Raw genomic sequence first — 57,671 nt, 5'->3', positions numbered from 1 at the left:
TAATACTGTGCAGAGATCATAGATTTTAAGAAGAAGTCTAGTCAATTAAATTATTTTGGACACAATACTTAAATTCCTCAGAAATAAAAAGCCCCACTCAATCAGCTAATCAAGTGGAGCTCAAATTCTGCTTTTTAATAATTATTAAACAGCTCGAATCACATTAATAGTCGTTGGAATCACTTCATTGCTATTTTGACAAATAAGAGTGAAATTGAAGTAAACATCTTCAGCAAATGAAGTAATCGTTTGGTTGTAACGATGAATTTCAGTTAAACCATCAACTGAAGTAATCACATGCTCAATTTCAGTTTCAGACAGGTATTTCATTGAATAATTAACTGGCAAGGCTTGTGTTTGGAACAATGTATCTAACAAAGAAAAGAAGTCGTTATTTCCATCATTAGTATTGTTATAACCAATATTCGAACCACCTAGATCGTAGCTATCGAATGTAGTCTGCAAACGAACACCGCTATGTACATTACCTGTAGCACTTAAGAAATTCTCAGCAACAACTTCAAGCGTATCGCCAATATTAGCTTTAGTAGCAGCATGATAACCGTACATGATCAGTGGAGCTTCAGGGGTACCGAAATCTAACAGCTCACCTACTGGAGTTAAAACACCATTTTCATATGTACAGTTATCCAAATACCAAGCCGATGCTGGAGGATTCGGAAGACTTGTTACACCAATGACAGTAAAGCCGGGTAATGTATTAATTGCCTCAACATTACTCAGCACTTGGTCATAGCTAGTCGTATCGGCAATCTTTACCAATACTGTATGACCTGCTGGCAAGTTTGTGTCAGTTAAAGTTTCGATTGTTGCTTTTTTCGGAGTAGTAACCATTAAGGTTTCCTCATAAAAAAAGCCCTATCATTTTTAATTGATAAGGCTTGGGTGGTAGAAACTGGAAAATAAAAAGCCCACCATTTGGTGGGCTTGGAATTCAACAACTTAAATTTAAGAAAGGTATTTGTATTTTAAAGCTAGATGCTTACTAGCTATTTCTGTTGTTTCCATATACGGCAATTCTGCACAAAGCCAAAACCGATATGTATTTTCACCAATTCTATAACTCTGGCTGTTATAGGTTGATTGCTTACTTGAATCAATTGTACTTGCTTCAAAGAAAGTACCTTCACGGTTATTTACAACTTCACCGTCTAAATCACCGCCAATACAGATATTCATTTAAGTGACCAGTTTTTAATTAGACTGGACTATAACACAATAGATAACCCGCATTTTTGGGTTGTTTAATTCATACTTTTTTGCTTATAAGCTCATCAAACAACTCATCAGGATATGCGTAATTTGTATTATCTCTGAATCCAACATCACCTGATGTAGTACGAATATTGTGCAATAAAAATGCTACTTCATTGAAGTCGCAACGAAGAATCGCCAATCTTAAATCTCTGTGAGCTGTTCTTTCTTCAGACAATCTTGACTTATATTTTGATAAAATGTCATCAATAGCCATTTCCAAATGCTTTATATTTTCAGCTTCAACATCATATTCTAGAGATGCTAAATAAATTCCAGAGTGGTCATCATTGAATTGAGTAGGCTCCTCTCTTCCACTTGGATAATAAGCAAGGTTATTTAGAACTTCACGGTACTGTCGATTTGAATCAAAATTAAATTTTTTCATGATTACCCCCTTAACCTAGGAGATAAACTTATACCATAGAAAGCAAAAAGCCCACCTTTTGGCGAGCCTTTAAAAACATTTTGGTGCAACACTTATAACTTCGTCCCACCATACCATAAATTTAAACCAACTGTGCTGCACTGTCAAGATTGCAACACCTCAATTTTTCCATCTAAGTAGGCTAAGCCTTTATCTATTTCTGAACGCACTTTTGCTTTACTACATCTATGCACATTAGCAATTGTTAAATAAGACCAATCATTTTCATAATAAAGTATTAGAAACCAAGCCCTTTCTTGTAAAAATTCTCGTTTATCATTATGCATTTTTGCTAACAATTTACTCACTTCAACTGCCTCAAAATCTTCTATAACACATGGCATTGATACCTTACTTGATCTGACCCTAGTCGTGTCATTTCGGTCAATTAAGGTAGCTAACGGATTAGCTGAAACTTTAAAATTTGTTGATCTTACCCATAGACCATATTGTTCAAGCCACTGGTGAGCTGAACGCTTAGACCAATCCATTGCATTATTAATTTTTGCATTCATTTTTAGATTTCTCCCACCAATTGCTCAATTTGTTTAATCGCCACGCCTGCTTTAACTTGTTCTGTACTGAACCTCAAAACTGTAAAACCCATCATTGCTGCTTCGTTGTATTTCTCCATGTCTCCTAAATAACCTTTCCCTCTTGTGTGACGGCCACCGCTCCAGATGCCGCCTTCAATCTCTACTAATATCTTTTTCCCAGTAATTAAAAAATCTGCTCTCCATTTGCGTTTCGGATGGAATTTATATTCCTGCTCAAAATCAATCTTGCAGGCTTTGAGATGTGTTGCTAATACAACTTCCCCTACACTTGGTTCCCTTGTTTGCTTTGCTGAACGGCGTTTTTTATTTTTCTGTATAGGAAATAATCCACGATATTCAGCAAGACTTATTGATGTCATGCCGCCCCCTTTGCACTGAAACCAACTTGAATGAGGTATGGCATTAATTTTTGTTGTTGCTCAGGATCTGTAAGCTTCACTGCGATACGTGCAGCAAGTTGTTCATAGCTCTCGTTACCTTCTGCATACTTGCTAGAAAACTCAGGATGTTTAGAAAGCTTGTCAGCGAAGACAGCAATCTGCTTTTGACTTAAACCAGTTGAATTTTTTTGTTCACCAGAAAATGATTTAGCTGGTTGTGATGCTTTTTGACGGCGCTCGTATTTAGCTTTTGCATTCAGTAACCAATCAGCAAAATGGAAAATCAAAAGATCATCACAAAGATTCTTTGATGCATTGTTGAGTTCAAATGCTCTAAGTTCTCGGTGATACCATGACTGCATTACGAGTTCATCAAAATCTACAGACTTGTCAGAAAGTAAAATTTCTTCACGAAGTTTTTTAAAACAAAGCCAAGTTTTTTTATTTTTAGATTCATCTGAAAGATTACTTGATAGATTCCGTGTACCAACGTTGGTACTGTTTACTGGAAATGTTGGTATTGTTTGCTGGAAATGTTGGTACTGTTCCAACGTTGGTACTGTTTGAGAATCTTCCCCTTGTGTATCAAGGCTTTCCGCGCCTAACTGTTCCAACGTTGGTACAGTATTTTCCCGACCTTGTACACCAATTAAACGATATACAATTACCTGCTTTGTTTTGCCTTTTCTTTCACCAGTATCAAAAATTAAACCCTCTGAACTGAGTTCATCCAGAATCTTAAAAAGGGTTTTTTTATTAATCTGACAGTCATCAGCCAAACGTGTAGAACTCGGATAACAGCAGTGTTGTTCATCCGCACGATCAGCCATTGAAAGCAGCACTAATTTTTTTAAAGCTGGAGAAGAACCACCCTTAGCTTGAGTGAACTTCTTTTTCCAAGCCCATACAGTAGCGTCTAAGCTCATTTATCCCCCTCTTCATTCATTTGAATGAATGAGCCCAAATAGTGGATCCGCTTAGCTCTATAAAGACTCGAAATGATCACGCCAGCATGGTAAAGATCAATACCATGTACGCCATGCTCATCGACCAGACCTTGCATAAACTCATCACGTGTTACTGCCGCTTGATTTTCATCATGATTGCGTTTTTTTAAGTTCGCTTTGCGCTCTTTCAACATATTCGCAAGAGTTCTTAAAGCCGGTTCATGCCACGTTTGATAACTTTGTTGACGTTTCTGCTCTTGCAGATTGCCTTTAGCTGTTTGGTTTGCTAAATTAGTTTGCATATTCGATTCCTCTAGCAGAGAAAGAATTACTAAGCCTGATGTACGAGATCAGGCTTTTTCATTTCCCAATTCCGCTTCACACTTTTTCATTTGCTTTAACGCTGCTTGATCGACTGCCGTAATAAGCTCAGTAAGGTTTTGTGTTAGTTGGTGAATTTCTTCATATTCCAACGGTGTAATAATTCCGTCTTCATATGCTTCATATACGACTCGGTTTGCTTTTCCGTTCTTTATGTTGTGCTGCATCATTGCTTCAAAGATTGATAACTCATGATGTTTGGATCTACCGCATCCAACTGGAACTAAAGCAAAGCCCAACTCATGTGCCCAAACCTTTAGCAATGAGGGGTTTTGTGTGAAATAAATCATTGCTTCAAGCTTTTTCAAACTTGGTAAATACGCAGGCATATTTTGGTTGCCATAATTGCAAACCGAGTTATGTGTATCCCCTATTGCTTGGGCAATTTCTTTTGCTGTGCAATTTGGTGTGTTATTTACAATCTGCCAGAGTGCTATTTGTGCATCTCTGCTTAAGGTCATTTCTTGCATTGTGAAATCCTTCATATCCTTCACATATATTTTTTGAACTTTTTGATTAATACTTGCCTAACTTTGTTTTTAAGCTGTTTTTGAAGTTCCTAAAAAGAAATCAAATAGGCTTTTGTGAGTTAGTTTTTGATTACTTGCATCAACCATTTTTTGAATGGTTTCCATTCTTGGGTTTTTGCGGGCATGGATTAATTGAGTTTCCATATATCCATATGTAACTTTTACTTCTTCGCAGAATTTGTGACGTTCGCTCTCACTTAATCCTCGCCAATAGCTATAAAGAGTAAGCATCAATACACCTCATTGGTAAATTTATTTATTAAATATACCCACAAGGTAAACAAAATACAACCTGTTAGGGTATTTATTTTTTTTACCTATTAGGTATTTTTGAGTTCAGCGCTAGAGGTGAATTAAAAAAATGAGTGAATTAAAGACTATTCATGAAATTAGGCTTGGTAATACACAGAAATTAATGAAGGAATCGGGATTAACTCGTTCTGAATTTGCCGAAAAAATTGATATGTCTTATGGATTGTTAAGCCAATATGTCGGGAAGAATCCAACAAAAAATATCGGGGATGAAACTGCATTAAAAATAGAAGAAGCTTTTAATAAACCTCGTGGTTATTTGGATCAGTCTGAAGGTCAAAATGTGCCCACTCAGCATAAAGATGGCGCTACAAGTTTTAAAAATTTCGACATAGAGGCCTTTAAGAAGAAATACAATATCCCTGACAGTGAGGATGCTGTACTTTTTTCGACAAATGTAGAGAAACCTTTAGTTATTTCAAAAAGATGGGTTCCAGTTAAGGCGTATAGTAAAATGGGCATGGACGGTTATTTTACAGATATGGGATATGATGGTAATGCTGGAGATGGGTACGTTCCTACTCACACCGCTGGTGATCGATCATATGCTATTAAAGGTACTGGTGACTCAATGTATCCAGCTATCCGGAATGGTTGGTATGTTGTATGTGATCCAGATGCAGAATTAACGCCAACTGAATTTGTGCAAGTTTGCTTAAAAGATGGCAGATGTACAATTAAAGAATTTATTGGCATTCATAATAATGTTCTAAATCTATTAGCTGTAAACGGTGGTGAGCGCTTAACTTTTGATATGGATGATGTCGAAAGTATTACTGCCATTACTGATATTGTGCCACCTAGTCAACACAGGCAACAGCATCCAAAGTCTCATTAATTAATTTAGTAACCCATCATTTAAGCCCACCAATTGGTGGGTTTTTTTATAGTGTTTACATTAAATACACCTAGCAAGTAAAAAAATAATTAAATAATTTCACCTCACAGGTATTTACTTTATTTTACCTTACAGGTATATTTTTCTCACAGACAACAAAAAAGCACACCGAACCTTCTACCTCTCGATGTGCTTTGCAAACTGCGAGATCAATTATGAACGTAAATGCAATTCCATTCAACCATATCAAAGTTACGGGCTTTACTGCTTTAGTTTTGATTGCTGGTTTAGCTTCTTGTGAATACAAGACAGCTCAATCTAGCTTCGCACCAAACACGCAGTTCACACCGCAAACGCAATCTAGTAGTTACGGTGTTCAAACAGCGAAAATCACAGGTAAGACTTCAGGCGTTGCCGTTATAAAGCTAGATGGTTTCAGAGTAAATGTTAGCTTTGACTTTGAGGCTCATCCAGATAGCTACGGCGTACAAGGCTCAGAGTTCACTGCTGTAGATGTAACTCAGCTCACAATCAATGAGATTACGGATGTAAACGGCAAGTCGTACAGTGACTTCACTGATTACAACGATCACCGCAATATCAATGCCCTTCTTAAAGGCTTCATCGAACGTAATAAGTTGGTGGAGGCTTAATCATGTCTAACGTCAAAAAACACCCTGATGGTTATAAGTCTTATTTAGGCCGTGACAATACTGGCCTCTACTCTGTACGCATTGGTTGGCAGGTTTTAGTGTCAAATGCTAATGGTACCGTGCTGTACAAAATCATCAAGGAAGTTAAGACACCTCTTAACGTAGAGGAATTCAAAAAGGAATATCCGAAAGTTTGGAACACTTTAATCCAAGAAATTAGCTTTCAGCGCTCTAAGCAATTAGCTAAAGATCTAGGCGGCTCCCACATCCCTTCACATGACCGCAAAAGCTATAAACGTACTCGCGGCTTCACTGGTTCAAGATAAGGATAATAAAAATGACAGTTTTCTTTAAAAAAGCAGAACGTAAAAATGCGAAATTGCGTTTAGCAATTGCAGGGCCTACTGGCTCAGGTAAAACCTTTACCGCCCTACTACTTGCAAAAGGTATTGGCGGCAGAATAGCTGTAGCTGACACAGAGAATAGTAGCGCTGAGCTATATGAAGATTTGGTGCAATTTGAACATGCCAATATTCAACCACCATATACACCAGAAAAGTTTATTCAGGTAATTAAAGCAGCTGAGCAAGCAAATTTTGACACCCTCATTTTAGACAGTATTACTCATGAGTGGTCTGGTGTTGGTGGGTGTCTTGAAATTGTTGATCAACTGGCCGCCGGACCATTCAAAGGTAATTCTTGGGGTGCATGGAGCCAAGTAACGCCACGCCACCGCAAATTTATTGATGCAATGTTGCAATCCAGCATCAACATCATTGTGACCATGCGCTCAAAAATGGAAACCATACAGACCAACGATAACGGCAAAAAGAAAGTTGAAAAAGTTGGTATGAAGGCCGAACAACGTGATGGTATCGAATATGAATTTACGACTGTTCTAGATCTAACTCATGACAATATTGCTATAGCAACTAAGGACCGCTCTCGCTTGTTCTTAGATCCGCGTCAATTGGGTGAGCATGACGGCGTTTTATTAAAACAGTGGCTGCTCTCAGGATCTGCTAATGCATGTATCAATGGGAATCAGTTTTTAGAACTTGAGCACTTAATGCATCAAGCGGGAATTGATATTGCTAATTATTGTGCAAAGCGTGGTCTAAATAGTCTTCATGATGTGAAACAGCAAATATTCGAAGAGACTTGTGACGGTATTAAAAAAATCATTCATCAAAATCAACAAGCCCAACAAGCCAATGAACAACGACTTATTGAGCAACAAGAAAAGACTTTACAAAACGAGTATCAAATGGCGCTTAAGCATATCAAAGATGCTCAATCAATTAATGACTTGGATTACCCAACTAATTACTTCAAGGGTACTAAGTACGAAAAAAACATTTTAAACGCCTGTACTGCTAAATCAGATATGGAAGGATGGACAGCATGAATAATTTACTAACTGCATCTGAAGCATTTGCAGCTCTTCAAAAAGGTAAAACTGTCCTTTGTCGTTACGCTGGGGATGGAACACTTAAAGCTGATAAGTCATTCAGCACCTTAGATCAAATGCCAGCAACGGTATTTGGTCTACCCCATTACGAGTTCTGTATTCAGCTTGAAACGACTGTTTTAGCAGAAATTACATTTACTAAGCCAGTTGAACCGCATGATTTAGAAGATGGCCAAGTTATCTATATTGTTATGCCTTCTCATGTCTTGCGCACCACTTATAACTCTAAAAATGGTGAAACTTGTCTAAGTGTTGGTAATGGATTTGCACAGCTTGATGAAGAAAATGCAAAGCTTCAACTTCAAGCTATAGGTAAAACTTTTGGCAATATGATTACTGATATACAAGTAATAGACGCAACTAAAGACAAACCAAGAGGTCAAAAAGGTAAACAAGCTAAAGTTGAGCAAACAGTAGTTTCAGAAAAGACTGCTGAAGTTATTGCTGAAACAAAGAAGCCCACGATTGTTATAACAGAACAAACTAATGTCACCGTTTCTGAGGATCTATTAGTTCCTGAAACTATTGACCCGACATTAGATCCTGAATATCAAAAAAACCTTGATACCCTTCTGCTACGAGTTAGGGAATCAAAAACACCTGACGAAGTGAATGCAGTTTATCGCTATACCCGTACTTGGTCTGATAAACAAATGGAACCTTTGCTTCTTGCAACTCACAAACGACTTGAACAGTTAGAAAAAGAAAAGGCTCCTTCAGGTGAACCGCCTTCTCTAATGGTTCAGATCCAAAACGCACCAGATCTTACTACCTTGGATGCACTTGAAATTGATGTGGCTGCACGAGATCCACAGATTCAACCGAAGCTTATGGGGTATGTGAGAAAACGCCGTTTTGAATTAGAGAATCCAGCAGGTTCTCAACCAGAAGGTGAACCTGATTATTTACTGGAGGAACCTTTCTAATGTCGAAACAAACTACTCCAGAGTTTCTTTTCGAGCCAAAGCTGCTACCTCAGCAGCTTTTCGAGAAATTCATTGTTTTCAATGTGAATGCTGGCTATCGCGGAAGAGGTACACCACATGGCGTAAACCTAATTAAAGGTAATAAAGCCACCCTCACCTTGACCGATAAAGGTGAAATGAACAAAGCAGCTCAAGAGCGCTACAAGTTAATGCTTTTGAAGTATTTCAAAGAAGGTCGCTCAGCAATGGATGAGCTGAATCATGAAGTTAAACGTATGTATAGAGCTGTAGCTTGAAAATTATTAGGAGGTTTAAATGTCTTGGTACTCTTTAAGACAACTAGCTAAGGAACTTGGTATGGCTCCAAATACTTTTAAAAAATATTATTTGGAGGAGTTCCCGCCAGATCGAGAGTCAAAAACTTATAAGGGATGGACTTCTCAATCCGTAGCAAAAATCAAAACTGCAATTCAAGGCGCTAAATAAGCGCCTTTATTCAAATCGTATTCTTATATTCACTTAACTCTTTTATCCACTTTTTTGATATTAAGATTATTTCAACCAGCGGATCTAATAAATGTTCAGGATAAAATATTCTTTGATCTTCAAAATATTCAGTAAATTCACGAATATTTCCATGCATTAGATCATTTCTTAGCATAATCAGATTGATCTTTTCATCAGTTGTTATTTTTTCATGAAAATCATGTTCATCACTAAAAGCCAGAGCTGAAATAGGTAGGCCTTTTTGCTTAGCTTTTATAATCATTTGTTTATTCATATTTTCAGCTGCATACAATCTATCTTCAGGGCTATCGCTAATTAAATGAAGTGTTGATCGAAGAGAAGCTTCTATTCCACATATTAAGCTCAATAATGCAGGTAGATAATGGCCATTTGTATATGCTTCAATGCCTTGGATAAAATACCAATGAAATTCAGCACCACTGTTTTCTTGAATAAACTCTTTTTCATATCTCAATTTCAAGGATTGAAAATCAGCCATTCGCGAATAATATTCATCTTTATTTAAAAAATTGTCAGGATCTAGGTTCTCAATTGAACTATTTATAATATCTTCATATAAATATTGATTACCCAGTAGTTTTACAAATTCAACTTCGTCTTTACATCCAATAATTGTGTAATCAGCTTTTTTATTCATTAGTCTTTAACCATCCTTCTACTTCATTTGCATACCAAGTCATAAGCTCTACTCGTTCATCCCAATACTCAGCACGATTATAAATTTTGCTTGTTTTATCAGCTTTTGTTGATTTGTTCACGTGGGCAATTTGATAGTCGATCACCTCACCACGGAATAATTTACTTTCATTTGCATGAGTCGAAAAAAGTGAACGAAAACCGTGGGTAACCATTTTATCTTCGTAACCCATTCTTTTTATCATGGTAAGTACCGACTCAGACGTCATATATTCATAAGGCTTTCCACGTTTTTTAAATATATAACCATCATCAGTTTTTACGCTTTCGAGTTCCTTAAATAGTGCATAAATCTGCGGCACTAATGGAACCATTAATTCCTTTCTTCTTTTCATTCGATCAGCTGGAATAATCCAAACCTTATTTTCAAAATCTAGTTCGCCAGAATCCCATCTAGCTTTTAATAATTCTGTTATACGCGTTCCAGTATAACAAACTAGAAGCATTGCCATTTTAACTATGGAACTTGAATGGCTTGCTTCCATACGTCTAAAAAATTCAGGCATTTCACTTGCAGGTAAGCAAGGATGGCTGTCAGATTCATATTCTGGAATTACATCTTCCACCAAAGTACATGGATTACGATCTGAATAATCTGAAGCAATTGCAAAATCAAATACCTGCTTGCCAAGTCTTAATGCACGGCTGGCTGTCTCTAAAGTGCCCTTTGCAACAATTTCCTTAATTTTCTTCGAGATGTGCTTTCTTTCAACTTCATTAATTGGAAGATTTTTAAAATCTTCGGTTACATATGCAAGTCTATATTCGACTGTGTCATAGTATTTTTTGCTGGTCCATTGAGATTTCATGATATTCAACCATTCCTCAACTACTTTATGGACTGGTGGAGAATTGGCGACTTTGCCCTGATATTCTAATTTTAATTGTCTTGCTTGTAGACGTGCTTCCTTACATCCCATAACGGGATATTCGCCAAGCATTTTTTGATTTTGCTTTCCATTTTGACGGTATGACAGAACCCATTTCTTTTTTCCGTTTGGAAACACTGAAATGTTTAATCCTTCTCCATCTGCAACTGAGTATCTAGATTCTTTTGGTTTTAATGACTTTACTTGGGCATCCGAAAGCATAGTGTTATACCGTATAACAATTGTATAACAGCTTATAGTGATAAAGTTTGATTATCAATGATTAAGCTGAATCAAGAATGATTAAATCGAAGGCATTAAAAAAGCCCTAAATCATTAAGATTTAAGGCTTTTTGATCAACTCTAATCATATATGATTAACTTTGATCTTAGTATTTGGTGGAGATGGCGGGAGTTGAACCCGCGTCCGCCAGCATTACGCTCGAGAATACTACATGCTTAGATATCGTCTATTGTTTTAACACCAAGTGACCCGACGAACAGGGTACAAGTTGCGATCCTCTAAGTTTGGTATAAAGCCCCGAGGCTTGACTCTATACGGACTTGTGTGCGTGCGCTACGGTCGGGTTCCTAAACCACAAGTATTCTAGGAAGCGGACAAACTGCCCTTAGGCAGCTAGAGCGTAAGTTTCGTCGTTTGCGACTAAAATATGCAAATTTGATTTACGAGAGAAAATGCGCTCTCGGCATGCATCTATGAGTTTCATCACCAGCGTCGAAGCCAATAACATCCCCATGAATGTCTGAACATCATAGCATAACTAAAATAAAATACTGTGCATTTTATCAACAGTCTGCTACTGATGAACATATTTACATAATTGAGTGTCTTTTGTTTTTTTCAAGGGCCACATAAAAAAGCTGCCAAAAATGACAGCTTTTTTTAAAGTTTGCTCTATAAAGCACCATTGCCTAACACAATACCTTCACGACGTGGGTCTACCCCACCTGCGTATTTACTTTGATTATTAATATTTACTTTCATAATCGTTGAAATACCACTAGTTTGCGCAGTGTTGGCAACGCCATGCCCTTTTGCTTTTAAGCCTTCAATCAAATCAAGCAGAGAAAGCTGCACATTCGAGCTATCCACATTGGTGTTTTTGCTATTGGTCGCACCAAAGTTAACAAGCGAAGTGGCCTGCTGAGCGTTTAAGTTCCAGTCCAATGCACCCACCAAAGTTTTAACCACATATTGAATGATCGTACCGCCACCTGGTGAACCTGTTGCCATATAAAACTCATCTGGCGTAGTGCCTTTAAACACTAAAGTTGGCGCCATGGTACTACGTGGGCGTTTGCCACCTTCCACACGGTTAGCAACCAGTGCTCCCGTGCTGTCTAGCGGGTTGGCACTAAAGTCAGTTAACTGGTTCGAAAGCAAGAAACCATCCACCATGTGGAATGAACCCATGCTCGATTCAACAGTCGATGTCATTGAAACCACATTGCCATAGGCATCTACAATCGTGAACTGAGTTGTTCCGTGTTCAACAGTCGTGTCGACACCCGAAGCTGGGTTGAAATTACCTGCTGGCGCAACGCCCATACTTTGGTTCGGGTTAATCAGTGCTGCACGTTGCTTCAAGTAATTTTTATCAATAAAGCTTGCAATACCCTGCGCTGGTAAAGCAACAAAGTCAGTGTCTGCCACATATTTATCACGGTCAGCATAGGCCAAACGTTCTGCCTCAGACACTAAATGCACGCCCATCACATCTGGCACACCGCCTTCATTTTCAGGGTTTTTAGGTGGATAAAGCGACATATCAAAGTTTTCTAAAATACCCAACGTCTGTGCAACTGCAATCCCTCCCGAAGATGGAGGCGGCATGGTACACACATAATAACGGTCACGATACGTCGTACAAATCGGGTCGCGTTTTTTAACCTGATAGTTCGATAAATCCTGCAAGGTCATCAAGCTTGGAGTAATTGGAGTTTTTGCTGGGTCATCCCCTAGTGTTTGGCCTGCTTTTGCCACAATCGCTTGAGCAATAGGACCCGTGTGCAACGCATTTGCGCCTTGCGTGGCAAGTGCTTCTAGGGTTTTTGCATAGGCTTTATTGGTCATGGTCTCGCCCACTTTACGAGGTGAACCATCTGGGTAGAAATAGGTTGCCATTGCATTTGCATCGAGCGCTAAGCTGTTTGCATTGCTTGCAATTGCATCTGCCAAGCGGCCCGGAATACGGAAACCGTTGTCAGCCAAACCAATCGCTTCACCAAAAAGCTGGTTCCACTTGAGTTTGCCATGCTCTTGTTGAGCTTGTTCAAGCAAACGCATCACACCTGGCACACCAATCGAGCGACCACTACGGCGGGCACTTGGTACAGGTGCTGGTGAATTTGGGTCATATATATCTTGGCGAATTAAATAATACTCGTTAGCTGCGGCTGGTGCGGTTTCACGGCCATCGTAGGCAGTGACTTTTTTGGTTTTAGCGTCGTAATACATCATAAAACCACTACCCGCAATCGTGCTCGACTGTGGCTCGACTAAACCCAACACCGCTTGTACCGCAACGGCTGCATCGACTGCGCTACCGCCTGCTCTTAAAACATCACAACCCGCTTTTACCGCAAGTGGCGTATTTGCCACCACCATATATTTATCTGCGTATTTGACCGTGTTACCGAGTCTATAACCCGATGCCCCCTCAGGCGCTGCTGGGTCACCATTTTGGTTTGAACCGACCACCACACTTGAACCGTCTTGTGCCAGTTTGCTACAACTGGTCGGGTCATTATCAACAATTAAATTGGGCGGGGTTGTATTTGAATCATCCTTGGGCTGATCTGACGAGGAGTCATCTCCACATCCTTGTAATAAACCGACTGCTAATAAACTACTGAACAAAAATGAATATCTTTTATTCACGTGATAACTCCAATATATACGCCTGCCTATCCATGCAATTGCCATGCAAGCTTCTTTGTTTTCAGGTATTAAGTTTTTTTAATCTTTGATAAAAATAAGGTTTTATAATATTGAATGTTTAAGGGCGTTTTATCCTGTGCCCTGTATTAAGCCTCCTTGCTTGATATTACACGCTTTTATATCTGATCCGCCCGATTCTGGCATGCTTTATTTAGTGAAATACAGGCAAAATCTACCATTTATAGACTCGCTCTATTTTTTAATAGAGCTAAAAAAAGCACCTCCGAGGAGATGCTTTTTTGTGTTTAGTGAGATGGCATTCCGCTAACATCCCCTTTGGGTTTCGGACACAGCCAAATGACCAGCCCAGCAAAGACAAACACCATTGCAAACAGCAAAAATACATGGTTTGCCGACATGGTAATCGCTTCTTTATCAACGAGGTTTGAAATAATGCCTAAGGTCGAGTCAGCCGAAAAACCATTTTGTGCAAGGTTATTTTGAACTTCGGCAGTATTTAGGTTTGACACCATTTCACTGCGTGCAACTTTGGCGTGGTCGTCCCACACGGTCACTGCAATTGACGCACCAATCGCCCCTGCCATGGTTCTTAAAAAGTTCATTAAGCCCGCCGCAGATGCAATCTCTTGCTGGAGTACCGAACCGAGTGCAATATTCGACAGTGGAATAAAGAAGAATGGTACAGCAAAACCTTGCAAGATTTGCGGCCAAGCCAGTGCCATAAAGTCGGCATCTGTGGTCCAGAATGCCCGCATTAAGGTCACACCACCCAGCAAAATTAAACCGAAACTCGCTAGTGCTCTTGGGTCATGTTTGGTCGAAAGCTTTGCCACAATCGGTGACATGGTCAAACTACCAAAGCCCATGGTTGCGGTTAAATAGCCGGCCCATGTGGCAGTGTAGGAAAGGTTCATTTGCAGCCACTGTGGAATCAGTACAATACTGCCAAAGAACGCGCCAAAGCCAAGCGATAAGGCCAGTACCGAAATTGCAAAGCCCCTATGCCTAAAGACTTTGACGTCCACGACGGGGTGTTTATCGGTCAGCTCCCATATGAGGAACACCACAAAGCCAATGGCGGCAGTTAAGCCTAACACCACAATGCTGGTGCTATTAAACCAGTCTCGTTCATGCCCTAAATCGAGCATGAGCTGTAGTGCACCAATCCACAAAATTAACAGACCTAAACCGACGGTATCGATTCTTAAAGAAATCGTTTCTGTTTCGGCTGGTTTAAGCAAACGAATTGCCGCTAAAACACAAACAATGCCGACCGGAATGTTAATAAAGAAAATCCAGTGCCAAGACAGATTATCACTAATCAGACCACCCAAAATTGGCCCTAAAATTGGCCCAACGACGGTCGTCATTGCCCATAGGCCCATCGCCTGTGCATGCTTTTCTTGAGGGAAAATACGCATCAGCAAAGTTTGGCTGAGTGGCATGAGCGGGCCACCGCATAGACCTTGTCCAATACGGAAAAACACCAGCATGCCTAACGAGTTTGCTAGACCGCACAAAAACGAAAAAATGGTAAAACCAATCAGGCCAAAAATAAAAACCCGAACAGTTCCAAATCGCCCTGCTAGCCAACCCGTTAAAGGTACACAAATCGCTTCTGCAACTGCATACGACGTAACAACCCATGTGCCTTGTGTACTTGAAACAGCAAGGTTACCGGTAATGTGCGGTACAGATACGTTGGCAATGGTCGTATCGAGCACGACCATAAAGTTCGACAAGGCAATAACAAACGCTGCCAGTAATAAACGGCCACCGCTTAGTTCGGCAAAAGGTGTTTGCGTTTTCATAAGCGTTTACTTCGCAGATAAGTCGACTTTTGCTTCCATCGACAAGCCAACACGCAGTGGGTGTTCAGCAAGTTCTTTCGGGTCAAGTGCAATACGAACTGGTAAGCGTTGAACTACTTTAATCCAGTTACCTGTTGCATTTTGAGCCGGAATTAAGGCAAAGGCAGAGCCTGTACCACCAGAGAAGCCCATCACTTTGCCGTGATATTCAACGTCGTCGCCATATAAATCTGAAGTAAGCGTAACGATTTGACCCGGACGGACTTTTTTCAACTGACTTTCTTTAAAGTTCGCATCTACATATAAATCATTCAGCGGCACAATCATCATCATGCTGGTGCCCGGTGCAACACGTTGACCGACTTGAATATTGCGACGCGTCACCACACCATCGACTGGTGCACGTATTACGGTACGTTCCAAATCAAGCTGAGCTTGTTCAACATGTGCTTGTGCAACTTGTACATCGGGTGTTGAAGTCTCGCTTACACCCTGAATTAAAGCTTCGTTTGCTGCAAAAGTGCTTTCGGCAGCTTTACGGCTTGAAGATGCTTGCGCTAAACCTGCTTTGGCAAGCTCTAGCCCTGCTTTGGCTGTTTCAACAGCACTTTGTGCCTTAGTGAGTTCTTCTTTAGACACTGCACCAGACGCGGCAAGTTGTGCACGGCGGTTGAGTTCTAACCCAGCTTTGTCGTAGTCGGCCTGTGCTTGAGCAACTTGTGCTTTGGCACTGGTAATTTCGTCGGCACGCACCACAACTTGAGAGTTTAAAGAGCTACTGTTTGCCGCAGTTTGTTTGTATTGGCGTTTTGCTTTGGCGAGTTCTGCCTCGGCTTGAGCCAGTGCAATTTTGGCATCACGATCATCAATACGAACCAGCACGTCACCACGATGTACTGTTTGGGTATCTTTTACCACAACCTGAGCGACCTGCCCGCTTACCATTGAAGTGATTTGAGCCGTTTCTGCACCGACATAGGCATTATCCGTACTCACGGAATGATTTAAAAATAATGCCCAGATTGCATATAAAATAGCGGCGATCAATAAAATCAGCGCAAAAAAACCAAGAAATTTTTTGCGCTTGTTTTGATTGTTGTCATCCGAGGCAGATGTTGTTGGCACTGTTTCTTGTACATTGCTTTGTGCATCAGTCATGGTATGTTCCTAAAGATGGGTTGGCTTTGCCATCAATCTCGCACTACACCTTGTTATAGAGTTTTTATTTTTCTATAAACAAGACATACCGCATTGTCAAAGGAGCTAATTTTAACGCTAAAACCTCATGATATGAGAATAAAAAATTATAACTAATGCGTTCGTTCTAATTAAATTAATGTTTATCTCAAAGTTTTTGTGAAAATTCCCGCTTTTCAAACACTAAAAAAAGCGCACTTGGCGCTTTTTAACTACTTAAATGAGCAATTTAATAGGCGTATGAAGCAATACCCGCAGCAATTGCTTTGCCTTCATCATTGACCATGGTCATGCGCATGGTACAGCCCTTGCGACCTAAACGCAGAACTTCGGCACGTGCAATAAAGTATTTACCACGCCCCGGCGCTAAATAATCGACACGCATGTCGACAGTTGCCAAACGCGATACTTGCTTAATGGTCTCGGTTAAAGTTTCCGGCGTTGAACGGCGATATAAGTGTTCCATTGCCACAATACCGCCAATGCTATCGAGCAAGGTTGCAGCAACTCCACCATGCAAAATCTGAAATGCCAGATTACCAATGAGGTCAGGTTGCATCTCGATATAGCCTTCAATCTGCCCGTCCACCACACGCATAATCATTCCACTATGCTTAAAAAAAGGAGAGCTATTAAACGCCTTACATAATTGGTTGAGAACCACAGTTAGGTCAGTTTTAGCACCTAAATGGATGTTCCCAGTCCAATTTTTCTTTTCATCACTCATACATTGCCTAAATTTAAAAGCATGATAAACACCCATAATTTTGTACAAATCCAGCATTATGGGGCTACAATACAGCAGTCGGTTGACAGTAATGGAATATCCGCCAACCTATCCTAGTGTAATACCGAACATCGAGATTGTTATGACTTATACGTTCAATCGTCCTGCATTTCCAGCCACTCGCATGCGCCGTATCCGTAAAAATGACCAGTTGCGTGCGATGGTCAGCGAAACACAGCTCACTACCAATCACTTGATTTATCCAGTATTTGTATTACCGGGACAAAATCAGACCCAAGATATTCCAAGTATGCCAAACATTCAGCGTTTGTCGGCAGATTTGTTACTGAAAAAAGCTGAAAGACTTCTGGAATTGGGCGTATCAAAACTGGCTCTTTTTCCAGTTACCCCGCAAGAAGATAAAAGCCTCACTGCAGAAGCTGCATGGCGTGAAGATGGTTTAGTACAAACCACTTGCCGTTTGCTTAAAAAAGAATTACCAGAAATGGTGTTAATTACTGATGGTGCGCTCGACCCATACACAACTCATGGTCAAGACGGCATTATTGATGAAACAGGCTATGTGCTAAATGACGAGACTGTAGAGTGCTTGATTAAACAAGCGTTAAGTCACGCAGAAGCAGGTGCCGAAGTGATTGCACCAAGTGACATGATGGATGGCCGTATTGGCGCGATTCGTCAGGCTTTAGAAGCCAATGGTCACATCTATACCAACATTATGGCCTACTCTGCGAAATATGCATCTAGCTTCTATGGTCCGTTCCGTGATGCCGTTGGCTCTGCATCCAACCTAAAAGGTGGTAATAAATATAACTACCAGATGGACTTTGCCAACCGTGCCGAAGCGTTACATGAAATCGCGCTTGATATTCAAGAAGGCGCCGACATGGTGATTGTAAAACCGGGCATGCCATATCTGGATGTGGTACGTGAAGTGAAAGATACCTTTGGTGTTCCGACATTCATTTATCAAGTGAGTGGCGAATACGCAATGTTAGCGGGTGCAATTCAAAATGGCTGGTTATCAGACTCAGTCATTTTAGAATCACTCATGTGCTGCCGCCGCGCTGGTGCAGACGGAATCTGGACTTACTTTGCAGAAACCGCTGCTGAAAAACTCAAGGAAATGAACTAAGTTCGCAGAGAAAGGATAACACTGCATGCATATTGCAATTATTGGCGCGGGCATAAGTGGATTAATGTCTGCGCTGGAGTTGGTTGAACAAGGCTGTACCGTCAGTATTTTTGATCAACAACAAGCGGGACAAGCAGCCTCTTGGGCTGGCGGAGGCATTCTCTCTCCGATGTACCCGTGGCGCTATGTGCATGCAGTGAACCAACTTGCTCAATTTGGTAAAGCCTCTTATCAAGCATGGAACCAAAAGCTCTACCCTGTTACAGGGATTGATTTTGAAATTCATGACACAGGCATGCTAATTTTTGATGAAGAAGATTTTGACATCGGGCTTTCCTACGCCGAGCAGCATCAAGAACCGATGCAGCGCTGTGAATATTTACAAAGAGATGCCTTAGAACAAGTTAATCCACATATTTCAGATCACTTCCAAGAAGCGATTTATTTCCCCGAACTGTCTAATATTCGTAATCCGCGTGTATTGCAGTCCCTGATTAGCTATTTAAAGCAACATCCAAATGTTGAGTTTTTTGAACACACTCCTGTTAAAAAACTGATTCAACAAGGCGATGTGATACAAGCGCTCCAAACCGAAGATGGACGTAAACATACAGCAGACCATTTTGTAATAACTTCGGGAGCTTGGAGCCATTACTGGAACTCACAATTACAACTCGAAATTCCAGTCGAACCTGTTCAAGGTCAAATGCTGTTATTTAAAACCCCTGCTCACTGGCTACCGACCATGTGCATGAATCGAGTGATGTATTTGATTCCTCGTATGGACGGTCATATTGTGTGTGGCTCTAGCATGGCACATCGAGGTTTTGACACCTCTACCGATGAAACCACCCAGTACAATATTTTAGAAGCATGTTTAGAAATGGTGCCTGGACTGGCCGATTTCCCGATCGTACAGCGCTGGGCAGGCCTCAGACCAAGTTCACCAAATGGCGTTCCGTACATTGGCAAAATGCCTGAAATGGACAACCTCTGGGCAAACTTTGGGCACTTTAGAAATGGGTTATGTATGGGCGCAGGCTCTGCGCAATTACTCCGTCAACTTATGCTAGGTCAACCGACTTTAGTTGATGCCAAAGCATATTCACCAGAGCGTTTGCAAAATAAAATCTTAGCCTGACGCGAGTACATTCTCTAAAGCCATTTTTAATTGCGGATAAGCAAACTCAAATCCTTCAGCTTGTAAGGCTACGGGTTTGACGTATTGCCCATTTAAGATCAATTGCGATTGCTCCCCTAACAAACAGCGAAAAACCGTGCTTGGTGCTGGCAACAGTGGTTTCTTATTTAAAACCTCTGCTGCTTGTTCAACAAATACCTTTTGAGTCACGTTTTCTGGTGCCACCACATTATGAATTTGAGTAGATTGAGGATGCTTAAATATAAACTCGATGGCATTTAACACATCTTCAATATGTACCCAAACCACAGGCTGACGCCCATGACCAATTTGCCCCACTAAATTGAGTCGAATCGGAAATAACATTTTAGGCAAAATGCCACCGCCCTGCCCAAACACTACGCCTAAGCGAATAATTTTAGTATTTTGCTGAGCATCTGCTAAAGCTGCTTGTTCCCATTCTTGGCAAAGTCGAGACATAAAAACAGGCTGTGGTAAGCTTTGTTCAGTGCACGCCTCTGCCCACTTTTCTTGATCGTCTATACCGTAGTAGCCAATGGCCGAGCCAGAAACAATTGCTTCAGGAAAAATTTCAGATTGTTTGAGCCATGCATACAATTTTCGGGTCGTATTGACACGGCTTTCGATGAGTTGTTTTTTACGTGACTCGGTCCAGCGTTTCTCGCCAATATTTGCACCAGCCAAATTCACCACATAGTCAATTTGACGGGTCGTAATATCTTCAAACTTTTGTACCCACTGTAAGGCAGGATGGTCAGATGTCTTCCCAGCCTGCCGTGTTACAGCAATCACATTATAATTTTTTTGTAGTAGGAACTTAATTAAGTGCGTTCCGATAAAACCACTAGCACCCGTGATTAATACATTCTTATTCATATTTCCTCCTAAGCTGAGGACAACTGTTTTATTCCATTATATAAAACTCATTTATATTTAATCGTAGCTGTTTTTGTAGTGATCTATTGCACATTCAACATTTTGTCAGCCATGCGCTGTGCCTGTTTACCATAAAACCAGTAGGTAATTAAATAAAGTGGAATAGCTAACATTAAAAGCATGATCACCATAATGCTCAAGAACTGAGGTTGTTTGAGGTAAAGCATAAAGTTCTGCAAAATCTCTGGGTCTTTTCTAGCAAATAAAAACAGACCAAATAAAACACCACATAAGTTATAGCCCCAAAAAATCAGGGTAAAACCTAAAGTAAATTTCTTTTTTTCTTGTACAGTCGGTGCACGGCGTTCTTTCTTTAAAAATTTAAATAAGACAAAAATCATTGCGCCTAAATATGGAACGGCTGTTAAAATACCGCCTACACTCGCTGGTAATAGTGCTGCAACCACACCTACAATTAAGGTAAGTACGATGCATAAACAAAAAAACCAGAGAAAGTAAGAACGTAATTTGGTCATATTTTTGCCTAATTTATGGGTTCAAAAAATAATTATAAATTTTTTTCGATTTTTTTTCATTTTTCTGTCAACCAATTCGAATCTCTTGACGTTATATAGGGTAATAAGGTCGCAGCAACCGAATACTTCCTTTGCACGGCATCCGCAAAATTGTTTCGGTGACCTTTCATTACGACTCTTTCCTTCCTTCGGATTAGGTTTTGTTAGCAGCCGAAACCCTTGATGAAGTTTTTGACCGACGATTCTCTCATCACTCGAATCGTCGGTTTTTATTTTCTAGCACTTTCATTTATTTTACGCTCAACATACACAATAGTCCTTTCGTGGCTATAAAGGCTATGCGTATACTTTTTGCACCATAAAAATATGTTTTAAATAATATGAACAATATTGCCTATTTTGAAATCCAGTCTTCAAACCCTGCCCGCGATGCGCAGTTTTACCAAGCTGTGTTTGGCTGGCAATTTAAACTCGATGAAAACTTACCGATTGAATATTATCGTATAGAAACGCCTTCAATTATGGGTGGACTATTAAAACGCCCTGCACAAACGCCGCCAATGGAATATGGCACCAATGCATTTACCTGCTCGATTCAGGTCGAAAACTTCGATGAAGTGGCTGCAAAAATTTTAGCACAAGGTGGTATTGTCGCGATGGATAAATTCGCTATTCCCGGTCGCGCTTGGCATGGCTATTTTGTCGATTTAGATCACAACGTTTTTGGTATCTTTCAAGTTGATGAAAATGCAGCTTAAAGATCTTATTTAAAGACTCTATTTATTTTTTAATGTATAGCCACCGCCTTTTTATCGGTGGCTATTTCATATTGATTATTCAGCAAAGCTAAAACTCGCTTCACATGTAATCGGGAAATTCATCGAATTGGCAATCATGCATTCATGATGCGCTTCTTCATGCAGTTTTGCTGCAAGCTCTTGATCGGCACCTTTTTCCAAAATAACTTCTGGTCTTAAAGTAATTTGGGTAAAGTGACCACGTTTAACTGGATCTGCATCCTCCATAAAGCCAAGTGCATGGTCGACATAACTCAGCACATGAATATGATTGACTGCACATAGGTGCAAATACCAAAGCTTATGACAAGCTGAAGCTGATGCGACCAACAAATCCTCAGGGTTCCATCTAGTCACATCGCCTAAATAGGCAGGGTCTGATGAACCTTGAATCGTGGTTTTCTGAGGATGTTGAATACTAAAATCTCGTTTATATGAACGATAAGATGACGTACCAGTACCCGTATTGCCTTCCCACTGTATTTTTACTTCGTATTCGTGAATGGTCATTTTATTCTCAAAGTTCATGGTTTAAGTCGATAGTAACAAAGCAAAGTTTAAAGTGAAAAATTTAATTTAAGTTTCAACTTAGGCTTAAATAACGAGCACTTTAAAATGTCTTGATAAAATCTCCTGCCAATTTATGCTAACGTATCTGTGTTTATTTTGGCTTGATGTCTGTTTCTATGTCCGTACATTTTCTACATACTTCTGACTGGCATTTGGGGCAGTTTTTTTATAATCATTCACGACACTACGAACACCAACAATTTTTAAGCTGGTTACTCACTCAAATTCAAGAAAAACAACCGCATGCCCTGCTCATTGCCGGCGATATTTTTGATGTGATTAATCCGGGCTCTCAAGCACAAAAACAACTCTACCAATTTTTAGCAGATGCACACCGTATTGCACCGCACATGCAAACGCTCATGATTGCAGGTAACCACGACTCAGGCTACCGTATTGAACAGGTCGAACCACTATTAGAAAAATACAACGCAAAAACCGTGGGCGTGGTTCGCTGGAATGAAGACAAAACTCTAGATCTCGATCGACTACTTTTACCTATTTATAATCAAAATCAAGATATTGTGGCGTGGTGCCTTGCCTTGCCTTTTTTACGTTCAGCGGAAATTACGGGCTTTAATGAACATACCACCAACAGCAAAAATGCGATTGCCTATTTGCACCAACAACTCATTGCTGAAGCCAAACGTCGTAAAACACCAGACCAAGCGCTTATTTTGATGTCACATGCCCACATGCAAGGTGGGGAAACATCCGACTCTGAACGTCCAATCATTATTGGTAATGAAGAAGCTCTTTCAACGACTTTGTTTGAAGATGCAGTCGACTACGTGGCTTTAGGGCACTTACATAAACCACAAAAAGTAGGTCAGCCGCACATTCGTTATAGTGGCTCACCAATTCCTCTTTCCTTTAGTGAAATTAACTACAAACATCAAGTGGTAGAGGTCAAAATTGACCCAGCTCAAGAGACAGACAACCGTTTGCAATTTGAAGCTGTAGAAATTCCACGTTGCATACAATTCCACCGTATTCGTGGTGAATTAAATGAGGTCTTGCAACAACTCAAAGCATTGCCAAACGGCGTGATTGAGAATATTGACCACCGTGAATATATCGATATTGAATATTATAGTTTAACGCCGCCACAACCTAATTTACGTCAGCAGTTTGAAGCGGCTCTACCGCCTGACCGCTACCGTTTAGTGCGTATTTCACGTCAATATGTGAATAAAGATGCTACCGATTCAAATACTACTCAGCAAATCGCTCTTGAACCACCAACACCAGAAAAACTCTTTCAAAATATTTGGGAAAAACAAGGTTACAGCGCCGATGATGCTGTCTTAAAAGATTTTCTGAGTCTGGTACAAGAAGCACAAAAACATCTTGAAAATGATGCAACCCCTTAAGGATATGTCATGAAAATTTTATCCATTCGAATAAAAAATCTGGCATCTCTTTCTGATGAACACTTTATTGATTTTGAAAGCGCACCTCTGGCCCATGCGGGTCTCATTGCGATTGTGGGGAAAACGGGTGCAGGTAAGTCGACCATTTTAGATGCCATGTGTCTGGCTTTGTTTAATCGGGTTCCTCGCCTTAAAGACAGCGACGGCAAATTAAAAGATGTTGATGGTTCAGAGTTACTCACTAACTCACCTTTGACTGTATTACGCCGTGGTACAGGGCATGGTTTTGCTGAACTTTGCTTTATCGCACAAGATCAAAAACGCTATTTGGCACGTTGGGAAATTAAACGTGCGCGTGAGAACCCAAATGGTAAATTACAAAGCGTACAACGCCTTTTAAAATGCCTAACCGATGGTGTGGTGCTTGCCGACAAAGCCAAAGCGGTTGATGAAAAAGTTAAACAAATTACCCAGCTTTCATTTGAACAGTTTACGCGTGCTGTATTACTTGCACAGTCAGAAGTAACCGCATTTTTAAAAGCACGAGACAGCGAACGCGGTGAATTACTAGAGTACCTGACCAACTCCAGTATTTTCGCCAAAATTGGTGAGCTGGCTTTTCGTAAAACAGCCGATATTGCAAAGCAGCGTAAACAGCTTGAAGAGTTCTTAGGCCATATCGAAATTTTGTCTGATGAAGAGATTGCTGCATTTACCGAACAATATCAGCAAGCCGAGCAAAACCATCACCAGTTAGAACAACAAAAAAATGTCTTAGATAAACAGCAACAATGGTTTGAGCGTAAAGCAAAGCTTGAGCAAGAAGTTCAAGCTAAACAACAACAGTTTCAAACCCAGCAAAATCACCATCAACAATTGGCTGGTGAGCGTGAGCAATTAAAACGGCTCGAAGTTTTCTCTGAAATACGCCAACAGGTTTTTCAGCAAGCTCAAAATTTACAAACGCTACAACAACTTGAGCCGCAAATTCAGCAAGCTCAAACCAAGTTTAATGAGTTGGTGCAAATTTTTGAAACGGGACAAAAACAATATCAACTTGCAGAACAACAGCTCAAACAGACGCTCGATTTTGAGCAGCAGCATCAACAAGCTTTAAATCAAGTTCGACAGTCCATTCAAGAACGCGCCTTTATTGCCGATGAATATAAAAAGTGCAAAGAAAAAAGAAACGTACTTGAGCAGAAACAGAGTCCACTGCAACAACAGCAAAACACTGTGCAACAGCACATTGCGCAGCTTGAGCAGAACCAAATTCATCTACAACAGCAGCTTACTCAGACTCAGCAATATGCTGTGTTGGACAAAGGCCTCTCAGCGCATCTGCATCAGCTCGGACAATTTATTCAAAATTACCAAGCGATTGAACAACAGCTCGGTAACCCTACCCTTGCCCGCCAAAAGCTAGCGGAAGCTAAAAGTGAACTCGAACAACTCGTAACTTCACTAGGCACAGTTGAACAGATTGAGTTAAAACTTGAACAACAGCGTAAAGACAAAGATCAGAAACTTGCTCAAATCACTCAGTTAGATCTGATTCAGCAAAAAATAAAAACCTATCATGAGTTATATGCTGAGCTTCAGCAATTCACTGAAAAACAAACTCAGGCCTCAGCCCAAGAGCAGGAGCTTAAAACCGTCTGCCAGTTAGCTGAACAAGACTACCAAACAGCAAAAACTGAACGTGAAAATTTACAGCACATTTTGCAACAGCAGCGTTTATTACACACCGAAAATATTGAGCAGTTACGGGCCAATCTTAAAGACGGCGAAGCTTGCTTAGTGTGTGGAAGCACACATCACCCTTACCGTGTTGATGACAGTGCAGTCTCTAAAGCTTTATTCGACTTGCAGCAACAACAAGAGCAACAGGCAGTAGCGCTAGAGCAAACTAAATTTAACGCATGGCAAACCCAACTGCATGCGCTTACCCAGTGTCGTGCCGAGCTTGAGCAAGTTCAGAAATACTTAACTCAACTTCAAACAAAACAATCAAGCTTGCAGCAAGAGCTTGAGCAAACATTTAAGCTCAATCAATTACATATTGAGCTTAATCAAGCTCCTGAACAAATCTTGCAAACGCTCAACGAACTCAGACAAGCCGCACAAACTGCGATAAGTTCATTTGATTCAGAAAACTTGCGTTTAACTCAAGCGTTAAAACAACATAATCAGTTGGTTCAATCTATTCAGCGTAATGAGACACTTCTAAACACGGCACAGCAATGGCAACAACAAGTTCAACATATTGTTGAGTGTCTATCTGAAACCGAACAGCACGCGTGGCAGCAGTCGAGTAGCCAAACGGCTAAACAAACTTGGACTATTCTTGATGCACGCGCCAAGCAACTTGAACAACAAGAACAACTTTCACAACGTTTTGAACAACAGCAACAAGACCTTAAAATGTTAGTTGCCAATCTTGAACAAATAACAAAGCAAATTGATGAGGTCGATCAAAATCTCAAAGACATTACGCTTAAAGGCCAACAGAATAATGAAAAAGCGGTGTCGCTCATTCAACAAATGACTGGTCGCGCTGACATTAAACCGCACGAATGGTTAATTGAGCACGATGCCAAACGTCAGCAGCAACAAACGGCATATCACGAAGCTAAACAGCGTTTCGAACAAACCAGACAGCACTTTGAACAGCAAAAACAGGCGCTCGACCAACTCAAGCATCAGCATCAACACACTGCACAACATCAGCAGCAGATTGATGAACAAATTCAAAACTGGTTAAAGGCCCATGCTGATTTTCAAGCATCTGCTCTTACGGCGCTTATGCAGATTAATTCCGCCCAAGAGCAAGACATTCGTAACCGTCTTAATCATGCCGAGCGTCTATTAAGTGAAGCTTCTTCTGCCCTTAAGACCATGCAAGAGCAATTAAGTGAGCATTTACAAACTCAGCCAGATATTGAACATGAAAAGCTTGTTAGCCTCATTCAAGACAATATTGCAGAGCTTAAAGCACAACTTGAAGTACGTGATCGACTTAAGCTTAAACTCGAAGTGCATCAGCAAAATCTTGCGAAGCAGCAACAATACGCTGAGCAAATTCAAAACATTCAGCAAGAAGAACATCGGTGGAGCAAAATTTCAGGTCTGATTGGCGATGCTAAAGGTAAAGAGTTCCGTGACTATGCCCAGCAATATCACCTAGATATTTTAGTTGAACATGCTAACCAGCAACTGGCGATGCTTTCTCAACGTTACACGTTAAAACGTCTAGAGCAATCGTTAAGCCTTGCGATTATTGACCATGATATGGATGGAGAAACCCGCTCTGTCGCATCTTTATCTGGTGGTGAGTCATTCTTAACTGCCCTTGCCTTGTCTTTAGCCATTGCCAATATGGCCTCTGGTTCAATGAAAATTGAATCTCTATTTATTGATGAAGGGTTTGGTACTTTGGATGCTTCTTCTTTGCACATGGTCATGAATGCTTTAGATCAATTGCAAAATCAGGGACGTCAGGTCATTCTCATTTCACACATTCAAGAAATGCATGAGCGTATTCCTGTTCAAATTCAGGTGAAACCACTTGGTGCTGGCGCAAGTACAATTGAAGTCGTAGGCTAATTTATTAGGATTTCATATCTTAGACTTGATTGAATCTTATAGAATAAAGGGGCGTATTATTTACGCCCCTTTATTTCTTGTATGGTCTTGTACTAATTTTTTATTTTTAAAACATCAAAAAATTAATTCACGCAGAGTACGACAACTGCAAAACCGATACAGTACATACCGAACAAATGCCAGCGTCCATGTTCTAACCATGAAGACAACCATTTTAGCGCCAAAAGACCAGCACCGAAGCTAAAGCACATGCCCAATAGGCTTGGAACCATCGAATGGAACATTTGTCCATGAGCTACGGTTTGTAAGCCTTGAGCGTGAATTAAACGATATAACTCTTTTAAAATTACTGCTGGTGTTAGTACCACAGCCAACGCAAAACTGAACTCTTCAGCCTTTTGACGTGATACCCCTAAAAATAGCCCTGTAGAGATGGTTGCACCAGAACGTGAAAAGCCACGGAAAGGTAAACATAAAGCCTGCACCGCCCCAATAATAGAAGCACTACGCAAACTAATTTCACCTTGTTGTCCGCGATCTAAACGTGAAGATAAAATAATCACAACACCTGCCGAAATCAGCGCAGCTGCCATGAGTTTTGAGTTACTAAACAAATGCTCAATTTCGAAGGTGCTCGCGCCGCCGAAGAACACATGTTTAATCAGAGATTGAAGCGCTAAACCGAGTACGCCTGTAATAAGCGTTGCCAAAATAATATAGAAGGCTTGTTTTTTAAAACTTTCCCAAGAAGAAAAATAGGTTTTACGCCAAGATTTCCAAAAGTAGACAATCACTGCAAACATCGTACCTGTATGTAACATCACAAGTAAGAAGGTCATATCAGGTGCAGATGGATCATACCCCATTAACTTTTCAGCTAAAATAACGTGTGCGGAACTAGAAACTGGCAATAATTCAGCGAATCCCTGAATGATTGCCAGAATGAAAACATGCAATAAATCCATACATTACACACTCAAATATTAAAATATCTGGGTTATAAGCTAGGAAAATTAAATTTAAATTAACAAATTACAGTTACCTGACAAAACGGTTATCTAAATTGTAAAAGTCATTTTTTCTCAACTGTATCACGCTTTCCAAATAATGCCGTTCCTACACGTACCATGGTTGAACCTGCTGCAATCGCAGCGTCTAAATCACCTGACATTCCCATGCTTAATGTGTCCCAGTGTTCTGGGTTGGCATGTTTTTCTTTCACAGCATCAAACAAGGCTTTAGCATCTACAAAAGCGACGGTGTTATCTGGCGCTGGAATCACCATCAAACCACGTAGTTTAATTTTTGCTAATTGGCTAATTTGAGCAACTAACTCCGCAACCTCATCTGGTGTACAACCATCTTTACTGTCTTGCCCGTCAATATTCACTTGCAAACAAATATTCAAGTCAGATTGATCTTGAAGTCTTTGATTAGATAATCGCTCAGCAATAATCAAACGATCTACACCATGCACCCAATCAAATTTTTCAGCCAAATGTTTAGTCTTATTGCGCTGAACATGACCAATAAAATGCCATTCAATTTCTAAATCTTGTAAAGCTTCGATTTTGTCTAAAGCTTCTTGTAAATAGTTTTCACCAAATGCTCTTTGTCCTGCTGCATACATTTCACGCAAACTTTCACTCGGATGTGTTTTTGATACGGCTAAAAGTTGCACAGTTTCAGGCGCACGCTGAGCATGTTCACAAGCAACTCTGATTTGCTGTAATACGTGCTGCCGCGCATCTTGCAGGTAATTCATTGACAAGGTTCTCATTTTCAAAAAACTTTTTTGCTTTTCACCTAAAGCGAGGTGTTGGTAAGCCTCGGTGAAAGCCGTATATTATTCTACAAAATAATGACATATTTTGATTTACTTGGGGAAATTATGGATATTACAGAGCTACTCGCCTTCTCTGTGAAAAATGGCGCGTCCGATTTACATTTATCTGCTGGCATGCCACCGATGATTCGCGTTGATGGTGAAGTCCGTCGCATTAACTTACCGGCTCTAGATCATAAAGATGTTCACCGTCTGGTCTATGACATCATGAATGATAAACAACGCCGAGACTACGAAGAAAAGCTTGAAACTGACTTTTCTTTTGAAGTGCCAAATGTTGCTCGTTTCCGTGTTAACGCATTTAACCAAAACCGCGGTGCTGGTGCAGTATTCCGTACCATTCCATCAAAAGTACTCACGATGGAAGATTTAGGCTTAGGGCAAATCTTTAAAGATATTTGTGATTACCCACGTGGCATTGTGTTAGTTACAGGCCCAACAGGTTCGGGTAAATCTACGACGCTTGCAGCGATGATGGACTATATCAACGAAAATCGTTATGACCATATTTTAACGGTTGAAGACCCTATCGAATTTGTACATCAGTCTAAGAAATGTTTGATTAACCAGCGTGAAGTACATCGTGATACACATGGCTTTAATGAAGCACTTCGTTCGGCACTGCGTGAAGACCCTGATATTATTTTGGTCGGTGAGATGCGTGACCTTGAAACCATTCGTTTAGCACTTACTGCTGCCGAAACGGGTCACTTGGTATTTGGTACGCTCCATACGACTTCTGCTGCAAAAACCATTGACCGTGTGATTGACGTATTCCCTGCCGAAGAAAAAGACATGGTTCGTGCCATGTTATCTGAATCTTTACAGGCTGTTATTTCGCAAACTCTACTTAAAAAGAATGGCGGTGGGCGTGTGGCAGCACATGAAATCATGATTGGTATTCCTGCGATTCGTAACTTAATTCGTGAAAACAAAGTTGCCCAAATGTATTCATCAATTCAGACTGGTGCAAATCATGGCATGACGACACTCGACCAAAGCTTAAAAGGTCTAGTTTCTCGTGGTGTGATTAGTCCACAAACGGCTCGTACTGCTGCAAAACAGCCTGAATCATTCCTATAAAAAGAATTAGAGAATAAATATGGATTTTAATGACTTACTCAACCTCATGGTTGAAAAAAAATCATCCGATCTTTTTATTACAGATGGTGTTGCGCCATCTATGAAGATTAACGGGCAAATTGTTCCAATTTCAAAGAATAGTCTTTCAAGTGAGGTTATTGGTCAACTATTACATTCCATCATGAGCGAAAAACAGCGCAAAGAATTTGCGGACACTCGCGAATGTAACTTTGCCATTATGAACCGTGATAAAACTGCCCGCTTTCGTGTGAGCGCTTTTCAGCAGCGTGACATGCCCGGCATGGTACTACGTCGAATTGAAACTAAAATTCCTTCAATTGATGACTTGCAGTTACCGCCTGTTCTTAAAGATTTATCAATGACCAAGCGCGGCATCATTATTTTTGTTGGTGCGACAGGTACGGGTAAATCGACGTCTTTGGCTTCAATGATTAGCTATCGTAACCACAACACTAAAGGTCATATCATTACCATTGAAGACCCAATCGAGTTTATTCACGAACATGCGGGCTGCATCATTACCCAACGTGAAGTCGGAATCGATACGGACTCATTTGAAATTGCCTTAAAAAATACTTTGCGACAAGCACCAGATGTCATCTTGATTGGTGAGATTCGATCTCGTGAAGTTATGGACTACGCGATTGGCTTTGCTGAAACAGGTCACCTTGTATTGGCCACAATGCACGCCAACAACGCTAACCAAGCACTGGACCGTATCATTCACTTCTTTGAAAGTGACCGCCACAGTCAGCTCTACATGGACTTATCTCTTAACTTAAAGGCCATGATTGCTCAGCAACTTATTCCAACGCCTGATGGTAATTCTCGCCGCGCCGCAATTGAAATTTTAATTAACTCACCATTAATTTCAGATTACATTCGTAAAGGTGAAATTCATGAAATTAAAGATTTAATGAAACGATCACGTGAACTCGGTATGCAAACCTTCGACCAAGCATTGTTTGATCTCTATAAAGCAGGCCAAATTACCTACAAAGATGCATTAAAACATGCCGACTCACCAAATGATTTACGTTTGACGATTAAGCTTGCTGAAGAAGGACCTGATCAAATTGCAGGCACAAATCAGCATTTAACCTTCGACCGACAGTAATTTCTTCATAAAAAAAGGAAGGTTAAACGTAACCTTCCTTTTTTATTTGTTTTCTTTGTGTGAAAACGATTATTTCTTGCGCAGAACTTCCTGACATTCAGGTTCGTTACAGTAACCGTAGAGGTTCAATGAGTGACCCGTTAAGGTAAACCCATGTTGCTCTGCTACAGCATGCTGTTCCTTCTCGATAACATCATTAGTAAATTCAATAACTTTGTTGCAATTATGGCAAACCAAATGATCGTGATGATCTTCTTGCATAATTTCGAAAACAGAATGATTATTTTCGAAATGATGACGCTGAATGATACCTGCAGCTTCAAATTGTGTTAACACACGGTAAACTGTCGCAAGACCGACATCTTCCCCTTGTTCTAACAAAGTCTTGTAAATATCTTCAGCACTAAGATGATGTTGCTTTGAATTTTCTAATAATTCCAAAATCTTAATTCGTGGAAGGGTAACTTTAAGTCCAGCTTTGCGCAAATCTTGATTGGAAATAGGCATGAAAAAAGGTCTCTCAACAAATCTCAAGTTGGAATAGGCAATAGAATTTAGATGAAGTATGATCTATCCTTTGATCAAATGCATCATAATTTATTGGGATAGTGTAGCAAAATGCAAAAACTCGTGCTGACGTTATTAGTCACTTCACTCCTTGCTGGTTGTTCAATCTTTGGTGTATATAAGGTTGATATTCCTCAAGGGACTCCTTTGACCAAAGCTCAGGCCTCTCAAGTACAAGTCGGCATGAATTTCCAGCAAGTGCGTTTTTTGCTTGGTAGTCCAACTGTGACTGATCCACTCAATCCTCAGCGTTGGGACTACATTTACAACTATATCCCGGGAACTTATGCTAAAAAGGCAAAAATCCCCGCAGCACATGGTCAGCATTTAAAAATTTACTTTGATGGCACTGGCACAGTAACTAAAATTGAAGGTTTAGAAACTATTCCAGAGTCGCAACCAGGTTTACCTGCTTCTAAAGAAGCGATTTTAACTGCCCCACCACTATAATCGTTTTTTCTAATAAAAATAAACCCCTCAAGAGAAATACTTCGAGGGGTTTTATTTATGGGGCTTATTGCTTTAAGCGATTACTTTTAATATATCGCCCCACAGGATTTTTCTCGGCGCGTTTACGGCGTATATCCTTAGGATTAATCGTTAAAGGCCGATAGACCTCTACCCGATCACCTGCTTGTAGTACTGCATCAGCTTCTACTTTTGCACCAAATATGCCAAGTTGTAATGGCTCAGGCAAACTTATCTGTGTCTGCAACCCACTCGCTTCAACTGCTTGTAATGCTGTCATTCCAGCTTCAAATGGAATAGCAACTAGAAACTGTTGCTCTGGGGCTGCAAAAGCAACCCACACTTGCTGAGCTTTTTCCATCAGATAATTTGTCCAACTACCGCAATCATGGCAATTACAATTGAAAGCGGTAAAACAATACGTACCGCAATACGCCACAAGTTATAGAACAACTCATTGCTAAAATTCATTGATTTACGCAAGTGGCTAATTTTCATAATCCAACCAGCAAAAATTGCATAGATCAGGCAAATGAGTAATCCCCAAAGCATCAAAATCAGCGTAAAGATGCCGTGAAGTTCAGGCACAGCCCAAACTGCAATTGCTACAACAATAATCACCCATTGTAAAACGTACATCAGTTGACGTTGAGCAAGCTGCTCTTTAGCAAGTTGAATAAACAGAGCTGTTGTCATTACCGCAGTAAAAATCCAGGTAAAAACAGGAAGCTGTGCTTGAAGAGAAAAGAAACCAAACGCTACGACAGCAATTAACTGAGCTAACCAGATTGGAAGTACAGTTCGGGTAGCGCCTTCTTGAGAATGAATTACAGACAAGCTATTCTGCCAGTAAAGCCCTAAGCCTAAACCACTCGCAACAAGAGCAAGTACAGTTGCATTACCCCATTCTTTAAACTCAACATTTGTCCAATGCCAAGGCTGTAAAGTCGTTCCCATTGTATTAGCTAAAACAAGAGAAGCGATTACACCGACTGTCATTAACACAATTAAAATCTGACGCGGAATAAAAGATAAAATTAAAGCCGCAACTGCAAGACCAGCAAAAACAATTTGACCAGAAACACTGTTATTGAGCTGTACTGTCAGTAAATTACCAGCAGTACTAAGTACATTCCCGGCTAAAAATGGAATAAAAATAACTGCAAGCCAACCAGCCAAACGCCATTTTGGTGAACTATCTGCTTCACGAGTTAAACTTGATAAAGCATTTAAAGCAGTAGTCTTCGACCGTTTTGCTAAGGCAATTTCTAAATAACAAACTGGCAGAGCCAATAACAGCATTGTGCCCAACCACAATAACCAGAAATCGATTTGACGATCAATCTGGATCCCCATAGCGGGTGCCAATGTCGCCATAATGATGAAAGACAAGCAAAACGCCATCAGGGGCGATAACCATCGTGACATAGGTATGTCCTGCATTATGCATTCCTTGAAAAAGACTATGGATATTTTGCCCGTCTCATGCCTGAAAATCAAAGTTTGCTCAATAAAAAAAAGCAAACTACCGAAACGATAGTTTGCTGCGCTAACTAAAATTATAAGTTTTGTTATTTAAGTTATGCGAAAAACCGAGCAAACCAGTTTTTCCCTTTCTTCTTTTCTTTTTCTCTAATAATTCCCATCATATTTTCTTTTACAGCCCCCACATAATCAGCATCATCATGCTGAATATGGTTAATTAACCATTTTGCTAAAATTTCTTGTAGCTCTTTTTCAACAGTATGTCCCATTTCAAAGCGCTCACGATATAACTCTATTTTTTTAATAAACAAGTCATGTACACGTTTATGTGGTACACGATATTTATAATCGGCTTCCTCTTGTAAACTTTCTTCGAAAGTAAAATGAGATTGCGTGTAATCAATAATATTATCTAAAACATCTTTAATTCGACGTCTATCTTCATCATCTTTTACATCATCAATTTCATTAATATAATCAAGTATTCGTTTATGTTGTTCATCAATAACATCAATACCCGTATTATATTCTGAAGCCCATTTCATTTTCATACATCTCCCCAATGATGTTCAATGACTGTTGCATAAACCTCATGATATATTTAAAGAATATAAATAAAAACAAAGCTATTTTGTCGGGTTTATCATATAAAAATTATATTAAACATAAATTATTGTTTTTATTTATTTTTTTAAAAATTAACCAACTAAAATAATAAAGTATTTTTTAAACAAAATACTTTATTATTAAACGTTTAATATATATAGATATTACTATTTATATATTTTAAATATACTTTATATTAATATTGATCTGCACGAGTAATACGCTTAAGTTCAGGATTTTCCTGCTCACGCTTTAATCTCTCTACATAAGTAATTGCTTTTTTAATTGGCTCGCCATGTTGAAATAAAATCATTTCACCGGGTTGATAAGCTGTCCAATTTTCATTATGTGTTAAAGGTTCAGTTGTTATTACTGCTACACGATCTTCAGGGGTTGTTACCTGACTAAAATCAACTTCAACATCTAAATCAATTAAATGAGCCTGATTAAATGGATATTCTCGAACCAACCAATGTAATTTAGTAATCGCATAACTAAATAATGCCTTGCCATTCGATAAGCAATAATTAAATGTGCCGTACTCAGCAATTTGTGGTGAAATTTTTTCTAATACTTCAAATATCTGTTCAAGGCTTGGTTCTTCATAGCCAAAAGCTTCAACGAGTTGATCGAGCAAATAACAAAATGCGCGTTCACTGTCTGTATTGCCCACAGGCGTAAAACGTCCACTCAGTGGTGGATCAAAGTCATGTAAATCACCATTATGGGCGAAAATCCAATGACGCCCCCACAACTCTCGAATAAAGGGATGGGAGTTTTCTAAAGTGATTTTACCTTGAGTCGCTTTACGAATATGCGCGATCACATTACGTGATTTAATAGGATAATTACGGATAAGATCGGCAATTGGAGATTCAACTGCCGACTGGTTATCGACAAATAAACGGCAAGCTTTATCTTCGAAAAATGCAATACCAAATCCATCACTATGGTCTGAGGTAATTCCTGCACGCTGTGAAAAACCACGGAAAGAAAAAGTAATATCCGTTGGTGTTGCACAATTCATTCCTAATAGCTGGCACATATCGCTTTTAAACTACTTCTAATTACCCCATCTGCTCTATTGTGCATGAGAGTAAAATTGCTTGCAAATCTCAATATGTGCTGGCTATTAGAAAATAGAACATATGATTAACGCTGACCCATTTTATTCATGACAAATGAAGTCGCAACTTTATTCACTTCCAGAAATACAAAATAATCTAGACAGTTAAACTCTTCATCAAAAAAAGCCTGTTTCGATAATTTTGATTGCATGCTCAAATACATTTGGAACAACTTTGGCATACGTTCGTCTTGTGGAAAGCTAAACTCAGGATATTCAGGTTCGTAGATTTTTTTCGAACGGATATCAATGGTTTTACTTTCAGATAATTGCTGAATCTGGCGATGCGTGTAGTACGCTCTAGCCAAATTATCTTGCAAATGGATACTGACGCAGCCCATTAAATATTTAGCGCGCATTGACCATAGCACTTTCGGTGCAAGGTTCAACCACAGTGTCGATAATGCTTTACCATTACGAAAGCGAGGATGCACACAGGTACGCCCTATTTCTAATACATTAGGAAGATGTGATAACTGAGGAACAATATCAAACTCATGTGCACTGTAGCTTTGTGCAATCTCATGACCTTGAAATAGTTTTAGACGGGTATATGCGACAATCTCTCCAGTCCACTTTTCGCGTAAGACTGCATGCTCACAACCAAAATCATAAATGTCTTGGTCTAAGTTATCTTCAAAATGAATTCCAAATTGTTGGCTAAATTGTTGTGCACGAAACCGCTGTACATCTTGTAATTCTTTTAAATTATCAACCCATTCAAAACGAAATTGTGTCTGATTTATTGCTTTATGACGATTTAAAGGTAAAGTCCAGGTTTGGCGATATTGATTAAATTTTTCCAGCATAATGAACGCTCCTAGTGACACCCCTTACACTAGTCAAAGCTCATGACAAAAAAATGACCAAATTAAAATGGTATAAAAAAAGACCACCTAGGTGATCTTTTTATTGAGAATAACGGATTTCTTAAGCTGTTTTAGTGCGATTAGAAATGAGTGTTCCAACCCCATGATCAGTGAAGATTTCAAGCAATGTTGCATGTGGTACGCGACCATCAACAATATGTGCGCTCACAACACCACCTTTGACAGCATCAAGTGCACAACCTACTTTAGGAATCATACCGCCATAGATCACGCCTGTTTCAATGAGACGATCAACTTCTTGCGTAGTAAGGCCAGTTAACAGATTTTTATTTTCATCAAGCACACCAGTAATATTGGTAAGCAAAATTAACTTTTCAGCGCCTAGTGCTTCTGCAACCTTACCTGCAACTAAATCAGCATTAATATTATAAGTATTACCTTCTTCATCTACACCTAATGGCGCAATCACTGGAATAAAGTCACTTTGAGTGAACATTTCCAATACATCGGTTTTAACGCCTGTTACTTCACCAACCATACCCAAGTCGATATGTTTGATAGAACCGTCTTCTTCTTGCTTTTCCATAAGTAATTTACGGGCACGAAGTAAATTACCATCTTTACCTGTTAAACCAATTGCACGGCCACCATGTTTATTAATCAGGTTAACAATTGATTTATTTACGCTACCACCTAATACCATTTCAACCACTTCCATGGTTGCAGCATCAGTTACACGCATACCGTCAATACGGTCAGACTCGCGGCCTAACTGCTTTAAAAATGAGTCTACTTGTGGTCCACCACCGTGAACAACAATCGGATTTAACCCGACAGTTTTAAGTAAAACGATATCGCGAGCAAATGAACTTTCGAGCTCTGGATCAGTCATCGCGTTGCCACCGTATTTCACCACCAGCGTTTTACCAGTAAAACGTTGAATATACGGCAAAGCTTCAATCAAGATTTTTGCTTTGTCGACACCGATATGCTGATGTTGGGGCATTACGCCTCTCCTTACTTAGGCCTCTGAAAGTTCTTGTGCAATTTGCGGATAGTGTTCTTGCAACATATCTACAAATTTTTGCTGGATTTCCTTTAATCGTAAAGGATTATCTGCATCAAATCTTACTGTAAAATATTCACCAGTATTTGATGCTCGAATAATGCCAAAACCATCATCAAAATCAAGACGTACGCCATCGATTTTACTGATGCGGGCACCTAAACGATGACTTAAAATTTCAATATCTTGTAATACATACTTTGGATCAGACTGATACGTACCAATATAGGTATCTTCTGTACAACATCTTTCTGGATAAGGAGCAAACAATTCAGAAATTGTTGTCGCACTCGATTGTGTAAAATATTCCATTACACGTAATGCAGCATATAGACCATCGTCGTATCCGAAACCACGCCCATCATTAAAAACGTAGTGGCCCGCATATTCTCCACCAAAAATGGCGCGTCCATTTGACTGAGATAAATAAGCTCTTAAGAAGCTACTTCCCGTACGGATCATTTTTGCTTTTCCGCCAAGTTGTTCAACCGTTTTTTGAACCATGCGTGAACATTTCACGTCAAAAACAATTTCTTGCTCAGGGTGTTGTTCTAAACACATTTGCGCAAAAAGTGATAATAAACGGTCTGCTGTCAATATCTGGGCTTTTTCATCGACTAAAACGACACGGTCTCCATCACCATCCAGAGCAATGCCAATATCTGCCTGCTGCTCAACCACTGCTTTACGCAAATGAGTTAAATGAGCTGCATGCGAAGGGTCTGGTGCATGATCTGGAAACTCTCCATTCGGATGGGTTCGTAAAGCAATGACTTCACAGCCCATTTTTTCCAATATTAATTTTGAGCAGTGCCCAGCAGAGCCATGTAAACCATCTAAAATAACTTTTAAAGGACGTTTTAATTGAATATCTTTAAAAATGGCTTGCTGGTATTTCTGGCAAAATTCAGCTTTAAATTGAGGTAATGTTAACTCAAGTACAGAAATGGAATGAGCTGGTACATAATTTTGAGCTTCGTCACCCACCTGCTGAATCATTTCCGGAGATGGAGGTTCACCTTTTAAAATCCACTTAATACCATTATCCGATTTTGGATTATGGCTTGCAGTCACCATAATGCCATTGCCACCAAAATCTCTCGCAATGTAATACATCATTGGTGATGAACAACAGCCAATGTTGGTAACGTTTAAACCTTGTTCTATTAAAATCTCTTCAATTAATTGTGCATAGGCTGGACTTGTGAGACGGGCATCATAGCCAATCACTAATTGAGTTTGTTCTGCTTGTTTGTATTGTTGTGCCAATCCGTAGGCAATCGAACGAACAACGTCCGCGGTTAAGTAAGAAAGTTTGCCTCTAATATCGTAAGCACGAAAAATACTTTTTGGAAATGAGTGTCTTACATTCATAGCGTATCTTCTATTTAAAGATCAATCCGATCTATCGCAAAAACATAGATTATTCAAAATTTTTGAAAGGTTTGTTTGCTAAAAAAGTTAAAAGAATATGAGTAAAGCGTGTTGTAATATAATCCATTGTAACATTCAAGATATAAAAAGAAACGCCTGTTCAACAGGCGTTTCTTTTTCGTTAATATTTTAAAAAAACTTATTGTTTACCTGTGTGACCAAAGCCACCAGCACCACGTAAAGTTTCTTCAAATTCTTCTACTTGCTCAAATTCAGCTTGTACGACTGGCACTAAAACATATTGTGCCAAGCGCTCACCTGGTTCTAAACTGAATGTTGTTTGACCACGGTTCCAAACTGAAACCATCAATTCACCTTGATAATCTGAATCAATCAAACCAACTAAGTTACCAAGCACGATACCGTGTTTATGACCTAAACCTGAACGCGGTAAAATTAAACCAGCAAAATTTACATCATGAATATAAATTGCCATACCTGTTTTAACTAAAACAGTTTGTCCTGGTTCAATATCAATTGCTTCATCGACGCAGGCACGTAAATCTAAACCCGCTGAACCTGCTGTTGCATATGAAGGTAAAGGCCATTCTTTACCTAAACGCGGATCGAGCAATTTCACTTGAACTTTCATGGGATTTCCTAAAAATTAAAAAAATTAACGCTTTAATAAAGCTTTTAAATTTGCCAGATATTGTTGAGCCTGTTCTTTAGGATCAACATTAGCCGCAATTTTCTTTTTACGCCCTAACCACTCCAGCTCATCTTGCGGAAGTTCATCAAGGAAACGGCTTGGGGTCATTTGTTTCATCTGTCCACCATTTTTACGCTGTTCTGCCAGTGTTAACGTTAAACCTTGGCGTGCACGGGTAATTCCCACGTACATGAGACGGCGTTCTTCTTCAATGGTTTCTGCTGCAATCGAGTTTTTATGCGGCAATAGTTCTTCTTCGAGCCCCATAATGTACACATATGGGAATTCCAAACCTTTTGCAGCATGTAGAGTCAGTAAGTTAACTTTGTCAGTATCTTCTTCTTCCTGCTGCTGTTCTAAAAGGTCAAGTAGAACCAGTTTTCGAATGACACTTTCAATATTCTTTTCATCAACGTCTTCTGCACGGTTAATGAGGTTTTGAATACTGGTAAATAAATTCTCAATGTTATCGAGCTTACTTTTCTCTTGTGCAGGTGTTGCAGACTGTTCACGAACGTAATCCATATAACCAGCTTCGTTCATCATTTGACGAACTTTAGGCACAGGTTCATCGTCTTCCAACAATTCACGTGTAAATGTCGCGATAAAGTCAGCAAATTCATGAAGCTGAGTTTCTGCCTTTTTAGGAAGCACCATGCTTAAACGTTGATCAGCAGAAGCACCAAGTAAAGACAAATTATTTTCTTGTGAGAATAAACCTAACTTCTCAAGAGTAACTGGGCCAATCGCGCGTTTAGGCGTATTAATAATACGCAAGAAAGCACTGTCATCTTCTGGGTTAATAATGAGACGTAAATAACTCATCACGTCTTTAATTTCTGCACGAGCGAAGAACGAAGTACCACCAGATAATTTATACGGAATTTGCATTTGGCGAAGCTGTGTTTCTAATACACGCGCCTGAAAGTTACCACGATATAAAACGGCATAATCTTTCCAGTTTTTACCGTTCATCAGCTTATGAGTAAGTAGGTCTTTGACCACGCGCTCTGCTTCATCGTCATCATTACGACAGGTAATAATTCTGATGACTTCACCATGGCCTTTATCACTCCACAATTTCTTATCAAAAATATGCGGGTTATTTTGAATAACACAGTTCGCTGCTTTTAAAATACGGCTCGTTGAACGGTAATTTTGTTCAAGTTTAATAATTTGTAAATTTGGGAAATCCTGCTTAAGCAAAGCCATATTTTCAGGCTTGGCTCCGCGCCACGCATAGATTGACTGGTCATCGTCACCTACCGCGGTGAACTGACCCATTACCCCAACTAAAAGTTTCACCAAAATATACTGAGCGGTGTTGGTATCTTGATATTCATCGACCAATAAATAGCGAACACGGTTTTGCCATTTATCACGTACTTCTGCATTTTCTTGCAGTAAACGTGTTGGCATAACAATCAAGTCATCAAAATCGACTGCATTGTAGGCACGTAAATTACGTTCATAAAGCTGGTAAAGATGGGCAAACTGTACATCTTCAGGTGTTTCACAAGTTGAATGTGCTTGCTCTGGCACGATCAGATCATTTTTCCAATCTGAAATTTTCTTCATTGCCTTAGCAATTAATTCTTTACTCTCCGCACCTGACAAATTGTCACGATGCATCAAATCCATCAAAATGCGCTTACAGTCATCTGCATCTAAAATCGAAAAATTAGCTTTTAAAGGTAAATTTTTAAGTTCTAAACGTAAAAGGTTTAAACCAAAAGTATGGAAAGTCGAGACTGATAAACCTTTTGATTCTTCACGTGACAAGAGCTTGGTCACACGCTCTTTCATTTCACGGGCAGCTTTGTTTGTGAAGGTCATCGCAGTGATACGATGCGCTGGAATACGGCAATGCTGCACCAAATACGCAATTTTACGCGTAATTACCGATGTTTTACCTGAACCAGCACCAGCAAGCACCAATAAAGGGCCCTGAGTATATTTCATGGCTTCTTCTTGCTTGTTGTTCAATTGACTGGCAGATGACATCGTGTATTACCTCTTAATTTTTCGAGCATGATTATAGTCATCTCTGTTTTAGAATCCCAATAGTAAATCTATGGATATGTATAAATGATGTCTAATAATGCAATTTATGCGCCGCAGAATGTCGTGATTATTTCTTATACTGCACCCATAAAAAAACCACCCGAAGGTGGTTTTTGAAACAATAAACTAAATCTTATTGTTTAGCATAAATGCTGATTTCTACACGACGGTTTTGTTCACGGCCAGATGCAGTTGAGTTATCTGCGATCGGGTTAGATGAACCATAACCTTGCGCGTCGATACGGCTAGCAGATACGCCTTGGCTAGCTAAATAACTACGTACTGATTGAGCGCGTGCTTGTGATAATGGAATGTTAATTGAATCATTACCAGTGTTATCAGTATAACCTGTTACAAGAATTGCACTCTTGTTATCTTCAGCCAAAGTTTGAGCAACTTTGTTTAAAGTTGAATAGAAGTTTGGCTTGATGTTTGATTTGTTTGTATCAAAAGTAATGCTACCAGGCATAACTAATTGAACAGAACCATCTGGATTACGGTTAACGTCTACACCAGTACCCGCCATTTGTTGACGTAATTTTTTCTCTTTTTGGTCAAGGTATAAACCACTAGCGCCACCAAGAACTGCACCAATTGCTGCAGCACGGTTGTTTTGACGGCTAGAGTTTGCACTTGATTTAGAAATACCGTAACCAGCTGCTGCGCCAATTAAAGTACCTAATGCGGCTTTATCGTATTCAACGCCACCAAGGTTGTTACCTGTTGTTTGACAACCAGAAAGTACTACTGCTGCCCCTACCACTGTTGAAATAACTAATGCACGCATTGCATGCCTCCTCACTTTGAGTGTTTTGTTGTTGAGTGAATAATGAAACAAAAAGGAAGTATAAAACATTGATATTTTGTTAATAATAAACAGTTTAGTTATGTTTTTGTAATATTTTGATGCACTTTAAGATGCTACCTCATCACAATTTCTTCATTGTTGTCTAAGATATCGTTGTATTTCATATTATGACAGTTATAGTTGAACAACTTTTCTATGGATTTTAGACATTCGGGGTCATTCATATGTCAACTGCACCCAATAAGCAATCTGCGCTAAAAAAAATTACACGTGGACTCACTGTAGGTACAGTCATTACAGGAAGTACGTTTTTTCATGGTCCACCTGTTCTTGCACTAGGTCTGACCAAGCTTTTAAAAAAATCATCTAAAATAGATGAAACCAATATTCAAATTACAAACAGCTGGTTAGGGGTAAACAATTGGTTAATTGACCATGTGTTACCAAATCTAAAATGGGATATCACGATTGATGATGGACTTGACCTAAATATGCAAGGTCGTTATCTCATGACATGTAACCACCAAAGTTGGGTTGATACAACGGTGAATCAATATTTTGGTTTAACCCGTATGCCACTCACCCGTTTTTTTACCAAATGGGAACTTATCTTTATTCCTTTCGTTGGACAAGCTTTTAAAATTCTAGGCTTCCCAATGATGAAACGTCACACCAAAGAACAGGTTGCAAAGAATCCTGAACTTAAAGATCGTGACATGATGGAAGCACGTAAAGCTTGTGAACAGCTTTTAAGTCAGCCCTTCACATTATTGAATTATTTAGAAGGTACTCGTTTTACTCAAGAAAAACATGACCAGCAAAAATCGCCATATAAGCATTTGCTTAAACCAAAAGCAGGTGGCTTGGCACTTGCCTTGAATATTTTGGGTGACAAAATTGATGCCTTAGTTGATATGACAATTGTCTATCCGAATGGCGTTCCTGGATATAGCGATTTCTGGCTCGGTGATGTTTCAAGAATTGCAGTAAATTTGCGTAAAATTGAAATTCCAGACTGGGTTCTTGGTGGAAACTATGAAGACGATGCGGTTTACCGTGAACGTTTCCAACAATGGGTGCATGAAATCTGGACCGAAAAAGATCAACTTATTGAGCAAATGAAATCTCAATATACCTCTACAAATATTTAAGAAAGCATCCGTTATTATGCAAAACAGCGCTGGGAAAAAAACGAAATATCATCATGTAGATCCAAACAGCCTTTCGTTTAAGCTGTTTTTGATCTATGACATCTTTATGGTGTTTATTATTATTTTTAACCTGTTCTGTCTTGCGACTAATTTCTTTTTAATGAGCAGTATTGGGGCATGGTTCTTTGAACACATTCATTTGCCCCAGATACTGAGCTTTTACCGTAATTCATTACACCCGTGGGTGATCACATCAGAAGCTTGGTTTATTGGTTTTTTAATTGTTGAGCTGCTCGTGCGCTGGAGCATTGCAATCATCAATAAACACCATAAACGTTGGTTCTTTTTCCCTTTTATTCACTGGTATGAAATTTTAGCTATTATTCCTCAGCTTCGTTTTCTACGTTTATTCCGAGCTGGGATTATTGCTTATCGTTTACACGAAATGGGCTATCGAGTTATTCCGGAAAGCTGGAGAAAGACTGGATTATTTTACTATCGCGTCGTCATGGAAGAACTTTCCGATCGTGTTGTTATTACCGTGATTGATGGCATTAGATATGAACTTCAAACCAGTTCTAGCCATAAACAGATTATTCACGACTTAGTTAATCATCATCGTGAGCAATTTACTGCTACCCTAACAGCATTATTACAAGAGTCTTTAGCGACTGCTTTAAAAGAACAAAAACCGGCAATAACAAAAGGTGTTGGGAAAATTGTAGATCAGGCCATAGTAGATACACCTGAGCTAACCCAATTATTACGCTTAATTCCTTTAGTCGGTGGTCGTATTGAACAACAAATTCAGAGTATTGGCCAAAGATTAGGTGAAAATATTAGTGCAGGTTTAATTGAACCTTTAATTGAAGGATCACCAAACAGTCCGAATCCTACTTATCAATTAATTTCTCAAAAAGTGAGTGAAATAAATATTAATAATCGTCAGCTTGAGCAATTGGTTGAATCTGTCGTGTTCGAGACCCTGGAGTCTGTACGAAAACAGGTCAAGGTCAAACAATGGCAACAAACGCTTGCGGAGTATGATCGAATCAAAGAATAAGCATTTACTTAATTTTTTATTAAACACGCTAGAGAATTGGCACGATTTGTTCTAGCATTTGCTCTATTTACAATAAACTTAACGATATTACAGCTCGTTTTAACGCCTTGAAGGAAGACTTATGGCTGATATCCGGATTACCGGCAGAATGGTTAACTTTAGCAGGATAACCTTCGATACCAATGATCATGATGTGATCCGCCAGCAATTATCAAATATATTAAATGAAGGTTCCTATCAAGGAACTTTAGTGATTATTGATAGTACGGTTGAGCAAGAATTAATTGCATTAATTCAACTTCTGGTGAGCTTGGGTCTACAACCTATGGCGGTAATCGATGGTATTTTAGGAGATGAAGCTCGCGCTATTCAATTCCCTGTTTTACCGGCAGATCAACCATTACAGCGCATTAAAGCCACAACAGAACAAGTCGCAATTGTAGAAAAACCTGCTACCGCTCCTGAATCGTCTTCAGCAGAAACAAAAAAACCACTAAACAAGATAGCGGTTGCTCATATTACCTCTTATCATGATGAAATTTTACGTACAGGCCAATCCCTCGTACAAGATAACGGCGATATTATTTTAAAAGCTGGCATGAATAGTGGTTCTGAAGTGATTGCATCAGGAAATATACATATTTATGGCACAGTTCGTGGTAGAGTCATTGCTGGTGCGGGCGGGCACGCAGCTGCACGTATTTTTTGCCAATCTTTAGAGGCTGAGCTCGTTTCCATTGCCGGAACGTATTGTGTCGCAGATGATATCCCTAAACATGTGGTAAAAAAACCAGTACATATTTATTTAAATGAAAAGCAAGAGCTTGAATTTGAAGCGATTGAACTTTAGTTTATTAAGCAAATCACCAAAAAACAGCCCTTTTAAGGGTGAATGACCATAATAGGAGTGGATTCGGTGGCCAAAATTGTTGTCGTAACATCAGGCAAAGGTGGTGTAGGTAAAACTACAACGAGCGCATCTTTTGCAACAGGTTTAGCCCTTCGTGGTCATAAAACTGTTGTGATTGATTTTGATGTAGGCTTACGTAACCTTGATTTAATTATGGGTTGTGAGCGTCGTGTTGTTTATGATTTTGTCAATGTGATTAACAACGAAGCACGTCTGCAGCAAGCCCTTATTCGCGATAAAGATATCGAAAACCTTTATATTTTACCGGCTTCACAAACACGTGATAAAGATGCGTTGAGCGACGATGGTGTTGCTCGTGTTATTGATGAGCTATCTCAAGAATTTGATTACATCATTTGTGACTCACCTGCTGGTATTGAACGTGGTGCAATTTTAGCCATGTATCATGCAGATGAAGCAATCATTGTAACAAACCCTGAAATCTCTTCAGTACGTGACTCTGACCGTATTATTGGTATGTTAGATAGCAAAACCAAAAAAGTTGAACAAAACGAAGGACGTATACGTAAACATTTATGTATTACACGCTTCAACCCTGAACGCGCAGACCGTCAGGAAATGCTGACCATTGATGATATTTCTAAAGATATTTTACGCGTACCGACATTAGGTGTTATTCCAGAATGTCCAAGTGTATTACAAGCATCAAACGAAGGTAAGCCAGTAATTCTGTATTCAGAAACTAAAGCTGGTCAGGGGTATGATGATTTGGTTGCTCGCTTTCTTGGTGAAGACCGTCCTTATAGACACATCACAGCTCAACCTAAAGGCTGGTTAGCACGACTATTTGGAGCGTAGATATGGCAGGATTCTGGAGTAAATTATTTAGCAGTGAAGAAAAACCATCAAGTGCTCAAACTGCCAAAGATCGTTTGAAAGTTATTGTTGCTTCTGAACAAGGTTTAGGCCGCCGTTTAAGCCAAGACAAGATTGATCAGATGAAGAAAGAAATCATGCAAGTGGTTAGTCGTTATGTCAGCGGTGTAGGTGAACAGCATATCCAAATGCAGGTTCGCTCTGAAGCTAATATCGAAATGTTAGAAATGAATATCAATTTACCTGAAGAACGATAATTCTATTTCTGACTATTCAATAAAACAGAATCAAGGCAAAATAACGCAAGTTATTTTGCCTTTTTTAAAACTGAGGAGATTGTCATGGCATTATCACAGCCAGCAACTTTCAATGAAGAATGGTCCGATGAGCGTGTTTTTGCCTACCTCAACCAACTTCCGCCAGCGAGTGTGAACGCAGATTTTCATGTGCTCTACCATGCATTCAAACATATGCGTCCAACAGACTATGAACGTCTTTTGACTCAATTTATTGCGGACGGACGCGATATTAATGCCAAAGACCCTGAAGGCCAACGCATCCATGATGTGATTGCCAAATTTCCGCGTCAATCGGCACCATTTTTAGAAGTTCTAGCAAAGTTTGCTTAAGCTTTTTTTATTTGAATAAGACTGCATAATTTATCTTAGTAAAACTTAAGAGATAGATTATGTGGTTTATTCAATTTCCTAAATTATTTACATTTATTACAAATAATCTTAAAGTCATCAACACCATTTTATTCTAAATATAAATTTATGAACCCAGAACCTATTAATTTAAAACAAACACAACCCATCCAATCAAATCATATAGAAAATTTAAAAATTATTAGTGTTAATAAGTTTATCTTTCTATCCTTAATTTCCTTTGGTTTATACCCAATTTGGTGGATGTTTAAAGCATGGCGATTTTTTCTAATCAAAGATAATTTAAATATTATGCCTGCTGCTCGTGCAATTTTTTCTATATTCTTTTTATATTCACTATTTAATCACATAAAAAACTACGCCAAAGAACAAGGGTATACTAATGATTTCTCTTCAGGTTGGATGTATTTAGCATATCTAATTACATCTTTACTAGCTAGCCTACCCGATCCTTACTGGCTTATCTCTCTATGCAGTATTATATTTTTAATACCAGCATTTAAAGCGTTGAACTATGCACAAAAACAATTAAATACGACAATTGAGCAAGAAAAATTCAATACACCTCAAATCATTTTAATCATTATAGGATCTATAATGTGGCTACTGATTATTGTCAGTTTTATTATATTATTTCTATATAAGTGATCTAAAATTTAGCAATTAAAAAAAGCCTCTTCAAGAGGCTTTTTTCTTATCTAAATTTACCGATTACCAATGAGGAAAATACCAAATACGGTAAAAATACCACCTGAAATACCATCAATCCATTTTGAAAAATTACGATAAGCTGATCTAAAACTTGGTAATGAAAAAATAAAAGTCACAAAGCAGAACCATAAAATTGTTTCGACTGTGACAATAATAAAGAGCAGCCAGTGAACCTGATCAAGTTGGGGGTTAGCTAAAAATAATGAGAAAACACTACCAAAATAAATAACAGCTTTAGGATTTGATAGATTGGTTATCAGGCCTTTAATAAAAAATAGGTAAGGTGCTTTTGGTAGCTCTACAGCAGCATTATTTTCTTGCTGATTTTTTGAAAATGCCGAACGCAACATTTGATAGCCCAACCAACATAAATATAAGCCACCGGCAATGAGTAAACCTTGCTTTAACCAAGCCATTTTCTCAAAAATAAGATTTAATCCCATCAGTGCTAAACAAGCCCAAAACATAACTCCTGCTGTGATACCACCCACCACTAACATAGCGTCTTTACGTGATCGACTAATCGCTGTTTGAGATACAAGAAAAAAATCAGGTCCTGGAGTAATAAGTGCACAAAAATGGATAAAAGCTAAAGTAATTAGAGCAAGTAACATGTTTTCCTCCAGATTTAATTCGTTGTTATTTATTTAGGAAAAATACATTAGCATTTTTTACTATACGTTAAAATCTTTAAGTCATTTTATAAATAGATTCAGTTTATTTAAATTATAAAAAAAAGCCTCCAGAGAGGCTTTTTTTTATTGAGATAAGTTCTTAAACTAAAATATCTCGCTTACCATTAGGCCCCATTGCGCTCACAATGCCGTTCTCTTCCATTTGATCAATGATACGAGCAGCACGGTTATAACCAAGGCTAAATTTACGCTGTAGTGACGATGTAGAAGCTTTACGAGTTTCTAAAACGAATGACACACATTGATCATAAAGTGCATCACGGTCAGAACCACCCTCACCCTCTTCAAAACCACGTGAAGTCGGTTCTTCGTCAAATGGAGTCAAGATTTCGTCGACATAATCTGGCTCACCACGTTCACGCCAAGCATCACAAATGCGGTTGACTTCATCATCACTAATGAATGCACCATGCACACGCTCAGGTTCGATTTTACCAGGCCCTAAGAACAGCATATCACCATGACCGAGCAAATCTTCTGCACCACCTGCATCCAAGATAGTACGCGAGTCGATTTTACTGTTTACACGTAATGCAACACGCGTTGGAATATTGGCTTTAATCAAACCGGTAATGACATCAACAGATGGACGTTGAGTTGCAAGCAATAGGTGAATACCAGCAGCACGAGATTTTTGCGCTAAACGGGTAATCATTTCTTCTGCTTTTTTACCCACCTGCATAATCATGTCGGCAAACTCATCCGCAACAATCACAATAGATGGTAATGGTGTTAAACGAGGTGCACGTTCTTGTGTCGCCGAATCACTTGGTTTCCAAGTTGGGTCAATTAGATCTTCCCCATTCGCAATTGCTTCTTCAACTTTACGGTTGTAGTCACTTAATTTACGAATTTTAAGGAACGACATCAACTTATAACGACGTTCCATTTCATTCACACACCAGTTCAATGCGCTTACTGCATCTTTCATGTCAGTAACGACTGGAGTTAATAAATGCGGAATATCATTATAGTTTGCAAGTTCAAGCTGTTTTGGATCGATTAAAATCAAACGCAACTGGTCAGGTGTATATTTAAGCAACATCGATAAAATCATCGAGTTTACCGCAACCGATTTACCAGAACCCGTTGTACCCGCAACTAGCATGTGTGGGGCTTTCGCTAAATCAGTTAATACTGGATTACCTGAAATATCTTTACCCATCGCCATACTAATGAGTGCACTTGGATCACGATATGTTGGTGTTTCCAATAATTCAATCAAACGCACCATTTCACGGGCGCTGTTTGGTACTTCAATCCCAATATATGGTTTACCAGGAATTACTTCCACTACACGAACAGAAGCCATCGACATTGAACGGGCTAAGTCACGTGAAATATTGGTTACCTTAGATGCTTTAACACCCGGTGCTAAATCTAATTCAAAACGGGTAACTACTGGCCCTGGTTGAGCTTCAACCACTTGAGCCTTAACATTAAATTCTTGTAACTTAATTTCAAGTAATTCAGATAAACGTGAAAGCTGCTCTTCAGTGAAGTTAACTTTCTTATTCGGATCAACCTTATCAAGTAGATCAAGACCTGGCAAAGTTGGTAAATCCAAACGCTTCTTGGCAACCTGCATTGCACGAGACATTGGTCGACCAGCTGCATCTGTTAATGGCGCATCTAAATCGAAATCATCTTCATCAATATCAAGATTTTCTTGAGGTTTCCCCGCAGTTTCCTGCCATGCCTCAATAAACTCTTCTTTTGAAAGTTTATCGGCCTGAATAGTCGTTTGAATAGGAGCTTTTACAAATGCTGAAGATTGCGCATAACTACTTGCTCTGACAGGTTCAGCGGGCGCAATATCCTCATCTATTAATAAATCATCAAAGTCTTCAAAAACTTGTTCATTTGCTAAATTTTTAGGTGACTGATTTACATTTGATAAAGGTGAAGATGTTTCATTCGCAATATTCACAGATTGCGAAGTTGGCTCTGCTTCTACATGTTGATCTTGAACAAATGGTGTATGCACATCTGTTGCAGTTTTACTGTTTGGAACCGCAGCAAGCAACTCATCAAAAATTTCATCATCATTCCAGTCAAGACCATGTAGGTCTTGTTTAACTGTAGGTTGAGTTTGATGAACTTGTGAAATAGTTTGCTGGAATTGATCATGAGCAGGAGCTTGTTCTGTTGAATCATCAGCTGCTCTTAAAAGTGCATCAATTTCTTGCTTATGACTCGCATCATCACGTTGTAAAGCACGCCATACTTCACCCGTAGCCACTAAACGTTGGCTATCTTTTTCAAGCTTATGGGCTTGCTCAAGCGTATGTTCAAAGTTTTGAGTATTTGCAACTGGCTCAACTGCTACAGGTTCAGGTCGGCTCTGCTCTTTCGCTAATACATCTGCAAATAACCTTTCAGCAACCGCATCATGTCGTGTTGCTGTAGGTTGTGATTGAGTGGCTTCAGATTGAACTGGCGCTTCTTTTTCATCTGAAGCATTTACCTCAGTGTTTTGTGCAACTTTAACTGCCGCTGCTTTGTTAGCAGGCTGAGTTGTTAAATCATAATCCGATTCGTTTGGTGATACGTTTTTATAAAATAAATCTTGTAAATAGCTTGGTGTCGCTTTGAGCGTAACCCATGTTTTGCTCCATTGCACCCCAAATGCAAGAGTAAACAAAACCACTCCGAAAACGAGTAAGAATAACGTCGCACCGTAAATTGTTAGCAATTGAGATAGGCTTTGACCTAACTCGTAACCAATAATTCCCCCAGCCGCATTATCTAAAGTATCTGCCGGCACATTCCAATGTAAATAAAGCAGGCTAGACACAACCAAAATTAAAAAGAATTGTGCAGCATAACGAAATGGGCGGTTTAAAAAACTACGTGGCCACCACACCTGTATTGCTTCAATAAAAAGGAAAATTGGAATAAGCAAACTTGCCCATCCTAAAAAACCAAACAGCAAATCTGCAATCCATGCGCCAGCAATACCACTTGCATTGGATACTTGCTGAGTATCACTGGAAATATGCATCCAGCCCGGATCAAATGGTGTATATGTTACTGTTGCCAGAAACATATAAATCCCAAAAGAAACCAAGAATAATGTCATCAATAAGCGCTGTGCATAAACACTCGACACCGCAGTCATATACTGTCCTGTAACCCATTTAATTATTGGTTTAGAGATGTGAAGAACTACATTCTAGATCTTCAACGAATGAACTTTATATTATGCACCTGTTCTTACAAAAAAGGTGCATGATTCTTTACAGTTGTTGTTAACATGAGGCACTTCTATATTGTTATATAACTTAATTCGATTGACCTGATCAATATTATCCACATTGATTTAACGCTATTGATCGGCAAATTCACGTATAATTTTCAAAATTCTCGAAATAAATAAGGATACCCTCAATGAGTGCTCGTCATTCTCGGTTAATTATTCTCGGTTCTGGCCCTGCGGGCTATAGTGCAGCGGTATATGCAGCGCGTGCAAACCTTAAACCTACTTTGATTGCAGGTTTACAACTAGGTGGGCAACTTACAACAACAACCGAAGTTGACAACTGGCCGGGCGATCCTGAAGGTTTAACAGGTCCTGCATTAATGGATCGTATGCAAGCACATGCTGAACGCTTTGGTACAGAACTCGTCTATGACCATATTAACGAAGTGGACTTAAACGTACGTCCTTTTGTTCTAAAAGGTGATATGGAAGAGTACACATGTGATGCGTTGATTATTGCAACTGGTGCTACAGCTCAATATCTTGGCCTAGAGTCTGAACAAAACTTTATGGGTCAAGGCGTAAGCGCATGTGCAACATGTGATGGTTTCTTCTACAAAAACCAAAAAGTAATGGTTGTAGGTGGTGGTAACACTGCTGTTGAAGAAGCACTTTATTTATCAAATATTGCTTCACATGTAACGCTAGTACACCGCCGTGATAGCTTACGTTCTGAAAAGATTTTGCAAGATCATTTATTTGCCAAAGAAAAAGAAGGCAAAATCAGCATTATCTGGAATCACGAAGTTGAAGAAGTATTGGGCGACAATACTGGTGTAACAAGTGTTCGCCTTAAATCAACTCAAGATGAATCTAAGCAAGACGTAGAGGTTCATGGTCTATTCGTTGCAATTGGCCACAAACCAAATACTGGAATGTTTGATGGTCAATTAAACTTACGTGATGGCTATATCCAAGTACAAAGCGGTACTTCTGGTAATGCAACAGCAACTTCTGTAGCTGGTGTTTTTGCTGCTGGTGACGTCGCTGACAGCATTTATCGTCAAGCGATTACTTCTGCTGGGTCAGGCTGTATGGCTGCTCTAGATGCTGAAAAATATCTAGATAATCTTTAATTAATAGATTTCTAGAGTTTAAAAAACAGCCGTTCTTATAACGGCTGTTTTTTTTAGAATAATGACTAGCTGACATATATTAATTTTTATAGCATAACCTTAAAGCTGATCCTATTTTATTTTTATGAATACACTTCCACTTTCTCAATTCATTTTCCCTGACCCCATTGAAGCCGATCCAGATGGTCATGGTTTAATCTGTATTGGAGCCGATCTCTCCCCTTCTACTCTATATGAAGCATATACCCACGGTTTATTTCCCTGGTTCAATGAAGATGAACCCATTTGTTGGTGGAGCCCTGAGCCTCGTTGTGTGATTTACCCTCAAAACTACAAGCCAAGCAAGTCACTCCTTAGAAACATGAAAAAACATGATTATACAATTACGGTTAATCATGCCTTCGAAGAAGTTATTCACTCATGTTCTTTACCAAGAAGTTATGCAGATGAAACTTGGATTAGCGAAGATATTATTCAGGGCTATTGTGAGATGTTTAATGCTGGCTATGGATATAGTGTGGAAGTCTGGGATCAAAACGAACTTGTCGGAGGTCTATACGGCATTACGATTGGCAAAGGATGCTTCGGTGAGTCAATGTTTAGTAATAAAACTGATGTTTCAAAAATGGCTTTTTATACATTAATGCTGATTGGACAAGAAAATCAGCTCCCTTGGGTCGACTGCCAGCTTGTAAATAGTCACTTAATTAGCTTGGGAGCCTGTACACTTTCTCGTCAAGACTACTTAAAATCGTTACAAGATGTAATTATTCACCCCTCTATCAATTGGAAAAAGTATCAAGAACGTGTATTTTCAAGTAAAACAATAGCGTTAGATGCAAAATTAATGGAATGATAACAGGAGGGACCAATCATGAAATCATATCACCCGAAGTCCCTTTTAAATGATCTGCAGTATTATATTACTCCACCTCATGATTGCAGCTACCTAGAAAATAAATCGGCGCGCATGGTGTTTTTAGACCCTATTCATCGGATTGATGTGGTCACTCTTTCAGAACTTTCTCGTTTAGGATTTCGCCGTAGCGGTGACTTCGTTTATCGTCCTGAATGCCATTTATGCAGACAATGCTTATCTTGTCGCGTTCCAGTTGCCGATTTCCAAATGAACAGCATGCAAAAAAAAGCGTGGAAAAGAAATCAAGATCTGACTATGACTGTTTTGCCGACTCAGCAAGCTGCTCAAATTCATTATGATTTATATGAACGCTATATTAATGAACGCCATGCTGATGGCGATATGTTTCCACCTAGCTTAGATCAGTTTGAAAAATTTTTAGTACATAGTTGTACAGATAGTTTCTTTTTAGAGCTTTGGAAAGATAACCGTTTAATCAGTGTATCTACCTGCGATCTAATGGATGATGGACTTTCTGCGGTCTATACTTTCTTTGATCCAGATGAACATCGTAGATCACTTGGTGTGTACTCTATTTTGAACCAAATCGAATATGTGAAATCGCTTGGTTTAGAATATCTTTATTTAGGTTACTGGGTGCCGCACTCAGCTAAAATGAATTATAAGTCGCAATATACCCCTTTAGAACTTTTACTAGATGGGCAATGGCGCCGCTTAAACAGATCCTTGTCCCCCGACGAAATTCAACAGTTAGGTACGTCGCTTATGACAACATTACCTTCTGAATGGAATAATTTAATTATTAAATAATTTTGATCTGACTTTTTAATGAAAAGCAAGCAGATCAAAATTTAGAATAAAGAAGCAAAATCATCTGTACAGGTTTTTACCATAATGACCGCATGTTCCCGCCCCCCTTCTGGGGTAGGATAATAATTGCGACGCAGGTCAATTTGGTGAAAACCTGTTTTTTCATATAAACCGATAGCAGCTTTATTACTTTCACGAACTTCTAGAAATATTTGTACTGGTTGATTTTTTAATTGATCAATTGATGCATTTAATAATTCATATCCTAAGCCCTGACCTTGCATTTTAGGATCAACAGCCATGAGCAATAAATTTGCTTCATCTAATACTGGTTGTAATATACAAAACCCAACGACTTTATCTTGTGACTCAATGACAGTGCATTGATAAGAATTCAAAGATTCTACAAATTGCTGTCTTGACCATGGGTGTGTTTGCACTGATTTTTCGATTTGTACAACAATGTCAACATCAGTGTTTTGCATAATACGAATCATGGGGTTCAGCACAATCAAAGTTTTAAAGTAATGCGTATTATAAAAACTTCACAAGAAAAAACGAGTAAAAAAAAGGACAATTAAATTGCCCTTTTTTACCATCTTTTTTAGAGACCAAGTTTTTCACGCCAAGTTGCTAACAGCGCTGTAGTATCAGAATCATTTGGATGAAATTTTGGTCTTAAGAAATCAAGTAACTCTGGAATTTGACGTGTCATAAAACCTTTACGACCATACATAAACTTAAGCATGTACTTCGTATCTTTCCAAGTTAATTTATCATCAGTTTTGAGTAACTTAGCAGTAAAATAAGATTGAGTTGCAAAGATTAATGCCATTGCAATAATCAAAGCTGCTGAGCGCATAAAATAAGCTTTCGGACCTTGCCCATACATGCTTGTGTACACATCAAATGCCACAGCTTTATGTTCATTTTCTTCAACTGCATGCCACATCCATAAATGATACATCGTGTCATCTTGGAACATCGCCTGAATTTCAGGGTTTTGTAAAAGTTCAGCTGCAATGGTAGATGTAAAATGTTCTAGCGCACATGTTCCCGTCAAATCAATCATTTCTTTAGTGTAGCCAAAAGGTTTCATTAATTTGGTTACAACAGCCGTACCCATCTGAATGACTTTTCCTGTTTGCTTTTCCATATGGCGAACATCATAACCATAAGCCTGCGCTGAAGCATTAAATGCTAAATGCTCTTTCGAATGCATCGCTTCTTGACCAATAAAAGCACTAATTTCTTTTTGAAGATCTGGATCAGCAAGCTTTGGATCATTTCGAACAGCACGAGTACTATTTACAAAGAACTGCTCACCTTCTGGGAAAAGGGCCGATAATGCTGTCATAAAATGTGTTAATGCCGCATCATAATTCGCCCAATAGCGTGGGACCTGAGTAAATTCAAAGTCCATACGACGCACAGGGAAACTAGCACCAGCACGATTGGAAATATTTACTTTAGCATTCATCTCAGACTCCTTTTAAGTGAATAGCTAATTCATATATAACTTTATTTATTTTCTTAATATTTATAATCATACGTCTTTCGATGTACCAATTAAGTGCAGATGAGGACAGAGAAATATCAGATGAGGTCATTAATAACCCCATAAAGGTGCATAGACTTACTTATACTCATGGTTAGCAAATAATACTTAAAAAGAAAAAAGGGCTACTCATGAGCCCTTTCAAATCAACATAGATTTAAATTACAAACCTAATTTTGCTTTCCATGTTTTCAATAGACTAACTGTATCTAAATCATTTGGATGAAAACCGGGTTTAAAATAAGCTAGCATTTCTTTAGCCATACCACTAATAATACCTTTAGATGGGCTATATCCATATTTATAAATTACTGATAGCTCGGTTAAATTCAACTTATTGTCTTGTTTTAATAAACGAAGTACAAAAGATGATTGAATCAAAAAGATTAAAGTCATAGCAAACACTAAAGAACTGGTTCGTAAGGCATAAGCTTTTACACCTTTACCAAATACACCTTCGTACACGTCAAAAGCTACAGCTTTATGCTCATTTTCTTCAATAGCATGCCAATACCACATCGTTGACATCGTCTCATCTGTCATCAACTCTTGAATGTGCTTATTAACTAATAACTGTGAAGCTATAGTAGCCGTAAAATGTTCAAGTGCTGTTGTAGCGGTCAGGTCAACCATTTCTTTGGTCATACCAAAAGGTTTAACAATTTTTACAAAAGCTTTAATTGCTGTTTGAATCGCCGTGTCAGTAAACTTCTCTAATGTTTCTACATCGTGACCAAACTTTTGAGCAGAAGCATTAAAATTTACATGCTCTTGAGTATGCATTGCTTCTTGCCCAATGAAGGCACTAATCTCTTTTTGCAATGCTTCATCATCTTTAATAGATGGGTGATAACGTACAGCACGTACACTATCTATGAAGAATTTCTCACCTGCCGGAAACAAAGCCGACAATGCTGTCATAAAGTGTGTGAGTCCAGCAGAACCATTCATCCAATATTCTGGTACATCATTAAAGTCAAAGTTCATACGACGTACAGGAAAGCTTGCTCCTGCGCGATTCGTAATATTCACTTTAGCATTCATACCCAAAGCTCCTTATTAAGTAATCCAAATTACTCAAACTTTATTGTTCGTTTTCTTGATTCTTATCATACAAATTTCATAAAAAGGATTAAGGGGAAATAAGGACATTGAAATATCAGTTAAGGCCAGCTTTTATAGTGATTGTTAGACAATTAAATATAAAAAAAGCGCTCTAAAAAGAGCGCTTTTTTTCACTGAAAGTGATTATGCAGTTACTTTCGCAACAACACCAGCACCTACAGTACGACCACCTTCACGGATCGCAAAACGTAGACCTGGGTCCATTGCGATTGGGTGGATTAATTCTAC

General features: G+C 39.2%; 62 protein-coding genes and 1 other RNA gene. 25 read left to right on the top strand and 38 right to left on the bottom strand.

Features of this window, described 5'->3' with window-relative positions:
• Positions 1-144 precede the first annotated feature (144 nt).
• From AC1PJP_RS12855 to AC1PJP_RS12815, 9 genes are all read right to left on the bottom strand, one after another.
• Complete coding sequence (locus AC1PJP_RS12855; protein WP_479767085.1) at positions 145-855, bottom strand: hypothetical protein; 711 nt, start codon at positions 853-855, stop codon at positions 145-147.
• Positions 856-969: 114 nt separating this feature from the next.
• Positions 970-1,200 carry a hypothetical protein gene (locus AC1PJP_RS12850; RefSeq protein ID WP_479767083.1) on the bottom strand — a complete coding sequence of 77 codons (231 nt, stop codon included), beginning with the start codon at positions 1,198-1,200 and terminating at the stop codon, positions 970-972.
• A gap of 70 nt (positions 1,201-1,270) precedes the next feature.
• Entirely contained in the window at positions 1,271-1,663 is a 393-nt protein-coding gene (locus AC1PJP_RS12845; RefSeq protein ID WP_479767081.1) for a hypothetical protein, read from the bottom strand.
• Positions 1,664-1,806: 143 nt separating this feature from the next.
• A complete protein-coding gene (locus tag AC1PJP_RS12840; protein WP_479767080.1) occupies positions 1,807-2,217 on the bottom strand; it encodes an antiterminator Q family protein in 411 nt (136 codons plus the stop codon).
• 2 nt (positions 2,218-2,219) lie between these two features.
• Positions 2,220-2,618, bottom strand: a complete 399-nt coding sequence (locus AC1PJP_RS12835) for a DUF559 domain-containing protein (protein ID WP_479767079.1) — start codon at positions 2,616-2,618, stop codon at positions 2,220-2,222.
• Positions 2,615-3,565: a helix-turn-helix domain-containing protein gene (locus AC1PJP_RS12830; RefSeq protein WP_479767078.1), complete on the bottom strand. Its 951-nt coding sequence runs from the start codon at positions 3,563-3,565 to the stop codon at positions 2,615-2,617. The genes AC1PJP_RS12835 and AC1PJP_RS12830 overlap by 4 nt, the downstream gene beginning before the upstream one ends.
• Positions 3,562-3,888 (bottom strand): hypothetical protein, encoded by a 327-nt coding sequence (locus AC1PJP_RS12825; protein ID WP_479767077.1) that lies wholly within the window; start codon positions 3,886-3,888, stop codon positions 3,562-3,564. Before AC1PJP_RS12825 ends, AC1PJP_RS12830 begins: the two co-directional genes overlap by 4 nt.
• Positions 3,889-3,936: 48 nt before the next feature.
• Positions 3,937-4,437, bottom strand: a complete 501-nt coding sequence (locus AC1PJP_RS12820) for a phage regulatory CII family protein (protein ID WP_479767076.1) — start codon at positions 4,435-4,437, stop codon at positions 3,937-3,939.
• A 69-nt stretch (positions 4,438-4,506) separates the two neighbouring features.
• Entirely contained in the window at positions 4,507-4,728 is a 222-nt protein-coding gene (locus AC1PJP_RS12815) for an XRE family transcriptional regulator (protein ID WP_479767075.1), read from the bottom strand.
• Between the two features lie 130 nt (positions 4,729-4,858).
• Here AC1PJP_RS12815 and AC1PJP_RS12810 point away from each other — a divergent pair, with 130 nt between their 5' ends.
• The 7 genes from AC1PJP_RS12810 (at position 4,859) to AC1PJP_RS12780 (ending at position 9,183) form a co-directional block, all read left to right on the top strand.
• Complete coding sequence (locus AC1PJP_RS12810) at positions 4,859-5,647, top strand: LexA family transcriptional regulator (RefSeq protein WP_479767074.1); 789 nt, start codon at positions 4,859-4,861, stop codon at positions 5,645-5,647.
• A 215-nt stretch (positions 5,648-5,862) separates the two neighbouring features.
• A complete protein-coding gene (locus AC1PJP_RS12805) occupies positions 5,863-6,300 on the top strand; it encodes a hypothetical protein (protein ID WP_479767073.1) in 438 nt (145 codons plus the stop codon).
• Positions 6,301-6,302: 2 nt separating this feature from the next.
• Positions 6,303-6,626 (top strand): hypothetical protein, encoded by a 324-nt coding sequence (locus AC1PJP_RS12800; protein ID WP_479767072.1) that lies wholly within the window; start codon positions 6,303-6,305, stop codon positions 6,624-6,626.
• 11 nt (positions 6,627-6,637) lie between these two features.
• Positions 6,638-7,708 carry an ATP-binding protein gene (locus AC1PJP_RS12795; RefSeq protein ID WP_479767071.1) on the top strand — a complete coding sequence of 357 codons (1,071 nt, stop codon included), beginning with the start codon at positions 6,638-6,640 and terminating at the stop codon, positions 7,706-7,708.
• A complete protein-coding gene (locus AC1PJP_RS12790; RefSeq protein ID WP_479767070.1) occupies positions 7,705-8,697 on the top strand; it encodes a hypothetical protein in 993 nt (330 codons plus the stop codon). Before AC1PJP_RS12795 ends, AC1PJP_RS12790 begins: the two co-directional genes overlap by 4 nt.
• Positions 8,697-8,993 (top strand): hypothetical protein, encoded by a 297-nt coding sequence (locus AC1PJP_RS12785; RefSeq protein ID WP_479767069.1) that lies wholly within the window; start codon positions 8,697-8,699, stop codon positions 8,991-8,993. The genes AC1PJP_RS12790 and AC1PJP_RS12785 overlap by 1 nt, the downstream gene beginning before the upstream one ends.
• A 19-nt stretch (positions 8,994-9,012) precedes the next feature.
• Positions 9,013-9,183, top strand: coding sequence for a GntR family transcriptional regulator (locus tag AC1PJP_RS12780; protein ID WP_005042582.1), 171 nt, complete (start codon positions 9,013-9,015; stop codon positions 9,181-9,183).
• A 10-nt stretch (positions 9,184-9,193) separates the two neighbouring features.
• Here the strand turns inward: AC1PJP_RS12780 and AC1PJP_RS12775 are convergent, their stop codons facing one another.
• The 7 genes from AC1PJP_RS12775 to AC1PJP_RS12745 form a co-directional block, all read right to left on the bottom strand.
• A complete protein-coding gene (locus tag AC1PJP_RS12775) occupies positions 9,194-9,862 on the bottom strand; it encodes a hypothetical protein (protein WP_479767068.1) in 669 nt (222 codons plus the stop codon).
• The gene (locus tag AC1PJP_RS12770) at positions 9,855-11,012 is read right to left on the bottom strand and encodes a tyrosine-type recombinase/integrase (RefSeq protein ID WP_479767067.1); all 1,158 of its coding nucleotides are present in this window, start codon (positions 11,010-11,012) and stop codon (positions 9,855-9,857) included. Before AC1PJP_RS12770 ends, AC1PJP_RS12775 begins: the two co-directional genes overlap by 8 nt.
• A 175-nt stretch (positions 11,013-11,187) precedes the next feature.
• Positions 11,188-11,546: a transfer-messenger RNA gene (gene ssrA, locus AC1PJP_RS12765) on the bottom strand.
• Between the two features lie 160 nt (positions 11,547-11,706).
• Positions 11,707-13,692 carry a gamma-glutamyltransferase gene (ggt, locus tag AC1PJP_RS12760; protein ID WP_479767066.1) on the bottom strand — a complete coding sequence of 662 codons (1,986 nt, stop codon included), beginning with the start codon at positions 13,690-13,692 and terminating at the stop codon, positions 11,707-11,709.
• Between the two features lie 305 nt (positions 13,693-13,997).
• Positions 13,998-15,524 carry a DHA2 family efflux MFS transporter permease subunit gene (locus AC1PJP_RS12755; protein ID WP_013198748.1) on the bottom strand — a complete coding sequence of 509 codons (1,527 nt, stop codon included), beginning with the start codon at positions 15,522-15,524 and terminating at the stop codon, positions 13,998-14,000.
• Positions 15,525-15,530: 6 nt separating this feature from the next.
• Positions 15,531-16,682 carry an EmrA/EmrK family multidrug efflux transporter periplasmic adaptor subunit gene (locus tag AC1PJP_RS12750; protein ID WP_282495544.1) on the bottom strand — a complete coding sequence of 384 codons (1,152 nt, stop codon included), beginning with the start codon at positions 16,680-16,682 and terminating at the stop codon, positions 15,531-15,533.
• Positions 16,683-16,950: 268 nt separating this feature from the next.
• Positions 16,951-17,448 (bottom strand): thioesterase family protein, encoded by a 498-nt coding sequence (locus tag AC1PJP_RS12745; RefSeq protein ID WP_282495543.1) that lies wholly within the window; start codon positions 17,446-17,448, stop codon positions 16,951-16,953.
• Positions 17,449-17,590: 142 nt separating this feature from the next.
• On the opposite strand from AC1PJP_RS12745, the gene hemB reads away from it, so the two are divergent.
• Together hemB and AC1PJP_RS12735 are read left to right on the top strand one after the other, a co-directional pair.
• Complete coding sequence (gene hemB, locus AC1PJP_RS12740; protein ID WP_004748084.1) at positions 17,591-18,604, top strand: porphobilinogen synthase; 1,014 nt, start codon at positions 17,591-17,593, stop codon at positions 18,602-18,604.
• A 25-nt stretch (positions 18,605-18,629) separates the two neighbouring features.
• The gene (locus AC1PJP_RS12735; RefSeq protein WP_282495542.1) at positions 18,630-19,745 is read left to right on the top strand and encodes an NAD(P)/FAD-dependent oxidoreductase; all 1,116 of its coding nucleotides are present in this window, start codon (positions 18,630-18,632) and stop codon (positions 19,743-19,745) included.
• Here AC1PJP_RS12735 and AC1PJP_RS12730 read toward each other — a convergent pair.
• Both AC1PJP_RS12730 and AC1PJP_RS12725 read right to left on the bottom strand, forming a co-directional pair.
• Entirely contained in the window at positions 19,737-20,642 is a 906-nt protein-coding gene (locus tag AC1PJP_RS12730) for a TIGR01777 family oxidoreductase (protein WP_282495541.1), read from the bottom strand. The two genes, AC1PJP_RS12735 and AC1PJP_RS12730, sit on opposite strands and share 9 nt — an antisense overlap.
• 83 nt (positions 20,643-20,725) lie before the next feature.
• Positions 20,726-21,178 carry an ABZJ_00895 family protein gene (locus tag AC1PJP_RS12725; protein ID WP_282495540.1) on the bottom strand — a complete coding sequence of 151 codons (453 nt, stop codon included), beginning with the start codon at positions 21,176-21,178 and terminating at the stop codon, positions 20,726-20,728.
• Between the two features lie 380 nt (positions 21,179-21,558).
• On the opposite strand from AC1PJP_RS12725, the gene AC1PJP_RS12720 reads away from it, so the two are divergent.
• Positions 21,559-21,936, top strand: a complete 378-nt coding sequence (locus tag AC1PJP_RS12720; RefSeq protein ID WP_049837634.1) for a VOC family protein — start codon at positions 21,559-21,561, stop codon at positions 21,934-21,936.
• 75 nt (positions 21,937-22,011) lie between these two features.
• On the opposite strand, the gene AC1PJP_RS12715 is transcribed toward AC1PJP_RS12720, so the two are convergent.
• Positions 22,012-22,485 carry an OsmC family protein gene (locus AC1PJP_RS12715; protein ID WP_479767065.1) on the bottom strand — a complete coding sequence of 158 codons (474 nt, stop codon included), beginning with the start codon at positions 22,483-22,485 and terminating at the stop codon, positions 22,012-22,014.
• 164 nt (positions 22,486-22,649) lie between these two features.
• Between AC1PJP_RS12715 and AC1PJP_RS12710 the strand changes: the two genes are divergently transcribed.
• Positions 22,650-23,918, top strand: a complete 1,269-nt coding sequence (locus AC1PJP_RS12710; RefSeq protein ID WP_479767064.1) for an exonuclease SbcCD subunit D — start codon at positions 22,650-22,652, stop codon at positions 23,916-23,918.
• Between the two features lie 9 nt (positions 23,919-23,927).
• Positions 23,928-27,524: an AAA family ATPase gene (locus tag AC1PJP_RS12705; RefSeq protein ID WP_479767063.1), complete on the top strand. Its 3,597-nt coding sequence runs from the start codon at positions 23,928-23,930 to the stop codon at positions 27,522-27,524.
• Positions 27,525-27,646: 122 nt separating this feature from the next.
• Here the strand turns inward: AC1PJP_RS12705 and AC1PJP_RS12700 are convergent, their stop codons facing one another.
• Together AC1PJP_RS12700 and AC1PJP_RS12695 are read right to left on the bottom strand one after the other, a co-directional pair.
• Positions 27,647-28,489, bottom strand: coding sequence for an undecaprenyl-diphosphate phosphatase (locus AC1PJP_RS12700; protein WP_479767062.1), 843 nt, complete (start codon positions 28,487-28,489; stop codon positions 27,647-27,649).
• Between the two features lie 107 nt (positions 28,490-28,596).
• The gene (locus AC1PJP_RS12695) at positions 28,597-29,289 is read right to left on the bottom strand and encodes a YggS family pyridoxal phosphate-dependent enzyme (RefSeq protein WP_479767061.1); all 693 of its coding nucleotides are present in this window, start codon (positions 29,287-29,289) and stop codon (positions 28,597-28,599) included.
• 126 nt (positions 29,290-29,415) lie between these two features.
• Here AC1PJP_RS12695 and AC1PJP_RS12690 point away from each other — a divergent pair, with 126 nt between their 5' ends.
• Both AC1PJP_RS12690 and AC1PJP_RS12685 read left to right on the top strand, forming a co-directional pair.
• Positions 29,416-30,453, top strand: a complete 1,038-nt coding sequence (locus AC1PJP_RS12690; protein ID WP_003653239.1) for a type IV pilus twitching motility protein PilT — start codon at positions 29,416-29,418, stop codon at positions 30,451-30,453.
• A gap of 19 nt (positions 30,454-30,472) precedes the next feature.
• Entirely contained in the window at positions 30,473-31,591 is a 1,119-nt protein-coding gene (locus tag AC1PJP_RS12685) for a PilT/PilU family type 4a pilus ATPase (RefSeq protein WP_479767060.1), read from the top strand.
• Positions 31,592-31,660: 69 nt separating this feature from the next.
• On the opposite strand, the gene fur is transcribed toward AC1PJP_RS12685, so the two are convergent.
• Positions 31,661-32,098: a ferric iron uptake transcriptional regulator gene (gene fur / locus AC1PJP_RS12680; RefSeq protein ID WP_002121758.1), complete on the bottom strand. Its 438-nt coding sequence runs from the start codon at positions 32,096-32,098 to the stop codon at positions 31,661-31,663.
• 111 nt (positions 32,099-32,209) lie between these two features.
• On the opposite strand from fur, the gene AC1PJP_RS12675 reads away from it, so the two are divergent.
• On the top strand, positions 32,210-32,608 hold the full coding sequence (locus tag AC1PJP_RS12675) for an outer membrane protein assembly factor BamE (RefSeq protein WP_003653245.1): 399 nt from the start codon (positions 32,210-32,212) through the stop codon (positions 32,606-32,608).
• 64 nt (positions 32,609-32,672) lie between these two features.
• On the opposite strand, the gene AC1PJP_RS12670 is transcribed toward AC1PJP_RS12675, so the two are convergent.
• The 10 genes from AC1PJP_RS12670 to AC1PJP_RS12625 all read right to left on the bottom strand — a co-directional run bounded on the left by AC1PJP_RS12670 (position 32,673) and on the right by AC1PJP_RS12625 (position 42,676).
• Positions 32,673-32,987 carry an RnfH family protein gene (locus tag AC1PJP_RS12670; RefSeq protein ID WP_416661813.1) on the bottom strand — a complete coding sequence of 105 codons (315 nt, stop codon included), beginning with the start codon at positions 32,985-32,987 and terminating at the stop codon, positions 32,673-32,675.
• Positions 32,987-34,054 (bottom strand): hypothetical protein, encoded by a 1,068-nt coding sequence (locus tag AC1PJP_RS12665; protein ID WP_151767742.1) that lies wholly within the window; start codon positions 34,052-34,054, stop codon positions 32,987-32,989. Before AC1PJP_RS12665 ends, AC1PJP_RS12670 begins: the two co-directional genes overlap by 1 nt.
• Positions 34,055-34,206: 152 nt before the next feature.
• Positions 34,207-34,662 (bottom strand): bacteriohemerythrin, encoded by a 456-nt coding sequence (locus AC1PJP_RS12660; RefSeq protein WP_013198763.1) that lies wholly within the window; start codon positions 34,660-34,662, stop codon positions 34,207-34,209.
• Positions 34,663-34,913: 251 nt separating this feature from the next.
• Positions 34,914-35,762 (bottom strand): class II glutamine amidotransferase, encoded by an 849-nt coding sequence (locus AC1PJP_RS12655; protein WP_151821698.1) that lies wholly within the window; start codon positions 35,760-35,762, stop codon positions 34,914-34,916.
• 107 nt (positions 35,763-35,869) lie between these two features.
• Positions 35,870-36,652 (bottom strand): GNAT family N-acetyltransferase, encoded by a 783-nt coding sequence (locus tag AC1PJP_RS12650; protein ID WP_004794129.1) that lies wholly within the window; start codon positions 36,650-36,652, stop codon positions 35,870-35,872.
• 121 nt (positions 36,653-36,773) lie between these two features.
• Entirely contained in the window at positions 36,774-37,679 is a 906-nt protein-coding gene (gene argB / locus AC1PJP_RS12645) for an acetylglutamate kinase (RefSeq protein WP_004794131.1), read from the bottom strand.
• A gap of 15 nt (positions 37,680-37,694) precedes the next feature.
• Positions 37,695-39,113, bottom strand: coding sequence for a phosphomannomutase/phosphoglucomutase (locus AC1PJP_RS12640; protein WP_013198765.1), 1,419 nt, complete (start codon positions 39,111-39,113; stop codon positions 37,695-37,697).
• Between the two features lie 199 nt (positions 39,114-39,312).
• Complete coding sequence (gene dut / locus AC1PJP_RS12635; protein ID WP_479767059.1) at positions 39,313-39,765, bottom strand: dUTP diphosphatase; 453 nt, start codon at positions 39,763-39,765, stop codon at positions 39,313-39,315.
• Between the two features lie 24 nt (positions 39,766-39,789).
• Complete coding sequence (locus AC1PJP_RS12630; RefSeq protein ID WP_004794135.1) at positions 39,790-41,829, bottom strand: UvrD-helicase domain-containing protein; 2,040 nt, start codon at positions 41,827-41,829, stop codon at positions 39,790-39,792.
• 193 nt (positions 41,830-42,022) lie between these two features.
• Complete coding sequence (locus AC1PJP_RS12625) at positions 42,023-42,676, bottom strand: YiaD family glycine zipper/OmpA-like lipoprotein (RefSeq protein WP_005303150.1); 654 nt, start codon at positions 42,674-42,676, stop codon at positions 42,023-42,025.
• A gap of 245 nt (positions 42,677-42,921) precedes the next feature.
• On the opposite strand from AC1PJP_RS12625, the gene AC1PJP_RS12620 reads away from it, so the two are divergent.
• The 7 genes from AC1PJP_RS12620 (at position 42,922) to AC1PJP_RS12590 (ending at position 47,974) form a co-directional block, all read left to right on the top strand.
• The gene (locus AC1PJP_RS12620) at positions 42,922-43,848 is read left to right on the top strand and encodes an acyltransferase (protein WP_004794139.1); all 927 of its coding nucleotides are present in this window, start codon (positions 42,922-42,924) and stop codon (positions 43,846-43,848) included.
• Between the two features lie 16 nt (positions 43,849-43,864).
• Positions 43,865-44,911: a preprotein translocase subunit SecA gene (locus AC1PJP_RS12615; RefSeq protein WP_151827542.1), complete on the top strand. Its 1,047-nt coding sequence runs from the start codon at positions 43,865-43,867 to the stop codon at positions 44,909-44,911.
• Between the two features lie 121 nt (positions 44,912-45,032).
• A complete protein-coding gene (minC, locus tag AC1PJP_RS12610) occupies positions 45,033-45,761 on the top strand; it encodes a septum site-determining protein MinC (RefSeq protein ID WP_005303144.1) in 729 nt (242 codons plus the stop codon).
• A gap of 66 nt (positions 45,762-45,827) precedes the next feature.
• Entirely contained in the window at positions 45,828-46,640 is an 813-nt protein-coding gene (minD, locus tag AC1PJP_RS12605; protein ID WP_004794144.1) for a septum site-determining protein MinD, read from the top strand.
• A 2-nt stretch (positions 46,641-46,642) separates the two neighbouring features.
• Positions 46,643-46,915, top strand: a complete 273-nt coding sequence (gene minE / locus AC1PJP_RS12600; RefSeq protein ID WP_000896934.1) for a cell division topological specificity factor MinE — start codon at positions 46,643-46,645, stop codon at positions 46,913-46,915.
• Positions 46,916-46,999: 84 nt separating this feature from the next.
• Positions 47,000-47,287, top strand: a complete 288-nt coding sequence (locus AC1PJP_RS12595) for a PA4642 family protein (protein ID WP_479767058.1) — start codon at positions 47,000-47,002, stop codon at positions 47,285-47,287.
• Between the two features lie 147 nt (positions 47,288-47,434).
• Complete coding sequence (locus AC1PJP_RS12590; protein ID WP_198308420.1) at positions 47,435-47,974, top strand: hypothetical protein; 540 nt, start codon at positions 47,435-47,437, stop codon at positions 47,972-47,974.
• A gap of 56 nt (positions 47,975-48,030) precedes the next feature.
• Here the strand turns inward: AC1PJP_RS12590 and rhtC are convergent, their stop codons facing one another.
• On the bottom strand, positions 48,031-48,651 hold the full coding sequence (gene rhtC / locus AC1PJP_RS12585) for a threonine export protein RhtC (RefSeq protein ID WP_479767057.1): 621 nt from the start codon (positions 48,649-48,651) through the stop codon (positions 48,031-48,033).
• 160 nt (positions 48,652-48,811) lie between these two features.
• A complete protein-coding gene (locus tag AC1PJP_RS12580) occupies positions 48,812-51,853 on the bottom strand; it encodes a DNA translocase FtsK (protein ID WP_479767056.1) in 3,042 nt (1,013 codons plus the stop codon).
• A 269-nt stretch (positions 51,854-52,122) separates the two neighbouring features.
• Between AC1PJP_RS12580 and trxB the strand changes: the two genes are divergently transcribed.
• The 3 genes from trxB (at position 52,123) to AC1PJP_RS12565 (ending at position 54,760) form a co-directional block, all read left to right on the top strand.
• Entirely contained in the window at positions 52,123-53,070 is a 948-nt protein-coding gene (gene trxB / locus AC1PJP_RS12575) for a thioredoxin-disulfide reductase (RefSeq protein ID WP_013198771.1), read from the top strand.
• A gap of 124 nt (positions 53,071-53,194) precedes the next feature.
• Positions 53,195-53,926: a leucyl/phenylalanyl-tRNA--protein transferase gene (gene aat / locus AC1PJP_RS12570; RefSeq protein ID WP_479767055.1), complete on the top strand. Its 732-nt coding sequence runs from the start codon at positions 53,195-53,197 to the stop codon at positions 53,924-53,926.
• An 18-nt stretch (positions 53,927-53,944) separates the two neighbouring features.
• On the top strand, positions 53,945-54,760 hold the full coding sequence (locus tag AC1PJP_RS12565) for an arginyltransferase (RefSeq protein WP_005303129.1): 816 nt from the start codon (positions 53,945-53,947) through the stop codon (positions 54,758-54,760).
• A gap of 41 nt (positions 54,761-54,801) precedes the next feature.
• On the opposite strand, the gene rimI is transcribed toward AC1PJP_RS12565, so the two are convergent.
• From rimI to AC1PJP_RS12545, 4 genes are all read right to left on the bottom strand, one after another.
• Complete coding sequence (rimI, locus tag AC1PJP_RS12560; protein ID WP_049837614.1) at positions 54,802-55,257, bottom strand: ribosomal protein S18-alanine N-acetyltransferase; 456 nt, start codon at positions 55,255-55,257, stop codon at positions 54,802-54,804.
• Between the two features lie 107 nt (positions 55,258-55,364).
• A complete protein-coding gene (locus AC1PJP_RS12555; protein ID WP_199986935.1) occupies positions 55,365-56,240 on the bottom strand; it encodes a metal-dependent hydrolase in 876 nt (291 codons plus the stop codon).
• 240 nt (positions 56,241-56,480) lie between these two features.
• Entirely contained in the window at positions 56,481-57,362 is an 882-nt protein-coding gene (locus AC1PJP_RS12550) for a metal-dependent hydrolase (protein WP_005303125.1), read from the bottom strand.
• Positions 57,363-57,566: 204 nt separating this feature from the next.
• The coding region (locus AC1PJP_RS12545) for an EF-Tu C-terminal domain-related protein (RefSeq protein WP_074166867.1) at positions 57,567-57,671 on the bottom strand (105 nt) is incomplete at its 5' end.

The sequence above is a fragment of the Acinetobacter sp. V116_7 genome (assembly GCF_056735735.1).
Note: the sequence above shows the minus strand (reverse complement) of the source record. Positions and strands in the feature narration are given on the sequence as shown.

Coding starts and splice junctions, on each gene's coding strand:
- AC1PJP_RS12855 (WP_479767085.1), bottom strand. CDS start 855: ATGGTTACTACTCCGAAAAAAGCAACAATCGAAACTTTAACTGACACA.
- AC1PJP_RS12850 (WP_479767083.1), bottom strand. CDS start 1,200: ATGAATATCTGTATTGGCGGTGATTTAGACGGTGAAGTTGTAAATAAC.
- AC1PJP_RS12845 (WP_479767081.1), bottom strand. CDS start 1,663: ATGAAAAAATTTAATTTTGATTCAAATCGACAGTACCGTGAAGTTCTA.
- AC1PJP_RS12840 (WP_479767080.1), bottom strand. CDS start 2,217: ATGAATGCAAAAATTAATAATGCAATGGATTGGTCTAAGCGTTCAGCT.
- AC1PJP_RS12835 (WP_479767079.1), bottom strand. CDS start 2,618: ATGACATCAATAAGTCTTGCTGAATATCGTGGATTATTTCCTATACAG.
- AC1PJP_RS12830 (WP_479767078.1), bottom strand. CDS start 3,565: ATGAGCTTAGACGCTACTGTATGGGCTTGGAAAAAGAAGTTCACTCAA.
- AC1PJP_RS12825 (WP_479767077.1), bottom strand. CDS start 3,888: ATGCAAACTAATTTAGCAAACCAAACAGCTAAAGGCAATCTGCAAGAG.
- AC1PJP_RS12820 (WP_479767076.1), bottom strand. CDS start 4,437: ATGCAAGAAATGACCTTAAGCAGAGATGCACAAATAGCACTCTGGCAG.
- AC1PJP_RS12815 (WP_479767075.1), bottom strand. CDS start 4,728: ATGCTTACTCTTTATAGCTATTGGCGAGGATTAAGTGAGAGCGAACGT.
- AC1PJP_RS12810 (WP_479767074.1), top strand. CDS start 4,859: ATGAGTGAATTAAAGACTATTCATGAAATTAGGCTTGGTAATACACAG.
- AC1PJP_RS12805 (WP_479767073.1), top strand. CDS start 5,863: ATGAACGTAAATGCAATTCCATTCAACCATATCAAAGTTACGGGCTTT.
- AC1PJP_RS12800 (WP_479767072.1), top strand. CDS start 6,303: ATGTCTAACGTCAAAAAACACCCTGATGGTTATAAGTCTTATTTAGGC.
- AC1PJP_RS12795 (WP_479767071.1), top strand. CDS start 6,638: ATGACAGTTTTCTTTAAAAAAGCAGAACGTAAAAATGCGAAATTGCGT.
- AC1PJP_RS12790 (WP_479767070.1), top strand. CDS start 7,705: ATGAATAATTTACTAACTGCATCTGAAGCATTTGCAGCTCTTCAAAAA.
- AC1PJP_RS12785 (WP_479767069.1), top strand. CDS start 8,697: ATGTCGAAACAAACTACTCCAGAGTTTCTTTTCGAGCCAAAGCTGCTA.
- AC1PJP_RS12780 (WP_005042582.1), top strand. CDS start 9,013: ATGTCTTGGTACTCTTTAAGACAACTAGCTAAGGAACTTGGTATGGCT.
- AC1PJP_RS12775 (WP_479767068.1), bottom strand. CDS start 9,862: ATGAATAAAAAAGCTGATTACACAATTATTGGATGTAAAGACGAAGTT.
- AC1PJP_RS12770 (WP_479767067.1), bottom strand. CDS start 11,012: ATGCTTTCGGATGCCCAAGTAAAGTCATTAAAACCAAAAGAATCTAGA.
- AC1PJP_RS12755 (WP_013198748.1), bottom strand. CDS start 15,524: ATGAAAACGCAAACACCTTTTGCCGAACTAAGCGGTGGCCGTTTATTA.
- AC1PJP_RS12750 (WP_282495544.1), bottom strand. CDS start 16,682: ATGACTGATGCACAAAGCAATGTACAAGAAACAGTGCCAACAACATCT.
- AC1PJP_RS12745 (WP_282495543.1), bottom strand. CDS start 17,448: ATGAGTGATGAAAAGAAAAATTGGACTGGGAACATCCATTTAGGTGCT.
- hemB (WP_004748084.1), top strand. CDS start 17,591: ATGACTTATACGTTCAATCGTCCTGCATTTCCAGCCACTCGCATGCGC.
- AC1PJP_RS12735 (WP_282495542.1), top strand. CDS start 18,630: ATGCATATTGCAATTATTGGCGCGGGCATAAGTGGATTAATGTCTGCG.
- AC1PJP_RS12730 (WP_282495541.1), bottom strand. CDS start 20,642: ATGAATAAGAATGTATTAATCACGGGTGCTAGTGGTTTTATCGGAACG.
- AC1PJP_RS12725 (WP_282495540.1), bottom strand. CDS start 21,178: ATGACCAAATTACGTTCTTACTTTCTCTGGTTTTTTTGTTTATGCATC.
- AC1PJP_RS12720 (WP_049837634.1), top strand. CDS start 21,559: ATGAACAATATTGCCTATTTTGAAATCCAGTCTTCAAACCCTGCCCGC.
- AC1PJP_RS12715 (WP_479767065.1), bottom strand. CDS start 22,485: ATGACCATTCACGAATACGAAGTAAAAATACAGTGGGAAGGCAATACG.
- AC1PJP_RS12710 (WP_479767064.1), top strand. CDS start 22,650: ATGTCTGTTTCTATGTCCGTACATTTTCTACATACTTCTGACTGGCAT.
- AC1PJP_RS12705 (WP_479767063.1), top strand. CDS start 23,928: ATGAAAATTTTATCCATTCGAATAAAAAATCTGGCATCTCTTTCTGAT.
- AC1PJP_RS12700 (WP_479767062.1), bottom strand. CDS start 28,489: ATGGATTTATTGCATGTTTTCATTCTGGCAATCATTCAGGGATTCGCT.
- AC1PJP_RS12695 (WP_479767061.1), bottom strand. CDS start 29,289: ATGAATTACCTGCAAGATGCGCGGCAGCACGTATTACAGCAAATCAGA.
- AC1PJP_RS12690 (WP_003653239.1), top strand. CDS start 29,416: ATGGATATTACAGAGCTACTCGCCTTCTCTGTGAAAAATGGCGCGTCC.
- AC1PJP_RS12685 (WP_479767060.1), top strand. CDS start 30,473: ATGGATTTTAATGACTTACTCAACCTCATGGTTGAAAAAAAATCATCC.
- fur (WP_002121758.1), bottom strand. CDS start 32,098: ATGCCTATTTCCAATCAAGATTTGCGCAAAGCTGGACTTAAAGTTACC.
- AC1PJP_RS12675 (WP_003653245.1), top strand. CDS start 32,210: ATGCAAAAACTCGTGCTGACGTTATTAGTCACTTCACTCCTTGCTGGT.
- AC1PJP_RS12670 (WP_416661813.1), bottom strand. CDS start 32,987: ATGGAAAAAGCTCAGCAAGTGTGGGTTGCTTTTGCAGCCCCAGAGCAA.
- AC1PJP_RS12665 (WP_151767742.1), bottom strand. CDS start 34,054: ATGTCACGATGGTTATCGCCCCTGATGGCGTTTTGCTTGTCTTTCATC.
- AC1PJP_RS12660 (WP_013198763.1), bottom strand. CDS start 34,662: ATGAAAATGAAATGGGCTTCAGAATATAATACGGGTATTGATGTTATT.
- AC1PJP_RS12655 (WP_151821698.1), bottom strand. CDS start 35,762: ATGTGCCAGCTATTAGGAATGAATTGTGCAACACCAACGGATATTACT.
- AC1PJP_RS12650 (WP_004794129.1), bottom strand. CDS start 36,652: ATGCTGGAAAAATTTAATCAATATCGCCAAACCTGGACTTTACCTTTA.
- argB (WP_004794131.1), bottom strand. CDS start 37,679: ATGCCCCAACATCAGCATATCGGTGTCGACAAAGCAAAAATCTTGATT.
- AC1PJP_RS12640 (WP_013198765.1), bottom strand. CDS start 39,113: ATGAATGTAAGACACTCATTTCCAAAAAGTATTTTTCGTGCTTACGAT.
- dut (WP_479767059.1), bottom strand. CDS start 39,765: ATGAAAGTTCAAGTGAAATTGCTCGATCCGCGTTTAGGTAAAGAATGG.
- AC1PJP_RS12630 (WP_004794135.1), bottom strand. CDS start 41,829: ATGTCATCTGCCAGTCAATTGAACAACAAGCAAGAAGAAGCCATGAAA.
- AC1PJP_RS12625 (WP_005303150.1), bottom strand. CDS start 42,676: ATGCGTGCATTAGTTATTTCAACAGTGGTAGGGGCAGCAGTAGTACTT.
- AC1PJP_RS12620 (WP_004794139.1), top strand. CDS start 42,922: ATGTCAACTGCACCCAATAAGCAATCTGCGCTAAAAAAAATTACACGT.
- AC1PJP_RS12615 (WP_151827542.1), top strand. CDS start 43,865: ATGCAAAACAGCGCTGGGAAAAAAACGAAATATCATCATGTAGATCCA.
- minC (WP_005303144.1), top strand. CDS start 45,033: ATGGCTGATATCCGGATTACCGGCAGAATGGTTAACTTTAGCAGGATA.
- minE (WP_000896934.1), top strand. CDS start 46,643: ATGGCAGGATTCTGGAGTAAATTATTTAGCAGTGAAGAAAAACCATCA.
- AC1PJP_RS12595 (WP_479767058.1), top strand. CDS start 47,000: ATGGCATTATCACAGCCAGCAACTTTCAATGAAGAATGGTCCGATGAG.
- AC1PJP_RS12590 (WP_198308420.1), top strand. CDS start 47,435: ATGAACCCAGAACCTATTAATTTAAAACAAACACAACCCATCCAATCA.
- rhtC (WP_479767057.1), bottom strand. CDS start 48,651: ATGTTACTTGCTCTAATTACTTTAGCTTTTATCCATTTTTGTGCACTT.
- AC1PJP_RS12580 (WP_479767056.1), bottom strand. CDS start 51,853: ATGACTGCGGTGTCGAGTGTTTATGCACAGCGCTTATTGATGACATTA.
- trxB (WP_013198771.1), top strand. CDS start 52,123: ATGAGTGCTCGTCATTCTCGGTTAATTATTCTCGGTTCTGGCCCTGCG.
- aat (WP_479767055.1), top strand. CDS start 53,195: ATGAATACACTTCCACTTTCTCAATTCATTTTCCCTGACCCCATTGAA.
- AC1PJP_RS12565 (WP_005303129.1), top strand. CDS start 53,945: ATGAAATCATATCACCCGAAGTCCCTTTTAAATGATCTGCAGTATTAT.
- rimI (WP_049837614.1), bottom strand. CDS start 55,257: ATGATTCGTATTATGCAAAACACTGATGTTGACATTGTTGTACAAATC.
- AC1PJP_RS12555 (WP_199986935.1), bottom strand. CDS start 56,240: ATGAATGCTAAAGTAAATATTTCCAATCGTGCTGGTGCTAGTTTCCCT.
- AC1PJP_RS12550 (WP_005303125.1), bottom strand. CDS start 57,362: ATGAATGCTAAAGTGAATATTACGAATCGCGCAGGAGCAAGCTTTCCT.